We start from the raw sequence: 57,671 nt of genomic DNA, 5'->3' as shown, positions 1-57,671 counted from the left end.
GCTTGCCGCTGAGCGAGCGCGACGGCCACTGGCAGGCGCAGGATGTGGCACGTGCACCGGTGCTGTACCGCGTGGTCAGCGAACCGGCATTGGCCACGACACGCCTGTACCGCCTGGACGTGGTGGCGGACCGTGCCCCGACCGTACGCGTGCTGGAGCCCGCTGCCAGCCTGGTACTGGGCACGCCCGGGCAGCGCCAGTGGGCACTGCGCTTCGAGGCCAGCGACGATCACGGCGTGGCCACGCAGGCCCGCCTGTCGATCACCCTCACCCAGGGCAGCGGCGAGAACATCACCTTCGTCCAGCGCAGCGTGACGCTCACCGGCAGTGGCGAAGCAACAGCGCGACGGTTCGCTCACACGCTGGATCTGGGTGCACTGGGAGCGCAGCCCGGCAACGATGTGATCGCCCAGCTGGAGGTGCGCGACAACCATGCCCCGACACCCCAGACCGGCCGCAGCAGCAGCGTGATCCTGCGCCTGCCCAGCAGCGAGGCGGTGCTGGGCGCCGAGCTGGAAGGCCGCATCAAGAAGACCCTGCCGGCCTACTTCCGCAGCCAACGGCAGATCATCCTCGATGCGGAGGCGCTGATCCGCCAGCGGCGCAGCCTGGCCGCCGATGACTTCGTCAAGCGCAGCGACGCCATCGGCGTCGACCAGCGCATCCTGCGCCTGCGCTACGGCCAGTTCCTTGGTGAAGAGAGCGAAGGCGCACCGAAGCCGCCGCCGACCAGCGACCTGCCGACCAGTGACGCCCCCACCGCAGACGACCACGGCGACGATCACGACCATGATCATGACCACGCGGCGCAGCCGCAGACCGGCGACCACGACGCGCATGGCCACGACCACGGCGGCAACGCAGGCAACGCCGATACGCCACCGGTGTTCGGCAGCGCCACGGACGTGCTGACCGAGTATGGCCACACGCACGACCACGCCGAGGCGGCGACCCTGCTCGATCCGCAGACCCGCGCGACGTTGAAAGCGGCACTCGACCAGATGTGGGCCTCCGAAGGCGAGCTGCGCCAGGGACGCCCGGAGCAGGCGCTGCCGTACGCCTACAAGGCACTGGGATTCATCAAGCAGGTCCAGCAGGCCGAACGCATCTACCTGGCCCGCGTCGGCCCGGAACTGCCGCCGATCGATGAGGGCCGGCGCCTGGGCGGCGACCGCGCCGGGCTGGCCAGCCGACAGCTGCCACTGACGGCACGCACGGCACCGGACCCGGCCATCGTCGAGGCCTGGCAACGACTGGGGGACGGCGACGGCACGCCGGATCTGGACGCGCTGGCGGGCTGGCAGCAGCGCAATGCGACCTACCTGCCCGACGCGCTCGACCTGGCGGCCGCCATCGAACAGCTGCGCATCGAGCCGGGCTGTGCCAACTGCCGGCAGCGCCTGCGGGCACAGCTGTGGAGGGCGCTGCAGCGCCCCGTGCCGCAGGCCACACGTCGCAGCACGGCCGATGCGATGGGGCAGCGATACCTGGATGCACTGGAGGCGCAGCCATGAACCTGTCGGCACCGGCTCTGTGGGTCGCGCTTGTCCTGGTGCTGATCGTGTTCGTCGCCAGCGCGCGCCAGCTGCGCGCACCGGCGCGACCGCGTGGCCCGCTGTTGGCCGTGCTCGGCCTGCAGGTCATCGCCGCTGCACTGCTGTACGCATGCCTGCTGCCGCCCGCACGGCAGCAGCCCGCTGCGGGCCTGGTGGTGCTGGGTGCCGATGCCGGAAGGGCCAGCGCGCAGCCGGCAAGCGAGGGACCGCTCATCCTGTTGCCCGAAGCCGCCCAGGTGCCGGGCGCGACGCGTGTGCCGGACCTGGCGACCGCGCTGCGCCAGCATCCCTCGACGCGGCTGACCCTGGTCGGCGCCGGCCTGGAGGCACGCGACCGCGACGCCACGCTGCCCGCGCAGGTCCATTGGCAGGCACCGCCCGCCCCTCGCGGCTGGACCGCGCTGCAGCTGCCCGCGGATGTCGCCCCTGGCGCGCGCTTCGACGTGCAGGCGCAGGCCCGCGGCGTCCCCCGCGCACAGGCTGAGCTGCTGGACCCGGCTGACACGGTGATCGACCGCGCCCCGCTGACCGAGGACGGACGGGTACGACTGAGTGGCGTGGCCCGTGCCGAAGGCCGCAGCGTGTTCCGCCTGCGCCTGCTGGATGGCGAAGGCCATGTCGTCGATACCGTTCCCGTACCCCAGCAGACCCTGCCGGCCACGCGGGTCCGCCTGCAGATCCGCGCCGGCACGCCGGGACCCGAACTGAAATACCTGCGACGCTGGGCCACCGATGCCGGCATCGACGTGCAGATGCAGGCCGACACGGGCGCCGGCCTCAGCATCAGCGAAGGTCAGGTCGGTCTGGACGCGGCATCATTGGCGCGCACCGACCTGCTGCTGCTGGACGAGCGCAGCCTGGCCACGCTGGGGAGTGGCCAGCTCGCAGCGGTGCGCCAGGCCATGCACGAGGGCCTTGGTGTGCTGGTCCGCAGTGCCGGCGTGCCATCGGCCGGAGCGCGGCAACGCCTGCGTGAGCTCGGCCTGCCCGTGCAGGGCGATGGCGCCAGCCGCAGCGTCACGCTGCCCGGCGATGGTGACAGCGCGATGCTGGCAGCCCGACGCGGTCCGCTGGCGTCCGGCACGCTGCCCACCCGCGATGGCGAAGAGGCTGATCGTGATTCGCATGCCGCCGCGCTGCCCACCTTGGAACAGCTTGCCCTGCAGGTGCCTGCCACCACCGCACTGCTGCACGACCGCAGTGGCGCTGCCATCGGAGGCTGGCGCGATGCCGGCAAGGGCCGCATCGGCCTGCTGCCGCTGACCGACACGTGGCGCTGGGTGCTGGCCGGCCGCGACGATCGCCATGGCGAGCTGTGGAGCGATGTGGTCGGCACCCTGGCGCGCGCGCAGGGTGGCAGCACCGCGCCGTGGTCGCCGCAGCCGATTGCGTGGGCCGGGGAACGACAGGCCCTGTGCGATGTGCAGGCGCCGTTGCAGGTGTTCGATGCACAGGGCGCGTCGGTGGCGCTGATCGTGGACGGCGGCACCGGCAGCGCACGCTGTGCCGGCTGGTGGCCACGCGAGGCCGGTTGGCACCGGCTGCAGCAGGGCGAACGCTCCTACTGGCGCTATGTGTTCGACAGGACGGATGCAGCGGCGCTGCACCGGCAGGGAATGATCGATGCGACGGCACAGGCCCTGGCCACCTCCGCACCGGTCAAGGCACAGGCGACACAGCCCGTGCCGGGATCACGCTGGCCATGGTGGCTGGCCTTCGTGCTGTGTGCGTCGCTGCTGTGGTGGCTGGAACGGCGGCCGCCCGGCGTTGCCCGTACGGCATAGCTTCCCCCCATCCTTCGCTCACTTCAGCGGCGGTGCACCACCGCAACCCTCCTGCTGCGCACAGAACTGCAGCGCGCGACGCTGCTGTTCCGCGCTCAGTTCCGGCGGTGGCCGTGCGATGGCGGACTGGATCTGATCCGGCCCCCCGGTGATCTTGTTCAAGCCCTTGCCCGCCGCCAGCAAGCCCTTGACCACACCCATCATCACGTAGCCGCCGGCCATGCTTACCTGCTCGGGCGTCGGCGGTTCACTCCAGTTGCGGCTGAAGCGGTTGTTCTCGATCTTCACCGGGTTCCTGAAGCGGTACAGATCCAGTGGCTGATCGTCTTCAGGCTTCAGCGCGCGCACTTCGCCGAGGGTGGTGACGTTGCCCTGCGCGGGCGTGCCTTCGGGGGTCACGACAGGCTCCGGCAGTGCGGCGACGGTCTGCCCGGGTTCGGGCACCACCGATACGGGTGATGGCGCCTGCTGCGCCTGCGCGGTACCGGCCAGCACCAGGCCGGCCAGAAGTGCTCCCTGCGTTGCTCGTCGTGCCACCCCTACCGCCCCTGTTGGTTGCGTCCTTCGCCTGAGGATACGGATGGCGGCTTCAGATTTCGTTGGAACGGCGCGCGCTGTTCAGCCCGCGCTGAAGTGGACTGCACGTCCGCGCCCGCGAGGTGCACCTGTCATTTGTTCGAGGCGAGCCAGCCCGTTGTTCCGGCGCGCGCGGCAGGCGTTTCACTGGATTCGACGTCCGGCTGCCGCCCGCGCACTGAACGGTTCACTCCGTCCCGCTGCGGGGTCTCACATTCTGAGACCCATCTGTGGTGCCATGTGCCCCCCTGGAATCCGTGCACCCATGGCCTACGAACTCGCCAAGCGCACCGCCGACGCGGAGCAGCAACTCGCGACCCGCGACGGTCTCCCCGCCCGCGACGGTGCCCTGCTCAGCGCGCGCCTGCAGCGCCGCTACCACGACCGCATCACCGGCAGCTTTGCCATCCCCGGCCGCGAGGGCCGATATGCGCCCATTCCGGAATCGGTACCGCCGGCCCTTGCCGCCGCATTGAAGGCACGTGGCATCGAACAGCTGTACAGCCACCAGGCCGAGGCCTGGGAGGCCAGCCAGCGCGGCGAGCATGTGGCCATCGTTACCCCAACCGCCAGCGGCAAGTCGCTGTGCTACACCCTGCCGGTGGTCAGCGCGGCCATGCAGGACAACGCCAAGGCGCTGTACCTGTTCCCCACCAAGGCGCTGGCGCAGGACCAGGTGGCCGAACTGCTGGAGCTCAACCGCGCCGGCGATCTCGGGGTGAAGGCGTTCACCTTCGATGGCGACACGCCCGGGGACGCGCGGCAGGCGATCCGCCTGCATGGCGACATCGTGGTATCCAATCCCGACATGCTGCACCAGGCGATCCTGCCGCATCACACCAAGTGGGCGCAGTTCTTCGAGAACCTGCGCTACATCGTCATCGACGAAGTGCATACCTACCGCGGCGTGTTCGGCAGCCATGTCACCAACGTACTGCGCCGGCTCAAGCGCATCTGTGCGTTCTATGGCGTGCAACCCCAGTTCATCCTGTGCTCGGCCACCATCGGCAATCCGCAGGCACATGCCGAGGCCCTGATCGAAGCACCGGTCACCGCCATCACCGAGTCCGGTGCGCCCAGCGGACCGAAGCAGGTGCTGTTGTGGAACCCGCCGGTCATCAACCCGGACCTGGGCCTGCGTGCATCGGCGCGTTCGCAGAGCAACCGCATCGCCCGCATCGCGATCAAGTCCGGCCTCAAGACCCTGGTGTTCGCGCAGACGCGGCTGATGGTCGAAGTGCTCACCAAGTACCTGAAGGACATCTTCGACCACGATCCGCGCAAGCCACCGCGCATACGCGCCTATCGCGGCGGTTACCTGCCCACCGAGCGTCGCGAGACCGAACGCGCCATGCGCGCGGGCAGCATCGATGGCATCGTCAGCACCTCGGCGCTGGAGCTGGGCGTGGATATCGGCAGCCTGGACGTGGTGATCCTCAACGGCTATCCGGGCAGCGTGGCCGCCACCTGGCAGCGTTTCGGCCGCGCCGGACGCCGCCAGCAGCCCGCGCTGGGCGTGATGGTGGCCAGTTCGCAGCCGCTGGACCAGTACGTGGTACGCCATCCGGACTTCTTCGCCGAAGCCTCGCCCGAACATGCGCGCATCGCCCCGGACCAGCCACTGATCCTGTTCGACCACATCCGCTGCGCGGCCTTCGAGCTGCCGTTCCGGGTCGGCGATGGCTTCGGCCCGATCGATCCGGAGGTGTTCCTGGAAGCCCTGGCCGAGACCGACGTGGTCCATCGCGAGGGCGAGCGCTGGGAGTGGATCGCCGACAGCTATCCGGCCAACGCGGTGAGCCTACGCGCGGTGGCCGACGGCAACTTCGTGGTGGTCGACCGCAGCGACGGCCGCCAGCAGATCATCGCCGAGGTCGATTACTCCGCCGCCGCGCTGACCCTGTACGAGGGCGCCATCCACATGGTGCAGTCCACGCCGTACCAGGTGGAGACGCTGGACTGGGAGGGGCGCAAGGCCTACGTCACCCGCACCCACGTGGACTACTACACCGACAGCATCGACTTCACCAAGCTCAAGGTGCTGGATCGTTTCGACGGCGGCGTGGCCGGTCGCGGCGATTCGCACCACGGCGAAGTGCACGTGGTGCGCCGCGTGGCCGGCTACAAGAAGATCCGGTACTACACCCACGAGAACATCGGCTACGGCCCGGTCAACCTGCCCGACCAGGAACTGCACACCACCGCAGTGTGGTGGCAGCTGCCGCAGGCGCTGCTGCTGCGTGCGTTCGCCAGCCGGCAGGACGCGCTGGATGGCTTCCTGGGTGCCGCCTACGCGCTGCACATCGTCGCTACGGTGGCGGTGATGGCCGACGCACGCGATCTGCAGAAGTCGGTCGGCAATGGCGACGGTGCATGGTTCGCGGTTGCCGACCAGAGCGGCCGCGGCCAGCTGCGCGGCAGCGATGGCGATCCGGGCGCGGTCGAGCTGCTGCAGGTGTTCGTGCCGACCGTCTACCTGTACGACAACTTCCCGGGTGGCGTCGGCCTGAGCGAACCCCTGTGGCAGCGCCAGGCGGAGCTGGTGCAGCGCGCGCGCGAACTCGTGCAGCGCTGCGACTGCACGGCGGGCTGTCCAGCCTGCGTCGGCCCAGTACTGGCGGCGCAGGAGGAGGACGAGACCTCGCCGCGCGCACTGGCATTGCGCGTGCTGGACCTGTTCGATGCCGACGCCTGCCAGCACGTGCCCGATGCGGTGCCCGCCACCCGTGGCGCCGTGGAGCTGCTGGCACCGTGAGCCTGAGCCTGGACAAGCTGCGTCTGCTGCGGAAGCAGGCGGGCGACCCGAAGGCCGGGCCGCCGGCTGTCACGGCGGCGGCGCCCGCAGCGGTCGTCCCGGCAGCGGCCAATGATGCACGGCAGCCACCGGCCGAACGCTCGGTATTCGCCTGGGTTGAACAGGAGATCCGCCACAAGCCGACCGGCCCGGCCGTCATGACACCCGCCCCCACCACGCCACCGTTGCGGCAGCCCCACGTCGGCAGCCTGCATCGCCTGCTGGGATTGCGCACACGCGGCAGCGCAGCGCCCGTGCACGCGACCGCACAGGACCGGCGGCTGCCCGGCGAGGAGATCGCGCCAGGCCTGTTCCTGATCGAATCCCTGCAGCCGCAGCCGGTTCCGAAGGTTCCCCTGTCGCTGGCGTTCGCCCGGCGCGAGAACGAGCACGTGGCCGCGCACGACCTGCTGTTCTTCGATACCGAGACCACCGGGCTGGCCGGCGGCACCGGTACCCGCGCCTTCATGATCGGTGCTGCCGACTGGTACACCTGCCCGCAGCGCGGCGAAGGCCTGCGCATCCGCCAGCTGCTGATATCGACGATGGCTGCCGAAGAGGCGATGCTGGCCACCTTCGCCGGCTGGCTGCAGCCCTCCACGGTGTTCTGCAGCTACAACGGCCGCAGCTACGATGCGCCCCTGCTGAAGGCGCGCTACCGGCTGGCGCGCCAACGCGACCCGATCAGTGCCCTGGATCATGTCGACCTGCTGTATCCGACCCGCCGCCGCTATCGCGGCACCTGGGAGAACTGCAGGCTGTCCACCATCGAGCGCCAGCTGCTGCGCGTGATCCGCGAAGACGATCTGCCGGGATCGGAGGCACCGGGCGCGTGGCTGCGGTTCCTGCGCGGCGGCGACGCGGTGAACCTGCGCCGGGTGGCCGATCACAATCACCAGGACGTGGTGACCCTGGCCCTGCTGCTGCAGCGGCTGGTCCGCGAGGAAGCACAGGAGCGCGAACTGCTCGCCCTGCAGGCGCCGCCCGGCATGGCCTGAGCCGGGTCCTGCGCGTTCGCGGACGGTGTCACTTTACGACTGAATGCGATGGGGTTGGCAGAATGATGCCCTGCCGCTGGACCCCCAGGCGGCCCCGCCGGAGACTGGCGCGGCTCACGACACGGAGGTTCCATGAGCACCCAGGTCCCGGGCCCCCAGCTGCGCTCCCTTGCTGCCCTGCTGGCCGGCACGGAGGCGTCCAGCACGCTGGCCGGATTCCATGGCGAGGACCAGGCGGCGCTGCTGGCCCGGCTGGATGACGGGCAACTGGCCAGCCTGCTGCCGATGGCCCTGGGGTGCGACGGGCTGCCGCTCACGGATAGCGCGCGCCAGTGGGCGCACCGCATTCTCGACGCCGACGCGCAGCGGCAGCCCCGTCTTACCGTTGCGATCTGCGCCGCTGCACTGCTGCGCTTGTCCCGGCGCAGCACCGGTACACGGTCGGGCGCGCTTCGTCCGGTCGACGGCGTGGCCCTGCTTGCGCGCTGCACCGAGCCTGGCCACGAGCGGCTGCAGGCGCCCGCGCTGGCATTGCTGCAGCACTGCGGCCTTCACGCCGGGGCAAGCGTCGAAGCCGGCAGCGATGCACTGTCGCTGCTGGCATTGGCGCGCTGTGCCGGTGCCGACGGCAGCGGAACGCTGGCCTCGCTGCTGGACGCCTGCAGCGCGCACCCGCTGCTGCGTGATGAGCTGCGCCTGGTGGCGCACTGGCCGTTGCAGGACCTGTTGCGCCATGCCCGCATCGCCGAGCTGTACCCCACCGAGGCCGACATCGATCCGGCACCCGCCGATCTGCAGCCACTGAGCGAACACGACACCTACCTGCAGTTCGCCGAGCAGGCATTGCAGCAGGCAGCGCAGCGCCTGCAGGCGATCCACAGTGGCCAGGCGCCCTACATCGCTGACCGTGCCTTCAGCATCGCCGAAGCCGGTGTGCTCTGGCGTGCCACGCGCGCGGCACTGGAATGCGATGCGCCCTGGCTGCGGCCCTTGCTGGCGCAGGTGCTGCCACCGGTGTGCGTTGCCCCGACCGCCGCCCGGACCCTGCCCTCGCAATCGGTGGCTGTGGCGCTGGCCAAGGCGGTCAATGCGATGCCCACCCCCGAGGCCATCGCCGCGCTGGCGCTGGCGCGGTCGCAGGTGCGCCATGCCGGCATCGCGCGGAAGCTGGACCGCCATCTGGCCGCCGCCGAACGCCGCCTCGCACAGCGCCCGCAACTGCTGCTGCGCCTGCCGGTCATTGCCGCCGGCAGGCGCTCACTGGCCAGCCTGGCCCGTGCCCTGGAGGCCACGTTCGTGCTGGGCGGCGAGTGGGCACTGCAGGACTGGCGCGACGCGTGCCAGCAACCGGCATTGGCCACCCTGCTGCAGGGCCTGGTCTGGCAGCTCGCCGATGCGCGCGGGCACTGGATCGATGCGATGCCGGTGGACGGCGCAGAGGCGTTCGCCGATGCGCATGGCATCGTGGTCGCGTTGCAGGGCCGCAACCGCCTGCGCCTGTGGCATCCCGCCCGCAGCCAACCCCATCTGCGCGCCGCCTGGCGCGCGCGGCTGATCGAGCAGCGCTGCCGGCAACCGCTTCGCCAGGTGTTCCGCGAACACTATCTGGACGCCCGCGGCGAACCCGCCGATACCGCTGCATTCAATGGGCTGACGCTGTCGGTGGCGACCTTGGCCGGGCTGGCCCGTCGGCAAGGCTGGCACGGCGATGACAGCGGCCAGCTGATGTTGGCCAAAGGCCCGTGGCGGATCGGCTGGCAGCTGTCAGCACCGCTGTCGCATGGCCTTGCCGGTGAGATCCGCAGCGGCCGCGTCCAGTTCCAGCGGCAGCATCGCGACGCGTGGCAACCGGTGCAGGCGCGCGAGCTGCCCGCAGTGGTGGCGTCCGAACTGCTGCGCGAACTCGACCTGCTGGCCAGTACCTGCGCATGCGGTGGCGAGGGCATGCCACTGCCGCCGGCCCGCATGGTCCGCTTGCGCGGGCGCACCCTGGAGCATCTGCTGGCCGCTCATCCGCAGCGTGACCTGATGACCTTCCAGCGCCGCCATGTGCAGGTCGGCCACTACAGGCTGCACCTGGCCACCGCCCGCGCCAGCCTTGCCGGGCAGACGCTGGCCCTGCCGGACCTGCCGGCGCGGCCACGCCGCTGGCTGCCTTACGACGACGCCGTGCTGGCGCAGCTGCTGGGCCGCATCGAACAGCTCGCCGAACGGGTATTGACGCCCCCTGAAGCCCCGATCGATGAGACTGTCGGCTCCTGATGCGTGGAGGATCCGCGATGCGTTCCAGTCTCTGGTTGATGCTCGGTTGTACCCTGCCGCTGGCCGCCTGCAGCCATGCGGGCGGCAGTGCAGGCAGTGGCAGCAGCAGCGATCCTGCACCCCGGCCTCCGCATGTCGCAGGAAGCCCGCAGCGATGCAACCCGGAAAAGCTGGAGGGGCTGGCAGGCAGGACCGCCGACGAGGCCACGGTGAAGCAGGTAGTTCAAGCCAGTGGTGCACGCACGGCGCGGGTGGTGAAGCCCGGCATGGCGGTGACCATGGATTTCCGCGAGGACCGGGTCACCATCGAGGTCGACGCGCAGAACCGGATCGTGCGCGCCAACTGCGGTTGAGCCGCTAACGCCGGGCCGCGCCCGGCGGTTTCCATCCGCATGCACGTCGCTGGGCACGCCGGGCATGGCCCGGCGCTACCGCCGCTTCACAGCTGCTGGGCCTTGCCATTGGCCAGCGCACGGGCGATCACCTGCTGCGCCTGTCGCGAGGCCTGCTCGTGCAGGCGTGCCTGGCGTTCGCCGAGCGCGGCCTGCTGGCTGCCCAGCGCCGCCTGGCGGCTGGCCAGCGCGGCCTGCTCTCCGGCCAGCCGACCCATCTCGCTGCTCCGCCCCGACTGGCGTTCGTCATCACGAGCAGCCTGAAGGGCGCGCCGCGCTTCAGCGGCGGCCTGCCGCGCGAGCGCTGCATCGTCGACCGAGTCACGCGCGGCCCTGGCCGCTTCGGCCGCCGCTTCACGATTGATGTCATGGGCAGCCATCGCACTGCGCGCAGTGCGCATCGCATCCTGCGCGATCTGGCGTGCATGTTCGCTCTGCAACCGGCCCAGTTCGCCCTGCCGGCGGCCGAGCTCGCCCTGCTGGCGACCCAGCACGCTCTGCTGGCGTCCCAGTTCGCCCTGCTGACGGCCCAGTTCCGCCGCGCCGGCATAGGCACGTTGCAGTGACTGCACCAGCATCGGATCACGCACCACGTAGCGCTTGTCACCCTGGCGGAACCACAGTGCCGGTCCCTTGCCGAGCTGCCTGCGGGCCTGCGCCACGTCATCGATGCCGCCATTGGCGAAGGTCGAATCCCCATCCACCAGCACATAGGCCTGGCGCGGCGACTCGCCCAGATCCAACGTCCCGTAGGTGGTGATGGAGGTGCCGGTAGAGGTCATGCCGTCATGGTCCTCGTCCACGTCGGTCGCATCGTCGAAGGCCCCCACATCGGCATCATCGGGTCCGGTCACATCGTCCGGCCCGGTCACGTCAGCCGGCGGCGCGGGGGGAACCGGCACGGCCGGCAGGCGCGCCGACGCTGCCGGCGCCGGCGGTGCCTTCGGAGCCGGCGGCGGCGACAGGGGCTTCGGGGCTGCCGGCGGTGCGGGAGGCGCCGGCGGCACCGGCGCTGCGACCAGTCGCATCGGCGCCACACCCACCACCAGCACCACGGCGGTCAGGGCAACTGCGAGCACGCGCGGGCAGGCTTTGCGCGGCTGCAGCGAAAGCAGCCGGCGCTTGAGGCTGGTCGTGTCCGGCGCCGCACTGGCCACCCCCAGGTGCGGCTGCGGTGCAACGCCCAGCTGCAGCAGCAGACGCCCGTACGCGTGGCGACTGGCCCCATGCTGGCCCACCACCGCCTCATCCACCGCTTCTTCCCGGGCCTGGGCGTACTCACGCACCGACAGCCGCAGCAGCGGGTGGAAGAAGAACAGGTGCTGCGCCAGTGACGGCAACAATCCCCACTGCAGGTCACGACGCTGCAGGTGCTGCAGTTCATGGGTCAATGCCAGGTCCAGCGCGTCGCCCTGCAGTGCAGTGTCACCGGCCGGCAGCAGCAGCACCGGGCGCAGCGGCCCGACCAGCTGCGGCGCATCGATCTGTGCGCTCATCCACAGGCGCGGCGGGCGGCGAAGTCCATGCGCGTCGGCGGCCAGGTGCAGCGCCTGCACCAGCGCCGCGTCCTCGCAGGGATACGCGGCGGCCAGCAGCGCGCGGCAACGCCGCCACTCCGCCAGGGTGCGCCAGGCCATCAGCAGCACACCGGAGGCCCACAGCGCGGCCAGTGCAAGCGCCCACCACGCTGTTGCGGGCGTCGCCACGACCTCCACCGGCATCGTGGCCAGCAGCTGCGCGGAGCCTTCCGCAGACAGCGGATAGACCACATCGGCAGCGATATCGGCAGCGGTCATCGCCACCGACGGCGACGCGGGCAACCAGGGCAGCTGCACCGGCTGGCTCCACACCAGGCCGAGCACGGCCTGCAACGAAACCAGCCACCACAACCGACAACGCGTGGCGGCCGACAGCGACGGCATCAGCCGGCACACGGCATACACCAGCGCCACCAGCAGCACGGTCTGCAGGCTGGTCCAGCCCAGCCGTTCCAGCATCGGGATCAGCATCGTGGTGTCCATGGCTCAGCCCTCGTGGCGACGCGATTGGAGCTGGGCGACCAGCGCTTCCAGCTCGGCCAGCTCGTTGTCGCTGACCTGCTGGCGCTGCGAAAGATAGGCCACGAACGGCGACACCGAGCCCTGCAGGGTGTTGTCGACGAACTGGGCCACCGCACCCTGCAGCACGCTGTCAGGGCCACGGGTGGCCTGGTAGCGATACAGGCCTTCGTGCTGCCGTCGCTGCAGGTACCCCTTGGTGCGCAGCCGCTCCATCATCGTCAGCACGGTGGAACGGGCCAGCCCGCGCGCCTCGCCATAGCCGCTGGCGACCTCGCCGACACTGGCCGGCGCATGTTCATCGATGTACTGCAGCAGGGCCAGCTCCTGGTCCCCGATGGTTTTGCCGCGCATGACAGGCTCCCTTGACTACACGTGTCGCCACTGTCGGCGTGACGACACCTGTAGTCAACCCCCCGGAAGTCATGGGCCGACGAACGGTAGGGGGTTCAAGGGCAGCATATGCAGCCGACCCGGCAGCTGCTGGGCTGGGGACCGGCGAGGCCAGCACTGAGTCATTGGTCGATCCCACCCTGCAAATATGACTTGTGCCGAGCATCAAGGCCCAGGCTCAGCATATTTCAGGCCTTGGAATAGCTCGCAAGAAGTAACTCTGCATCTCGAGCGAGCCCCTCCTCGACCTCCACATCCGCTGCAAAATCGGACAACGCACGAAACTCCGCCGCGCTTCTGATTTTTCCACGCTTCAGAATTTCGCGAACCTTGGCCAACTTCCTATCCATAAAGAATTCAAAACTGAATCCATAAGTGGAGATCAGATACTCTCTGGCGATGCGCCTCGCATCCTCAGGAAGATCACTCAAATCCTCGGATATATCGCTTGCCAGCTCGTAGAGTTTTGGGCTGCGAGAAAAGTGCGTAACCAGTTTTCGCCTCAACTCAACAAGGTGCGGAATATCTTCAGGAGAAGACAGCATTGTTATCCCGTCCTGACACCACTTCTCCAGAACTTCCAGATCCATTGTCATTCCCCAAAATGAGCTAAAGCATGCCGCTGCGAGCCAGCGGGACGACAGGCACATGTGACAGCATGACTTATCGTACGCCCGGAAACGCTTCCTCCACTTGCCGATCCGATAGAGTTGACCCTGGCGACGAGCCTTCGCTTCTCCATCTTCAGGAATCGCATGCATGCGCACTCCGGTTGGCCGCTGGCTGCGGCGGCCTTCAACAGCCTCCTTCCTTGCGGCGTGCCTGTCCGCCGCTCTGCCCGCGCATGCTGCAGACGCAGGCAATGCACTTTCCAGTGGCCGCGCACTGCTGGAGCGAATCACAGGCAACGAGGAGGGGCGTAAGTGCAGCGACGCACTGTGCCGCGCTCGCGCGCTGTCCTGGGCCCAGGGTTACATCGCGGCAGTCGCCGACAGCAGCGCCGGGCAATGGTGTGGACGAGCCACGGTCCTGCCCCATGAGCTTGTGGATCGCGTGTACAGCCACCTGAAGGCGCTTCCGCGCGCCCGCCTCGAGGAAGACGCATCGACGCTGGCGCGGGAAGCGCTGATTCACTCTTTCCCGTGTTCCCATGCGGCTCCATCGAGCAACAGCAGACCCGCCCTGGAGTGATGATGTCCCGATCCTTGATCAGTGCGTTCGCATTGCTTGTGCTGCACATTCCCGCCTCACATGCGTGGGAGTGCGAGACGGATCCCGCGAAGTTCAGGTTCACATCGGACTCGCCTTCCACGTTCAACCTGGGTGAGCGGGAGGAAGTGGACAGGGCCTACGCCGCCTTGGCCAAGCACCTGCAACCGCTGCAGGGCTATCGGGCACCGCGGATCTTCTATTCAAAGGGCTTCAGCGCGATCCGGGAACATGACTGCAAGGCCGGAAAGTGCACCGCCATGGAGGTGCTGGAAGGCCTCCAGGAATGCGGCGCAGGCGGAATGAGCAGGCAGGATGCCTGTTACCCGTTGGCAGTCGTGCATGAAGGCAGGCTCTATTGCCTTCTGTACCCTGGCCAGAAGGACTTCGATCCTTCCAGGCCGTTTACACCCTATGTGCCCTTCAACAATAGCTGATGCGCGGGATCAGTCCCGCAGATCCTGCAGCTGATCGCGCGGGAAGAAGTCCGGATCGTCCTGTCCATCCAGCATCGCCTCGACCCGTTCGTCGAACTCGCGGGCGGCGGCAGCGGAGGCGTCGGGCCCCAGGAATGCGGAGTATCCGTTTCCAGCGAGGCCAAGCGCGGCGACCGTTCTCCGTCCGCCGTCCTCGCCCCACAGATAGTCGTGGACAACGACCAGGCCGGCGTCGTCCGTGGTCAGGAACTCGGCTGCACTGCGCCCCATAGCCAGAAAGAACAGGATGTCGTAGAGACTCTCCGAATAGGTCAACGACCCGGCAACGAAGTGTCTTCCCTGATGGTCATAGGCCGCAATCCTGATGTTCTCCGCCTCTGCCGATCCCAGCACGAACTCCAGTGCCGCGCGGTTGTCCCGATGGCGCGCCAACATCGCGTTGCAGTCTGAAATGAGTGTCTGCAGACCCGGAGCATCCGGGTCGGAAAGATCCCCGCCTCCGGGAAGACTCCACTGCCCGCCGATGGAGCGCCAGTCCGACCAGCGGGACACGTCCGGCGGTGCTGCCGCAAGCCACCGCGCAAGATCTGCGCGTGACATGCTCAATCTGAGAAAAGCCGAGTACGGTTCGGACATCGCCGCCCTTCCTCCTGGGCATGGGTCTGCGTTGCGTGCAGCGGACAGACTGTAGCAAGTCCGGCAGCAGGCATCCTCCGTTCGCTGTCAGTATCGGCATCACTGCCATCAGGGTGGACTGCCGGCTCCGCTGGAATGTCCTCCCTCCCGGAAAGTCGCAACGGCGGCATCTAAACCCTCCTGCTGCCTGCTGCATCCCATCCGCACATCCCGCCGGGAATAACCCATGTTCCGCCCATCGCTCCCCCTTCTGCTCCTGCTGCTTGCTGCTCTGCCCTTCTCGCCGGCGTCAGCCAGCCCGGAGCCGGCGAACGAACAGGCTCGCCGCCTGATCCGCCAGACATTGCAGGACGAGCGCATTCCGGGCCTGCAGATCGCAGTGGTCAAGGACGGCCAGATCGTGCTGTCCGAAGCGTTCGGCCTGGCCAACGTGGAAAACGGCGTGCCCGCCACACGCAGCACGCGATTCCCGTTGAACTCCGCCACCAAGGCCTTTACCGGCGTCGCCGCCGCACAGCTGGCACAGCAGGGCCGGCTGGATCTGGAAGCACCGCTGTCGCGCTATCTGGATGCACTTCCGGCCGCCTGGCAGACCGTGCGCGTACGCCAGCTGCTGGCCCACACCTCCGGCCTGCCGGACATCCTTGACGAGCGCGGGCTGCTGGGCGGAGGCACCGAGGCACAGGCCTGGCAGGCCGTGACCGCACAGCCGATGGATGCAGCACCTGGCCAGCGTTTCGCCTACAACCAGACCAACTATCTGCTCCTGGCGCGGATCATCGCGCGGCAGTCGGGCGTGCCCTACGACCGCTTCCTGGCCAGCCGGCAGTTCGGCGCCGCCGGCATGGAACGCACCACCTTCGGCGACAGTTACGACCTGATCCCCGACGCCGCCACGATGTACAGCCTGGCCCCGCGCGCGACCGAAGCCGCCGATACTCGGCCACGGCTGTCGCACTGGTTCTACGACGTGCCGCCCAGCCTGTGGTCCGGCGGCGGCATCCTTACCACCGCCGATGACACCGCGCGCTGGCTGGTCGCACTGCTGGACGGGCGACTGCTGCGCGAGGACGGGCGCACACGGATGTGGACCGCCGAGCCGCTGGCCGATGGCAGGGCGGGCCCGTGGTCTGCCGGCTGGCCGGTACTGCAGGGTGCGCCGGACCGCCAGGTCGCCGGCATCGGTGGCGCGCGCTCGGCCTTCATCGTCTACCCTGACCGCGGCATCGCCGTGGTGGTGCTCACCAACCTGGTCGGCGCCAACCCGCAGCGCTTCATTCCGCGCATCGCCGATCTGTATGCGCCCCCGGTCAGCCCCGCGGGCCGCCCATCACCGGCAGGATCACCCCGCTGATGTAGCTGGCGCAGGCCGGTGACGCCAGGAACACATAGGCCGGAGACAGCTCCTCCGGCTGTGCCGGGCGCCCCATGTCACTGTCCTTGCCGAACTCGGCCACGTCGGGGGCCTGCTTGTCCGCAGGATTGAGCGGCGTCCACACCGGGCCGGGGGCCACGCAGTTGACCCGGATGCCACGCGGCAGCAGCTGGCTGGCCAAGGCTTTGGTGAAAGCGTGGATCGCTCCCTTGGTCGCCGAATAGTCGATCAGCGCCTTGCTGCCGAAGAGGCCGGTTTCCGAACCCGTGTTGATGATGCTGGCGCCCTCGCCCAGGTGTGGCAGCACGGCCCGTGCCATCTGCACGTAGCCGCCGATATTGGTCTGCAGCGTCTCCTGCAGATGCTCGTCCTCCAGGTCCTCCAGGCGTTCGCAGTGCAGCTGGAACGCGGCGTTGTTGACCAGGATGTCGACGCCACCAAAGGCCTTGGCGACCTGCTTCACCGCCTTGTTGCAGAAACGCGGATCGCGCACGTCGCCCGCAATCACCACGCAGCGTCCGCCCTCGCTCTCCACATGCTGGCGGGTGATCTCGGCATCCTCGGCCTCATCAAGGTGCAGCACCGCCACGTCCGCCCCCTCGCGCGCGAACAGGACAGCGACGGCGCGTCCGATCCCGGAATCGCCGCCGGTGACGATCGCGCGCATGCCCTGCAGCTTGCCGCTGCCGACGTAGTCCGGTGCCAGGAAGCGCGGGGCCAGGTCAAGTTCGTGCTCATGTCCCGGCTTGGCCAGGTGCTGGGCGGGCAGGGTCTCCGGCTGGCGTCGCGTGCCCGCCTGGGTTGCCTTCTTCCTGGTCGCCTTCTTCGCCGCACGCGCATCCTTGGCCTTTTCCTGGTCCTGCAGGCGTCGCTGCCGGGCCGCAACCCGGGCGGCACGTGGATCACCGGCGGCGGCCTTGCGGGTTGCCGTCTTCACCACGCGGGGGCGTTCGGCCGCTGCTGCGGCGCTGCCCTCGGCAGCTGCCTTCGTACCCTTGCGTACTTTGGGCGACGCCTTGCGGCGGGCGGGAACCTTCTTGCTCGTAGCCATGCGGTGTCCTTCAGGTGTGGGGAATCGGGTGGGCTCAGGCGCGATCGGCCACGCCCTGCACGCCGGCATGGCCAGCGCAGTGCGCACAGCAGAAGATCTGCCCGTTGCCTTCGACGCCGTGGCCGATCACGGTGCAGTTGCAGTGCGCACAGCGTGGCGCGAAGGCGTTGATCGCGCATTCGAACGAGTCGAACGTGCCGCTGCGCCCGCCCTGCTGCAGGGTGAAACTCTTGTCGTAGTCGTTGCCGCATACATCACAGGTGGCCATGTCATACCTCCGTGGCGTGCCAGTACACGCAGTGTGGCCATCGCCGCTGTCGGCTACGGTGAATGCACCGTGTCCCGCATGTGCACGCCGTTCATGCCGCCACCACGCCGCGCGCGGCACGCTGGCGTCCTCATCACCATGGAGCAGGATCATGATCCGCGCATTCAGCGTAGCCGCACTGACCTTTGCCGTCGCCGCATGCAGCAGCACGCCAGTCGCACAGGTTCAACCGATCGACGGCGTGATTTCCGGCCAGTGCCACAGCGACATGGTGCGCGGCGCCGTCGGTCTGGCAGCATCGGCGGCCACCGTTGAACGTGCACGCGTGGACAGCGACAGCCTGCACGTGCAGGTGCTGCGCCACGACGGTCCGCGTGTTCCGCCCGCCAGCGAAGGCGGTGATCGCCTGACCATCGAGAAGGGACGCACCAACAACATCACCGCGATCTACTGCGGCTGAGCCGGCGTGCCCGCCGCAGTACGCGCAGCGTGGCCTGTTCCCACTGCCGCGGGCCGCGCAGGCCGGCAAGCGCGGTGAGTTCGCCGCGCTCCCAGCCGGCGAACACACAGGGATCGATGTATGCCCTGCGGCACACCGCAGGGGTGTTGCCCAGACGCGCGGCAACCTGGCAGACCACCTCGCGCTGTGCTGCGGCCAGTGCGCGCTGGCTGGCGGGCTCGGGCAGCGCGGTGGCAGCCAGTGCCTGCACCGCCGCCACCGTGCCGCCCCAGGTACGGAAATCCTTGGCGGTGAAGTCCTCACCCATCACATCGCGCAGGTACTCGTTCACTGCGCCGGAATCGACCGGCTGCACCTGGCCATCATCGTCGCGGTACTGGAACAACGACTGCCCCGGCAGCTGCTGCAACCGTCGCACCATCTGGCCCAGGCGGCGGTCACCCACCGTCACCTCCTGCAATTGGCCGGACTTGCCCCGGAACCGCATGCGTACCCGCCCCCCGCGAAGCAGCTCGAGGTGGCGGTTGCGCAGGGTGGTCAGCCCGAACGAGCGGTTCTCGCGGGCATAGGTCTCATTGCCGATCCGTACCAGCGTATCGGCCAGCAGCGCCACCACCACGGCCAGCACCTTGGTCCGCGGAAATCCGGACTGCCGCAGGTCGCGTGCCAGCCGCCGCCGCAGCGTGGGCAGTGCCTCGCCGAACGCAATGATCCGATCGAACTTGCCGGCATCGCGCACCTTCGCCCAGTCGGCGTGATAACGGTACTGCTTGCGGCCACGCGCATCGCGGCCGGTCGCCTGCAGGTGGCCGTTGGCATGCGCACAGATCCATACCGCGGTGTAAGCCGGGGGAATGGCCAATGCGCGGATACGCTGCAGCGTCACCGCATCGCGCACTGCGTGGCCGTCAGCATCACGGTAACGGAAGCCTTTGCCTGCACGCAGCCGGGTGAAGCCCGGTTGGGTGTCATCAACGTAGCGCAGGCCGGCCGCGCGCGCCGCCGCGCGCTCGGGTGTGGGGGACGTGGGCATGCCAGCAGTGTGGCGATCGACATGACGCGGCCGCGTCAATAACGCAAGACAAACACGTGAGGATGGGTTCGCGGCTATGCTCCGGCTTTCACAGTCCCTTCCGGAGTCATGATGTCGTTCCCGATTCGCGCCCGTTCGCTCTCCGCCCTGCTGCTGCCGGCCGTGCTGGCCTTGTCCGCCTGCCAGGCGCCGGCGCTGGATGAACAGGATTCGGCCACGGCCCACGCCCAGCAGGCCGCCGAAGCCGCCAAGGCACCGGCCGATGAAGCCGGCAAGGCCACCGAGGCACCGCCGGTGGGCACCTGCGACGCCAGCCAGGTACAGAGCCTGGTCGGCCAGGCCTACACCGATGCGCTGGGCAAGCAGGCCCAGGAAGATGCCGGTGCTCAGCAGGTGCGCGTGCTGCACCCCAATGACGCGACCACGATGGAGTTCCTGGGCGACCGCCTGAACATCGAAGTGGACGCCAAGGACGTGGTCAGCGGCGTCCGCTGCGGCTGATCCCGGCCCGCGCCGGCGGATCACCGCCGGCGCTTTCCGTTGCACCTGCAACCGTGTATTGCGGCGTTGCAGCAACCTGTGCTTTATTCGAGGCATCCGGTGGCCTCACGATGCGCTCCAGGGATTGGGCGGGCTTGAGTGTCCCCGCTCATTTCATTCCGCATCGAGGTAGAGATGGCCCCCCGCAACCGCCAAGGGCTTTACGACCCGCGCTCCGAGCGCGATGCCTGTGGATTCGGCATGGTCGCGCAGCTCGACGACCAGCCGTCGCGCCTGCTGGTGGATACCGCCATCGCCGCGCTTTCGCGGATGACCCATCGCGGCGGCGTCGCCGCTGACGGGCTCACCGGTGATGGCTGCGGGCTGCTGCTGCGTCGCCCCGATGCATTCCTGAAACTGCTGGCCAGCGAAGCGGGCATCACCGTGGCCACCCGCTTCGCGGCGGGCCTGGTGTTCCTTCCGCACGACGCCGACGCCGCGCAGGCCTGCCGGACGCAGCTGCAGGTGCAGCTTGAAGCGGTAGGCTGCCGCGTGGCGGGCTGGCGCGAGGTTCCCATCGACGACAGTGTCTGCGGCCAGCTCGCGCGCGATACGCTGCCGCGCATCGAGCAGGTGTTCGTCGATGCCGGTGTCGGCCAGGACGGCACCGGCTTCGCCCTGGCGCTGTACCTCGCACGCCGTCGCAGCGAACAGCAGCTGCGCGACCATGGCGATTTCTACGTCACCACGCTTACCCCGGATGCAATCAGCTACAAGGGCATGGTCCTGCCGGACAAGCTCAGCCGCTTCTATCCGGACCTGCAGCGGCGCGAGCTGGCCTCCAGCGCGATCGTGTTCCACCAGCGCTTCTCCACCAACACGCTGCCGCGCTGGCCGCTGGCGCATCCGTTCCGCCTGCTCGCGCACAACGGCGAGATCAACACCATCGAGGGCAACCGTCGCTGGGCGCAGGCGCGCAGCAAGGTGTGGAAGACACCGCGCTTCGACATCGCCGAGTTCGATCCGGTGATCTCCATGCATGGCTCGGACTCGCAGAGCCTGGACAACATGCTGGAACTGATGGTCGCCGGCGGCATGGAATTGATCCAGGCGCTGCGCATCCTGGTGCCACCGGCGACGCAGTCGCTGGAGTTCAAGGATCCGGATCTGGCCGCGTTCTACGAGTTCCATGGCCTCAACAGCGAGCCCTGGGACGGCCCGGCCGGCATCGTCGCCTGCGACAGCCGCTATGCGGTGTGTACGCTGGACCGCAACGGCCTGCGCCCGGCGCGCTGGATGCTGACCGCCGACCGCCACTTCCTGGTCGCCTCCGAAGCGGGCGTGTGGGAAGTGCCGACCGAGCGCGTGGTACGCAAGGGCAAGCTCGGCCCCGGTGAAATGGTGGCCATCGATCTCAAGCGCGGCGACCTGCTCGATTCGGACGCGGTGGACCGCATCAACCGCGGCCGCGCACCGTACAAGCAGTGGCTGCAGCAGGGCGTGACCTACCTGCAGACCGAACTGATCGATCCTTCGCTGGTGGAGGAGCCCTTCGACGAGGGCACCCTGCGCAGTTACCACAAGCTCTACCAGCTCAGCAGCGAGGAAGTGGAGCAGGTGCTGCGGCCGCTGGCCGAGACCGAGCAGGAAGCCACCGGCTCGATGGGCGATGACACGCCGATGGCGGTACTGAGCCAGCGCAGCCGGCCGCTGTACGACTACTTCCGGCAGGCATTCGCGCAGGTCACCAATCCGCCGATCGATCCGCTGCGCGAAGACTGCGCCATGTCCCTGTCCACCCAGCTCGGCAAGGAGACCAACATCTTCCATGCCGGCCCGGAGACGGTGAACCACGTCATCCTCAACTCGCCGGTATTGAGCCAACGCAAGCTGCGCCAGCTGCTGAAGATGGACCAGTACCTGCAGGCCAACCGCCTGCTCGACCTGTCCTACAGCGAGGAAGAAGGGCTGCGCAACGGCATCGAGCGCATCTGTGCGGAGGCCGAACGTGCCGCACGCGAAGGCATGGTGATGCTGCTGCTGTCCGACCGCTATCCGGTGGCCGGGCGACCGATGGTGCACGCCTTGCTGGCCACCAGTGCGGTGCATCATCACCTCTCGCGGCTGGGGCTGCGCTGCGACGTCAACCTGATCGTCGAGACCGGTACCGCGCGCGACCCGCACCATATGGCCTGCCTGCTCGGCTTCGGGGCCACCGCGGTGTACCCGTATCTTGCCTACCAGACCCTGTTCGACCTCGGCCGGCGCGGCATCCTCAAGCTCAGCAAGGGCGGTGAGCAGTCGCAGATCGGCCGCCGCTACCGCAAGGGCGTCTACAAGGGCCTGTCGAAAATCATCTCGAAGATGGGCATCTGTACCGTGGCCAGCTACCGCGGCGCGCAGCTGTTCGAGATCATCGGCCTGGAGCCGGAAGTGGTCGCGCTGTGCTTCCCCGACACCGCCTCGCGCATCGGCGGCGCCGGCTTCGCGCGGCTGGATGCCGATGCGCGCGAACTGTGCGCGCAGGCCTGGGATGCACAGCAGGATGTCGATGTCGGCGGCCTGCTGAAGTACGTGCACGGCGGCGAGTACCACATGTACAACCCGGACGTGGTCACCACCCTGCAGCGCGCGGCGCGCAGTGGTGATGCCCGCGCCTGGCAGCAGTACTGCGATGCCGTGCATGCCCGGCCGCCATCGGCGTTGCGTGACCTGCTGCAGCTGGTGCCGGCGCCGACACCCACGCCGCTGGACGAGGTGGCGCCGGCCAGCGAACTGTTCCCGCGCTTCGACACCGCCGCGATCAGCCTCGGCGCGCTGTCGCCGGAAGCGCATGAGGCGCTGGCCATCGCGATGAACCGCCTCGGCGGCCGCAGCAATTCCGGCGAAGGTGGCGAAGACCCGGCCCGCTACGGCACCCCACGGCGCAGCAAGATCAAGCAGGTGGCGTCGGGTCGCTTCGGTGTCACCGCCGAGTATCTGGTCAATGCCGAGGTGCTGCAGATCAAGGTCGCGCAGGGCGCAAAGCCCGGCGAAGGCGGCCAGCTGCCGGGGCACAAGGTCAACGAGCTGATCGCCCGCCTGCGCTACGCGCGGCCGGGCATCGGCCTGATCTCGCCGCCACCGCACCACGACATCTATTCCATCGAGGACCTGGCGCAGCTCATCTACGATCTCAAGCAGGTCAACCCGACCGCGCTGGTATCGGTGAAACTGGTCAGCCATGCCGGCGTCGGCACCATCGCCGCCGGCGTGGTCAAGGCCGGCGCGGACCTGATCACCATCTCCGGCCACGACGGCGGCACCGGTGCCTCGCCGGTCAGCTCGATCCGCTACGCCGGTGTGCCGTGGGAACTGGGCGTGGCCGAAGCGCACCAGGCGCTGCTGGCCAACGACCTGCGCGGGCGCACCCTGCTGCAGACCGATGGTGGCCTGAAGACCGGCCTGGACGTGGTCAAGGCCGCGCTGCTGGGTGCGGACAGCTTCGGCTTCGGCACCGCGCCGATGATCGTGCTGGGCTGCAAGTACCTGCGCATCTGCCACCTCAACAACTGCGCCACCGGCGTGGCCACCCAGGACGAACGCCTGCGCGAGAACCACTTCACCGGCCAGCCCGAGCGCGTGGAGAATTTCTTCCGCCTGCTGGCCGAGGAAGTGCGTGGCTGGCTGTCGTACCTGGGCGCGCGTTCGCTGGAGGAGATCGTCGGCCGCACCGACCTGCTGCGGCAGATCGAGGCCGCACCGCGCGACGGCGTGCGCGTGGACCTGTCGCGCCTGCTGGCAGATGCGCGCTACGAAGGCAGCCACTGCGCGGCGCAGCGGCTGTACGAATCGCCGGACAGCCTGGCCACGCAGATGGATGGCCTGCTGGCGGACGCGATCGAACAGCGCAGGGGGGGCGAACATCGCTTCCTGATCCACAACACCGACCGCAGCATCGGCACCCGCCTGGCCGGCGCGGTGGCACGCGCGCACGGCAACCAGGGCATGGCCGACGCCCCCCTGGAGCTGCGCTTCCGTGGCAGCGCCGGACAGAGCTTCGGCGCCTTCAATGTCGGCGGCCTGCATCTGGAAGTGGAGGGCGAAGCCAACGACTACGTCGGCAAAGGCATGGCCGGCGGCCGCCTGGTGGTACGTCCGCCGCGCGGCGCGCGGTTCGAGGCGCGCAGCACTGCGATCATCGGCAACACCTGCCTGTATGGCGCCACCGGTGGCGAGCTGTTCGCCGCCGGACGTGCCGGCGAGCGCTTCGCGGTCCGCAATTCCGGTGCGCTCGCGGTCGTGGAAGGCGCCGGCGATCACTGCTGCGAGTACATGACCGACGGCGTGGTGCTGGTGCTGGGCAAGGTCGGCCTGAACTTCGGTGCCGGCTTCACCGGGGGGTTGGCCTACGTGCTGGATGTGGACCGCGACTTCGTGGACCGTTACAACCACGAGCTGATCGACATCCATCGCGTGTCCGCCGAAGGCTTCGAGAACTACCGCCAGCACCTGCACCGCCTGATCGGCCGCCATCGCGAACTGACCGGCAGCATCTGGGCGCAGCAGATCCTGGACGAGTTCCGCGATTACATCGGCAAGTTCTGGCTGGTCAAACCGAAGGCCGCCAGCATCGAATCGCTGACCGAGACCCTTCGACGCGCGGCGTAAGCGCCTCCGGCGCGCCGCCCGCAACCGGCGCGCGCCTGCTCCCCCACCGCAGTAGTGCCGGCCTCTGGCCGGCCATCGAAATCACAGAGCCCGCCATGAGCCGCAAGCACGCCTTCCAGTTCCTCGATCTGCCCCGCACCATGCCGCAGCGCATTCCGGTTGAACTGCGCACCTCCGGCGACTGGGGCGAGCTGTACGGAAAGTTCGGCAAGGAGGATGCGCAGTACCAGGCCGGGCGCTGCCTGGACTGCGGCAACCCTTACTGCAGCTGGAAATGCCCGGTACACAACGCCATTCCACAGTGGCTGCAGCTGGTGCAGGAGAACCGCATCCACGAGGCCGCCACGCTGTGCCACAGCACCAATCCGCTGCCGGAAGTGTGCGGCCGGGTCTGCCCGCAGGATCGCCTGTGCGAAGGCAGCTGCACCCTGGAGGAATTCGGTGCGGTGACCATCGGTGCGGTGGAGAAGTACATCGTCGATACCGCACTCGCCAGTGGCTGGCGTCCGGACCTGGGTGCCGTGCAGCCCACCGGCCACAGCGTGGCGGTGATCGGTGCCGGTCCGGCGGGTCTAGCCTGTGCCGATCGCCTGGCCCGGGCCGGCATCACCGCCGTGGTGTACGACCGCTACGAGCAGATCGGCGGCCTGCTGCAGTTCGGCATCCCCAGCTTCAAGCTGGACAAGGACGTCATCCATCGTCGCCGCGAGGTGCTCGAAGGGATGGGCGTGCAGTTCCGCCTGGGCGTGGAGATCGGCCGCGACATCAGCGTGCAGCAGCTGCTGGACAGCCACGACGCGGTGTTCGTCGGCACCGGGGCCTACCGCTACACCGACGGCGGCCTGCCGGGCCAGGACCTGAAGGGGGTGCTGCCGGCCCTGCCGTTCCTGGTGCAGAACAGCCGCATCGTCGGCGGCGATGACCCGCAGGGTCGACCGATCGCCGGCTGGGAGGACCAGATCGCCCTGCCCGACCTCAACGGCAAGCGCGTGGTCGTGCTCGGCGGCGGCGACACCGGCATGGACTGCGTGCGCAGCGCGGTGCGGCTGGGCGCGGCCAAGGTCACCTGCGCCTACCGTCGCGATGAGGCCAACATGCCCGGCAGCGCGCGTGAAGTGGCCAATGCGCGCGAGGAAGGCGTGCGCTTCCTGTTCAACCGGCAGCCGCTGTCCATCGAAGCCGGCGCCGACGACGAAGCGATCGGCGTGACCGTGGTTGAAACCCGGTTGGGTGAGGCCGACGCCCAAGGACGCCGCAACGCGGTGCCGATCGAGGGCAGCGAGTCGCTGCTGGAGGCGGACGTGGTCATCATCGCCTTCGGTTTCGCGCCGAGCGTTCCGGCCTGGCTGGCCGAACACGGTGTGCAGGGCCAGGCGAACGGTCGCATCGTTGCCGGCGGCAAGGACCGCCTGCCGTTCCAGACCGCGCATCCACGCCTGTTCGCCGGCGGTGATGCGGTACGCGGCGCCGACCTGGTGGTAACCGCTGTGGCTGAAGGCCGCGACGCCGCCGCCAGCATCGTCCGTCTACTGTCCAACTGAACCGGGTTCCATTGCCGGCAGTACGTCGGCCAGCGTCGCACGCAGCGCCTGGGTGTCGACCGGCTTGGCCAGGAACCGGTCGATGCCGGCGGCACGACAGGCCTCGCGCGTGCTCTCCAGCACGCTGGCCGTCAGCGCGACGATCGGCACCTGTGCACGCGAAGGACAGGGGTCTTCGCGGATCGCACGCGCCAGCGCGAACCCGTCCATGCCGGGCATGTGGCAATCGGTAACGACAACATCGAAGCCCTGCGCCCGCCATGCCGCCAGCGCCTGCAGGCCATCGGCGGTGGCGTGCACCTGCAGGCCAAGCTCGCGCAGCCGCTGCACCAGCAGTTGCAGGTTGGTCGGGTGGTCCTCGGCCACCAGCACCCGTGCCGCAGGCAGTCGCGCGACCACCTCGGCCGTGGCCGGCACCGCCTCCAGTGGCGCCAGGCAGCTGGCGAACTCCAGGTCGAACCAGATGCGCGTGCCCTTGCCCGGCGAGCTTTGCAGCTGCAGCTCGCCGCCCATCGAGGCCACCAGGTCCCGGCAGATGGCCAGGCCCAGGCCGCTGCCGCCGAACCGGCGCCCCGTCGACGGCTCGGCCTGGATGTAATCGGCGAACACGGCCTGCTGCCGCTCGGGACTGATGCCTACGCCACTGTCGCTCACCTGCAGGCGCAGGCATTGTCCTGCCGCCTGCGTCCGCAGCACCCGCAGCCGCAGTTCCACACCTCCGTGCAGGGTGAACTTCAGTGCGTTGCCCACCAGGTTGAACAGGACCTGGCGCACGCGCAGGCCATCGGCCAGCAGCCACCGCTGCAGCGCAGGATCAAGCACGCACCGCAGGTGCAACGCACGGCTGGCCGCCATCGGTGCCAGCAGCTGCTGCACGGCCGTGGCCAGCGCACCCATGTCGGTGGCACGCAGCTGCAACGGCAGCGCCTGCAACCGATGACTGTCGAGCACATCATCGAGAATCTGCCGCAGCATCTGCGCGGCCACATCGACGGTGGACAGGACCTGCCGCTGGCACGGGTCCAGGGGGCTGTCCGCCAGGCATTCGAGCATGCCCAGCAGCGTGCTCATCGGTGTGCGGATCTGGTGGCTCATGGTGGCCAGGAAGTGCGTCTTCGCCGCTGCAGTCTCTTCGGCCTGATGGCGTGCCCCGGCCAGGGCACGGGTGCGTGCCTGCGCCTGGCTGACGTCCATCCAGTAGCCACTCCACTCGATGTCGTCGCTCTCGCCCGGCAACGGCCTGCCATGCGAACGGATCCAGCGCCAGCCATGGGGACCCAGCGTGCGGAAGGTGATGTCGATCGGCGCACGGGCCCGCGCTGCGGCTTCCAGATGATCCAGCACCGGCTTGCGATCGTCGACATGCACCGCCGCCATGAGCCGGCGATGGTCCAGCCGCACACTGTCCAGACTCATGCCGAACAGCGACTGCACGTCGCCGGCGACCAGCGGCAGGCTGTAGTCGCCCTCGCCGCTGCGGCGCGCCCGGTAGACCACCGCAGGCAGGTTGGCGGTCACTTCCTGCAGTCGCTGTTCCAGCGCGCGGCGCTGGCTGCTTTCGCGATGCAGCCTCCAGTAGCCGAAGGCATACACCAGGATCAGCGCCAGCGCGACCAGCAGCACCGGCACCAGCCAGCGCAACGGCGACCGTGCGGGCGGCGCGCGTGCTCCGCTGGGCGCCCACGTCGCACGGAGCGCGTCGCGCTGCGCGTCGTCCAGTTCCTGCAGCACGGTGTCGAAGGCGGCGACGGTGGCCGCACAGGTCGGCGCAGCCGCCAGCACCCAGGCATCATCGAAGCCGGCCGGCGCGGCGATCACCAGGGCATCGCTGCCGGGCCTGCGCAATGCGGCTTCCACTTCGGCCAACGTGGCAACTACCGCGTCGACCTGGCCGATGGCCAGCAGCTGCAGCGCATGATCGAGCGCGTCGACCTGCAGCAGCCATGCGCCCGGCGCCTGCTCACGCAGGTGGGCCGCCAGTGGCACCGTGTCGAGGCTGGCGACGCGGCGGCCGCGCAGACCGCCCAGTCCCTGCAGTGGCGTGTCGTTGCGACGGCGCACGATCACCTGTGACAGCTGCAGGTAGGGCCTGCTCACGACCCAGCCGTCGGGCACCTGCTCGCGCGGCCATCCCAGCACGGCCTGGGTACCGGCCGGCAGCGCCCCGACCGCGCCGGCCGCGGCGGGAAGCGGATGTGGACGCAGCGCGATCTGCTCGCCCAGCCGCCGCAGGTAGTCGGCAACCAGGCCGCCGGGCTGGCCCTGCGCGCTGAAGGACAGTGGCGGGCGGTCACTGGGCCAGGCCACGACCAGGGGCATGTCGCACCCGTCGGCCCGCGTGATCATGGGCCACAGCAACAGGGCAGGCAGCACGATGCGGGATCGCAGCCACGGGCAGGAGCGTGCAATGGATGCGGCCGCAGGGCCGGCAGCATTCACGATGGGCATCCTCGAATCGCAGGCGGAGACGACGGCCGCGCAGCGGTACCGCTCTGCCTGCCACGCTAGCGACGCACCGCACAGCAACAATGAGGAAAGTTGCAAAGCGCGCAGAATTGGCCATTCGCGACATAAACTGCCGCTTCTACCAGCCCACGGAGCGTTCGATGCGTATCGGCCTGGCCGCCAACCGGCTCCACCACCAGGATGCGCGCGCCGCCCTGTTCCGCTGGCTGCGTGCCTGCGAACCGGGCCTGCGCGAACTGGGCATAACGCTGCACGCTGTCGGCCGCACCCATGATGCGATCGGGCGCCACGGCTTCCTCGACGGCTATGCCGGCCTCCATCGCTATCCCTACGGCCGCGAGGGCGGGCTGATGAAGCTGGTCGCGGAGGTGGTCGGCATGGGCCCGCAGCGCACGCTCGACGGTGCCATCTATCTGATCGATCCGGTCGATCCGTCCTCGGTGTTTCCCGAAGCGACCGCGCTCAAGCGGCAGTGCGTGATCCACGGCAAACCTTTCATTTCCACGGTAGCCACCGCACGCGACTGGATCGAGGTGGAGCGCGTGCACGCCGGCCTGCAGGCCGACGCCGGTGCCGACGATCTGCACGCCTTCGGTACCCAGACCCTGGCACTGATCGCGCATGATGCGATGAAGGCGGCGATGCTCGCCTTCGCCGACGAGCACTTCGACGTGCTGGCACGCTTCGGCGAGCGGGTGGCGACCGGGACCACCGGTCAGCGCCTCAACGAGCTGGCATGGAGCCGCGGCTGGCCCAGCGACACGCCCTGGGTGACGCGCTACCAGAGCGGACCGATGGGGGGCGATGCGCAGATCGCCGACCGCGTGCTGGAGGGCCGTTGCCAGCGCGCCATCTTCTTCGAGGACCCGCACGTGGCACGCCAGCACGAGGCAGACATCCAGCTGCTGGAACGCGCGGTGACCACGGTGACCGACCAGGCGGTGTGCATCACGGCTCCGGTGGTGGCGGCGCGCTGGGCGACGGCTGCCGCCCGGCGCGCTGGGTCACAGCGCTGACCACCTGTGCCGCTGCGCCGGGCGCGCATCGATCGGCATGACCGCCGCACCCGTGGGAGAGGGTGCCGGGCCGCGGCGGCCATGCACGGGTGTCAGGCGGCCATGTCCAGTACCACGCGCCCGTCGATGGTGCCCGCGCGCATGCGGGCGAACACCTCGTTGATGTTTTCCAGGCGGTCGGTGCTGACCGTGGCCGCCACCTTGCCCTCGGCGGCGAACTGCAGCGACTCCTGCAGATCCAGCCGCGTGCCGACGATCGAACCGCGCACCGTCACGCCATTGAGGACCATGCCGAAGATGTCCAGTGGGAAGTTGCCCGGTGGCAGTCCGTTGAGCGAGACCGTGCCGCCCCGCCGGACCATGCCCAGCGCCTGCTCGAAGGCCTTGGGCGATACCGCGGTGACCAGCGCCCCGTGTGCGCCACCGATCTCCTTCTTCAGGAATGCTGCCGGATCGGTCGTGCGCGCGTTGACCGTGACCTGCGCGCCCAGCCGCCGCGCGAGTGCCAGCTTGCTGTCCTCCACGTCGATGGCAGCCACGTTCAGACCCATCGCACGCGCGTACTGCACCGCCATGTGGCCCAGGCCACCGATGCCGGAGATCGCCACCCAGTCACCGGGCTTCGTGTCCGTCACCTTCAGGCCCTTGTAGACCGTCACGCCGGCGCACAGCACCGGCGCGATCTCGACGAAGCCCACCTCCTTCGGAAGCAGGCCGACATAGTTGGCATCGGCCAGTGCGAACTCGGCGAAGCCGCCGTTGACCGAGTAGCCGGTGTTGCGCTGCGTCTCGCACAGCGTTTCCCAGCCGCCCAGGCAGTGTTCGCAATGGCCACACGCCGAGTACAACCAGGGGATGCCGACCCTGTCGCCTTCCTTGACATGCCCGACCCCGCCGCCCACGGCCACGATGTGCCCCACGCCCTCGTGGCCGGGGATGAACGGCGGGTCCGGTTTCACCGGCCAGTCGCCCTCGGCGGCGTGCAGGTCGGTGTGGCAGACACCGCAGGCTTCGATCCTGACCAGCACCTCGCCCGCCCCCGGGCGTGGTACCGGAACTTCCTCGATGACCAGTGGGCTGCCGAACTCGCGAACGACAGCCGCCTTCATGGTTCTGTTCATGGGTTTTCCTCCGTCGTTCGCTTGCAGACAGAGTGACGCCGGCACGAGGCCGGCGCTTTGATCCCGATCAAATCCTGGAAGATTGCCTGCCGGTTCAGCCCGCCAGCACGGACGCCTCGCGTGCCAGGCGTTCGATCGCGCCCCAGTCGCGGGTCTGCAGCAAGGCCGCCGTGGTCAGCCATGAACCCCCCACGCACAGCACGTTCGGCAGGTGCAGGAACTGCGCCGCGGTCTGGGCACTGATGCCACCGGTCGGGCAGAAGCGCACGTCGGCGAAGGGGCCGTGCCAGGCCGCCAGCAGTGCCGCGCCGCCGGCCTGCACCGCGGGGAAGAACTTGAAGGTATCCAGGCCATGCTCGAGGCCAAGGATCAGCTCGGACCCCGTGGCCACGCCCGGCAGATACGGCAGGTCGGCATCGCGCGCGGCCGCGTACAGCGTCGGCGTTGCTCCCGGCGACACCGCGAAGCGCGCACCTGCGGCCCTGGCCGCCTCCATCTGCGCGGGCGTCAGCACCGTTCCGGCCCCCACCACCGCGTCGGGTACGGCCTCGACCATTGCCCGGATGGCATCCATCGCACGGGGTGTGCGCAGGGTGACCTCGATCACCGGCAGACCGCCCCGGAACAGCGCCTGCGCCACCTGCACGGCATCGTCGACATCATCGGGGGTGAACACCGGAATCACCGGTGCCAGTTTCAGTACCGCGCGAACGCGCGGATCAGCGCCGGACATCGAATCGCTCCTCGCCCATCTGGGCCAGCACGTCAGCTTCGCTGACAGGATTGAAATCGCCGGGGATGGAATGCTTCAGTCCGCCGGCAGCCAGGCCGAAACGCACGGTGGCGTCGGCATCGAAGCCTGACAGGATGCCATGCAGGATGCCTGCCGCGAAGGCATCGCCGCCGCCGATGCGATCGATGATGCCGGTCAGCTGCCGCACGGGCGCCTGCGCACGCACGCCCTCACGGCCCAGCAGCAGGGCGCCCAGCGCATGATGGTCCACGCTCAGCGCCTGCCGTTGCGTGCATGCCAGCCATTGCAGCCGCGGGAACGCGGCGAATGCCGCCGCTGCGGCAGCGTCCACGCGCTCCACGGCGCCGGCCTGGGTAAAGCGCTGGCCCAGGATCACTTCGATATCGCGGTAGTCGGCGAACACGATGTCAGCTTGGTCGAACAGGGCATGCAGGATCGCCTGCGCGTCGCCGCCCCAGCGCTGCCACAGCGTGGGCCGGAAATTGCCGTCGAAGGAAACGCGCACGCCACTGGCACGCGCGGCGCATGCCGCCGCCAGCGTCGCCTCGGCCACCTGCGGCCCCAGCGCAGGGCTGACGCCGGACAGGTGCAGCCAGTCCGCGCCCTGCAGCAGCGCCGGCCAGTCATGATCGGCTGCAGTGCTGCGCGCGAAGGCTGAATCGGCCCGGTCGTACACCACCTCGCTGGCACGTTGCACCGCGCCGGTGGTGAGGAAGTACAGGCCCATGCGACCGTCCGCCACCTCGCGCACCGCCCGCGTATCGACGCCATGGCGGCGCAGTTCACCCAGTGCGTGCGCCCCCAGGGCATTGCCGGGCACCGTGCTGACCATGGCCACGTCATGTCCGAATCGGGACAGCGAGACACCCACGTTTGCTTCCGCCCCGCCCACGTGCACCTGCAGCTGCGGCGACTGCAGCAGCAGCTCGCGACCGGGCGCGCCGAGCCGCAGCAGCAGTTCCCCGAAACATACGATACGCCCCATCTCCACTCCTCCCCGCTTGCCGCCAGCATGTGAAACTGCACGGCGTGAATGTGTACCACGCGTCGGCGCGGCGTTTGGCCATCGGTGTCATTCTAGCCTTCCGATGCGCCCCACGCACCCGTAGGAACTGACGGAAGCATTGTCCTGCAAGCCTCTTGGAGACATTTCAGATCTGTTGCGGTGCAAGATGCCGGATCCGGGACGTGCTGCTAACGTCCGCTCTGACCAGCGGTGTCATCACGCTGAAACAGCCGCAGCACCAGACCTTTGGGAGAGGGGAAAGGCATGCAGTCTCGGAACCACCAAAAAAAGACACCGGTTACCTTGCTCGCTATGGCCGTCGGACTGGCCCTGGCGGCCAATGCGACCGCCCAGCAGCAGAGCAGCGCCGCCGGCGCCACGGACCTGGATACGGTCACCGTCACCGGCTACCGCGCCAGCGTGGAGAAGGCGCTGGACATCAAGCGTGGCGAGGCCGGCGTGGTCGACGCCATCGTCGCCGAGGACATCGGCAAGTTCCCGGATCTGAACCTGGCCGAGTCGTTGCAGCGCATCCCGGGTGTGGTCATCACCCGCGAGGCCGGCGAGGGACGCAACATCTCGGTGCGCGGCCTCGGCCCGGATTTCACCCGCGTGCGCATCAACGGCATGGAGGCGCTGACCACCGTCGGCGCCGGTGATCAGAGCGGTGGTACCAACCGCGGCCGTGGCTTCGACTTCAATGTCTTCGCCTCCGACCTGTTCTCGCAGCTGGTGGTGCGCAAGACCGCTTCGGCCGATGTCGAAGAAGGCTCACTGGGCGCCACCGTCGATCTGCGCACGGCGAGGCCGTTCGACTATGACGGCTTCACCTTCGCCGCCAGCGGCCAGGCCGGCTACAACGCGATGGCGGAGAAGGCCGACCCGCGCATGGCCGCGCTGGTGTCGAACATCTTCGCCGACGGTACGTTCGGCGCCCTGCTGTCGGTGGCCTACTCCGAGCGCCAGGCGCTGGAGGAGGGCTCCAACACGGGCCGCTGGGCCAACGGCCCGAGCAACGGCAACTTCAGTGCGTCGTCCCCGTTCACCGCCGCGCGCAGTGCCGACGTCTACCACCCGCGCTTCCCGCGCTACGTGCAGATGGAACATGAGCAGAAGCGCCTGGGCGTGACCGGTACGCTGCAGTGGAAGCCCAGCGACGCGACCGAGATCTCGCTGGACGCGCTGTACTCGAAAATCGATGCCACCCGCGACGAGCACTACATCGAGGCGATTTCCTTCAGCCGCGGTGCCAACACCAGCCAGCCACGCCTGGCCGGCAAGCCGTCGATGATCGTCAGGAACGGCGTCATCGAGAACAACGCGCTGGTCTACGGCGAGTTCGACAACGTCGACATCCGCAGCGAGAACCGCCACGACGAGTGGAGCACCGAGTTCAAGCAGATCAGCCTCAACGGCCAGCACCGCTTCAGCGACGACTTCACCCTGTCCGGCAAGCTGGGGGTCTCGCGGTCCCGGCATGAGAACCCGGTGCAGACCACCATCATCATGGACAAGTACGACGTCGACGGCTACAGCTACGACTACCGGGGCAACAACCGCTCGCCGATCCTCAACTACGGCATCGATCCCACCGATCCCAACGGCTGGGAACTGGCGGAGATCCGCCTGCGACCGCAGTACGTGGACAATGATTTCGATACCGGCCAGATCGACTTCAACTGGAACATCAGCCCCGGCTTCCGCCTCAAGGGTGGCGTGCTGGCCAAGGATTACACGTTCAAGACCACCGAACTGCGCCGTGGCAGCGAGCTGGCCGTGCCCACCTTCGCCGATGGCAGCAGGATCGTTCCGGTGGACATGACCACGCAGGCCGGCCTGAAGGGCATCAGCGGCAATCCCTCGAACTGGGTGGTGCCGGATCTGGACGCCGTCGCCGATCAGTTCGACATCTACAGCAACAGCGGCATCTACGCCGTCGCACCGCGCGCCAACAACGTGCGCAGCGTGGAAGAGAAGGATCGCGGTGCCTACCTGATGGGTGAGTTCTCCACCGAGATCGGCTCGCTGCCGCTGTCCGGCAACGTCGGCGTACGCTATGTGCGCACCAAGCAGTCCTCCACCGGGCTGTCGACGCTGGCCAGTGGCACCACGTCCACCACCGCCACCCGCACCTACGACGACACCCTGCCCTCGTTCAACCTGGTTGCCGAAGTCACCCCCGATTTCCTGATCCGCCTGGGTGCGGCCAAGGTGATGACCCGACCCGGCCTGGGCAGCCTGACGCCGGGTGCCACTGTGGCCGTGGCCGGTGGCGCACGCACCATCTCCAGCGGCAACCCCAACCTGGATCCGACCCGCGCGACCAATGTCGATCTGAGTTTCGAGTGGTACTTCGCCGAAGGCGCCATGGCCGGCCTTGGCCTGTTCTACAAGGACATCGAAACCTCCGTACAGACGCTGCGCGAGAATCGGCCGTACACCGACAGCGGCCTGCCTGCCGAACTGCTGATCGGCACCGGCGCATCGCCGACCGATGAGTTCACCTTCACCCGTCCGGTCAACACCCCGGGTGGCGAGCTGTTCGGCGCAGAAGCGAACTACACCCAGCCCTTCACCTTCCTGCCGGGCAAGTGGGCCAACCTCGGTCTGCAGCTGAACTACACCTGGGTGGATTCGAAGATCCAGTACATCAACTCGGCCGGTCAGCCGGTGATGAAGAACGATCTGCTGGGCCTGTCCAACACCTCGTGGAACGCGACCCTGTTCTACGAAGGCACCACCTTCTCCGGGCGCATCTCGGCCACCAACCGCGATGACTACCTGACCCAGGTGCCGGGCCAGGAAACCGGCTTCAATCTGGACGGTTACCACGGCATGACCGGTACCACGGTCATCGATGCGTCGATCCGTTACCGGATCAGTGACCAGCTGGAACTGAGCCTGGAAGGCGTGAACCTGACCAACGAAGCGTCCGATGAGTGGGTGTATTCGCCCGCGACCGGCCGCCTGCCGTTGCAGTACACCGAGACCGGCCGTCAGTTCCTGCTCGGCGTGCGCTACAAGTTCTGAGCAGCGCCGGCGATGCGCCGACCGGTGCATCGCCGTTCGCCACGACCGCTGCTGCGCCGCAAGGTGCCGTGGCGGCGTGGCCTTGCTACGGTCCGGCGGCCCTACGCCGGCTGTCGCCCGTTGAAAGGAAACATCTGATGCCGCATCGCTCGACCCTGTCCCGCTGCCTGCTGCTGGCAGTGGCCCTGGCTGCTGGCCCTGCGACAGCTGCCGATGGCCCAACCCTGCTGTTCCACGTCGACGCCAACCAGGGCCTGCAGGCCACCGTGGCGCACGGCGAGGCGATACCGAACTTCCGCGACAGGGTGGCGGTGGTCGATGACGGTGTACGCGGCAAGGCCATCCAATGGCAGGACGATGGCGTCCTGGCGTGGGATGCGCCGGGCAACATCCTGGCCCAGCACGGCACCCTGGCCTTCGATTGGCGTGCGCGGTACGCGGTGGGCGAAGCCCCGTTCGTGATCTTCCGCGTCGGCTATGCCGATCACAGCAGCTGGGACATGGCGTGGCTGCGCATCGACTGGAACGGCCACGGTTTCGATGCGTTCGTCACCGATGCCAATCTTGCCCGCACCCGCGTCTCGTTCCGCATGGACACGCCGCCACGCGCGGACCAGTGGCTGCATCTGGCCTTCGCCTGGGACGAGGACCAGGGTGTACGCCTGTTCATCGATGGACGCGAAGTGGCCCGCGCGCAGACCACCGGCGACTACGATGCCGCGCTGGACCAGCTTGGCCTGGCCGGTCGGGTGATGGCACCGTACCAGGTACAGAGCCGTTACAACTTCCTGCGCGGCAGCGATTTCCAGCACATCCGCATCTACGACCGCATGCTCGATGCGCCGGCCGTGGCGGCGCTGGCCCGTGGCGTTACGCCCACCACCGCCGAGGTTCCCGAGGCAGGCCTGCGTGCCTGGCGCCATCGCTTCGGCTGGGACGGCACCGCACCACCGGCGCTGACCGCGCCGACCACCCGCATCCGCAAGGTCGAATTCGCCGACACCCGCGACCTGAAGGCGTGGATGTGGAAGGCCACCGACGGCATCGCCGAGACCACATGGCCCGGCGTCTACAACCGCTCGCGGCTGCCCGGACGCAACGACTACTTCCAGCTGCCGGACTGGAACACCTACGTGGAGGGTGGAAAGCACCTGGACCTGACGCTGCCGGACGGCGAGACGGTCAACCGCATCGAGATCCGCGGCGCGGCCTTCGGCACGCTGGCACATGGCAGCGACGCCGCGCACGCCACCCGCACCCTGTTCACCCGCCCGCGCGGCGTGGTGCGCAGCGTCGATCCGATCCCGTCCCTCAGCGGCGGCGTGCTGCGCTTCAGCAACGTCGAGCAGGAAACGCCGATCCAGGAAATCTGGGCCTACGCCGTGAGCGAGGGCAGCGAGCCGGACGGCACGGTCAAGCAGACCTACACGATCGACAGCCAGGCGCTGCCGGACTACACCAATCTGGATGCCCTGCGCCGCTACATCGACGGTCGCTATCCCGAGGCCGAACGCAGCACGGTGATGGCGCTGCCCAAGGGGGCCGGCTCACGCCGCCGCGATGCCGGTACCCTGCCCGCGCAGCCGCGCCCGATCGTGCACGTGCTCATTCCTTCCGGGGTAGGCGATGCGCCGCCCGACCAGCCGCTGATCCGCAGCTGGGCCTACAGCTGGGAGAACATGCACGACGGCCTGGACGGCGTTGCCATCGATCTTCCCGCGCTGGATCTGGCGGCCACGCATGAAGGCCTGATTCCGCTCAACATCCGCATCAAGGACCCGATCTGGCCGGCGCGCGACATGATCGACGTGTCGGTCTCGGTGCAGCCGGGACAGAAGCGCACCCTGTGGCTGGATCTGCGCGACCGCATCCTCACCCCTGACAGCCTGTGGTTGAGCATCGCCTCGGCCGCGCCCGGCTTCGATGCCCGGGCGCTCGATGGCGCGCAGATCCGGCTGGTGTTCAAGCCGCGCGCCGAAGCGCTGAAGGAGCACGTGGCCGACCGCTTCAACCAGGTGCGCGACAACTGGGGATTCCTGGTGGAGGAGCACACCACCTCCAAGCGACAGCGCCTGTATGCGCGCGTCTACGCCGACCTGAGCGACCTGCTGCGGGTCGATCCGGACCACGCACTGGGGCGGCAGTACTGGAACTACATCAGCTACAACAGCCAGGGCCGGCCGCCCTACTCCGCACCGGCGGTGCCCGCCGGTGTGCCGGCCTGGGCCTTCCATCAGGTGCAGGACCTCGCACAGGTGCGTCGCTTCGTCGACTGGTGGATCGACCATCGCCAGGTGCCCTACGGCGACTTCGGCGGCGGCATCTCCGATGATTCCGATCTCACCCAGCAGTGGCCGGGCCTGGCGCTGATGGGCGTGCAGCCGGACCGCCTCAATGCCTCGCTCACCGCCCTGTCCGATGCGGTGTATCGCAATGGCATGTTCAGCAACGGCCTGAGCACCATCGAAACCGATGAGCTGCATGCCTACGAAGAGGGCATCAACACCAACAGCGCGATGCTGTACCTCAACTGGGGCGATCCGCTGACGCTGGAACGGCTGATGGAGACGGTCAAGGCATTCGACGAGCGGATCATCCTGCCCAATCCGCAGGGACACCTGCTGTTCTCCAGCAACTGGTTCGGCGGCAACAGGATCTACCGCGAACCGAACTGGCAATGGCAGAAGCCGTATTCGTTCCCGGTGCTGCACCCCGCGTTCCTGCTGGGCCAGTACAACGCCGATCCGACCGGGCGCCGGCTGGTGACCGGCCTGGCCGACAGCTATCTCGCCCATGCCGGCACGGACGCGAAAGGACGCTTCACCCTGCCCAACGAGATCCACTGGGCCACCGGCGCCACCCGCGGCGGTGAACTCAACGACGGTTCCGGCGGCGGCGACACGCTGCATACCTTCTGGGCCGCCTGGCGCTGGACCGGCGATGCGAAGTACCTGCAGGCGCTGGACTATCGCGTGGCACGCGGGGGACCGGGCGCGCTGGCCAATCTCGGCGAGAACATCGTCGAGGTGCTGGGACGCCAGCAGGACTGGTATCCGCAGCTGACTGCCGAAGCCGACGCCGGAAAGACCGGTTTCGCCAGCCTGATGGCCTGGCAGGCCAGTGGTGACCTGAAGTACATCGATGCACTGCATGCCGAAGGACTGCAGGCCAAGGTGCTGCGGGCCTACATGAACACCGAGGGCCACTGGTGGTCCGATCGCGTGGAAGCACCCAGCGAGTTCCTGCAGCGCGCCCGGCTGGGGGGCATCGCGCTCAAGCGCAACCAGAGCTGGCCCGGGCATACGGTCAGCTGGCGCTTCGATCGCGACGGTGCCGCCGAACAGGTTGCACTGCTGGTGCATGCGCCGTCGCGCGAGCGCTTCACCATCACCAGCCACAATCTGGGTAACCGCACCATCAGTGCCGACATGACCGGCTGGAACGTTGCCAGCGGCACGTGGCGCATCCGTGCCGGCGTGGATGCCGATGGAGATGGACGCATCGATGGCACGCCGACGGAGCGCACGGTGCGGCTGGAAACCAGCCGCGCGGTGCCGATGCAGTTCCGTCCCGGGCGCACGGAACTGTTCGAGTTCGAGCGCGTTGTCGCCGGCAGCCCGGTGGAAACACGCGCCGACCTGGGCGTCGGCCGCGGTGATGTGCAGGTGGACGGCCAGCGTGTGCGGGTGACCGTGCACAGCCTGGGCCACGTGGCCACCGGCGCGGGCGTGGCGATCCTGGAAGACACCACGGGCCGTGAGATCGCGCGTGCCGATGTGCCCGCGATGGCGGCACCCGATGACCTGGAACCGAAGACCACCCACGTGACACTGATGATCCCCGCCGGTCATCAGGGTGGCCTGCGCGTGCGCGTCGCCCTCGCTGACGGTGGCGAGGAAGTGACCCTGCTCAACAACGTCGTGGACGTGCCGCGCTGAACGCGGCGGCCGGCGCGGGCTATGCCGCGTCGGTCTCCATACGCTTCACCCGTCGCTGGTACCAGTCATCGCCCAGCGGCTCGAACACCGCGCTGCGCTCCATCACGCCCTGGTAGACGTGCAGCGACACGGCCACATCGGCATCGCTGGCATTGCGCAGCGTGTGGTATTCGTGCGGGGGAATCAGGCTGCCGGCGCTGCCGCGCTGGCCGTACAGTGTCGGCTGCGCGGCAAAGCGGTGGCGAGTGCCCTTCCGCTCCAGCAGCGCATACGGCGTGACCAGCAGTTCTCCCTGCCAGACGCCTTCCACGCACCACATCGCATCGTGATCGTGCAGCGGCGTACCCTGCCCCGGGCCCCAGCACATGGCGATGACGCTGTACCCCAGGGTCCGGCTGCGGTGCAGTTCACGACGTGCGTAGTGACCACGCACCGGTCGCCGTACACACGGCGGCAGCTGTATCGAAGGATCGGTGATGGCATCACGCAGCACGCGCTGCAGGCCCTCGGTGATCGCGTGCGGATCCGCCAGCGCTACCGCACCATCAATGGCGGCAAGCAGGCGCTCCCGGCCGGCGAACGGCAGTGGCGTGAACGTGTCTCCCATGACCCGACTCTAGCCGAGCGGAGTTAACAGAATGTTTGTGCTGCGGTGTCATCACTGCGTGCCGCGCTGCACGAAAGGCACTTTTCCGTAGAGCGCGCGCTCGCCTGCGCGCGGATCGTCAACCGCGCGACTGGTGCGATCGAACAGCATTGTCCGCCGTTGCGGCAGCGTATAAGGGGCCCATTGCGACAATCCGGCGTGATTGGGGTCGCCGCTGCGGGCGAAGGCGATCAAGGCCTCGCTCATGGTCGCCGCCAGCGCACGCGCATCATCGCCACCCCCGGTGCGCGCGCCCGGCAACCCTGCGTTGTCAAAGACCAGCGGGATGTCCAGCGTATGGAAAGCACGCAGGCGCCCCTCCTCCACCGGCGACCCCCAATCCAGCTGGTACGCCCAGGTCGGTGCTGCGCCCGCGGGCTGGCGCGCCCGCGCTTCCAGTTCCTCCACCGCTCCGCGCCAGCTGCGGCCAGCCGTGGTTGCAGCAAAAAACACTTCAGAGGGCGTGTAGTGCGGATACAGGCGGCGATACTCGGCGATCACGGTCTGCGGCCGCAGATCGACGAACTGCTGTCGTTCGAGCTGTGCCGGCAGTGTTTCCCAGGTCAGGGCGAAGTTGGCGGGATCGTTGCCGAGGAACGCGCGGGTCTCGTCGCGGGTGTTGCCGATCACCATCGGAATCGCCGCCGACTGCTGCGGCGCCTGTGGCCAGAACGGATGCACCGGCAGCACCACATCGTCCAGCACCGGGCCGAAGTACAGCGACGTGCTTTCCACGCGCGAGGGATCACGCGCACGGGTGGCTTCCAGCAAGACGTCGACCGGCAGGTCCAGCAGGGCCTGCACATCACGTGCAGCAACGGCCTGCATCGCGATCGCAGCGCGCTGCGCGGCCGCGCGCGGTCCGGCAGCGGTGACCTGCTGGCCACTCATCGTCCACGCGCGGTGGAACAGCCCTCGGGCCGCAGGCATCGCCATCAGCGTGGCGATCTTGGCGCCCCCGCCGGACTGCCCGAACACCGTGACGTTCGCCGCGTCGCCACCGAAGACCGCCGCGTGCTGCCGCACCCACTGCAGCGCCTGTACCAGGTCGAGCTGGCCGACGTTGCCCGAGGCGGCGTAGCGCGGATCGCCCAACGCCCCCAGGTAGAGATAGCCGAACGTGTTGAGGCGATGATTGAGGGTGACCACCACCACATCGCCGCGGCGGCACAGCGCAGCGCCGTCGTACAGCGGATCACTGCCGGACCCGTTGTTGAATCCACCGCCGTGCACGTACACCAGCACCGGCCTGCGTCCACCGTCGCCGAGCGCGGGTGTCCACACATTGAGGAACAGGCAGTCCTCGCTGCCGGGCCCTTCGCTGCCGCCCTGCGGTGCGGCCGGACCGTACTCCAGTGCATCGGCGATGCCGCGCCAGGCAGCTTCATGCCGCGGCGGCTGGAAGCGGTGTTGAGCGGTGTCGGCACCATAGCGAAGCCCACGGAACACCAGTACCCCGTGCTCGCGCTGGCCACGCACACGCCCGCCACGGACCCGGGCCAATGGCAGGCGGTCGTCGCGGACACCCGGCACGCTGGCCAGCGTTGGCAATGCGGTGAAGGCAGCCGTAGCGGACGCGGTGGCCAGCGCCCAGCGGGCGCTGTCGCGCAGGAACCGCCGACGCTGCAGGTCGGCCGGCGCATCGTTCATCGCGCGTCCTCCGCAGGGCCCAGCCAGCGTTGTGCGAGCAGCGGCCAGAGTGCCAGCGTCGACCGCGCGGGGATGTCCATGCCAAAGCCGTGGCCGCCATGGGCGAAGACGTGCAGTTCGTGCTCGACACCCGCACCCGCCAGTGCCTGCGCCATGAGTTCACTGTTGCGCACCGACACCACGGCGTCGTCGGCGGCGTGGACCAGCAGCGTCGGCGGCATGTCGCCACGTACGCGCTGCTGCATCGAATAGTCTGCCTGCAGCGAGGTACCCGGATGCTCGCCCAGCAGGCGGGCACGCGAGCCGCTGTGCGCATGCGCGCCCATGTCGATCACCGGGTAGACCAGCACGGCACGGCTCGGGCGGGCGCTCAGCCGGTCGAGGTCATCCCGTGCGGGATGGACGGCGATGTCGAAGCCGGTGGCCAGCCGCGCCGCGACGTGGCCGCCCGCCGAGAAGCCCATCACCGCCACGTCGTCCGCGTCCAGCCCGCGCCGTCGCGCCTGGTCGCGCACCACCCGCAGCGCGCGCTGCGCGTCGGCGAGCGCGGCCTGGCGGTCGCGCCCCGGCTGCGGCAGGCGGTAGCGCAGGACGAACAGGGTGTAGCCGGCGCCGTCCACCCAGAACGGAACCAGCGCGCTGCCCTCCTTGTCGATCACCACCCGCTGGTAGCCGCCGCCGGGGATCACCAGCAGGGCCCGGCCGTTCGGCCGGGCGGGTGTGTACACCTGCAGAGAGGGCGCGTCGATCTGGTCGGCGTAGCGGTCCGGGCGTGCAGGGTCCGCACTGCGCTCGACCACCCGCGTCGGACGTGCAGTGCCGGTTTCGCCCGGCACTGCGCCTGCCGGCCACAACGGCAGCTGCTCGCCGGGCAACGCCTGGACCACATGCTCGCCTTCGCGCAGCGGCGTGTCGACCGCGCAGGCGGGCGCCGCCGGCAGCAGCAGGGACAGGCACAGCAACACGATGGGCAGACGCATGACTGACGGGGCTCCAACAGGACAGGGCAGGGCGCTGGCGGCGTCGGCAAAGACGGCGTGATGCGCTGCCGCTTGCGTGATGACACCGGTTTACCATATACACGTCCTGCAGACGCTGTCGATAGGCAGCGCAACAACGCCAGAGGGAGACGTTCTTGAGCAACGAACACGGCACACATGGGCACACGCCGCCGGCCGATGCGGCCGCGATTGCCCAGGCCTTCACCACCGCACGCCTTGCGGGCCAGGCACTGGAGGCGTTCCCGGGCGACATCCCGGCGGACCTGGTCGCGGCCTACCAGGTCCAGGACCTGGCCATCGCCCGCTGGAACCAGCCGGTGGTCGGCTGGAAGGTCGGCTACATCGCTGCCGAACGCCGCGATGCGTCCGGGGACGAACGGCTGCTGGGGCCGATCTTCAAGCCTCAGCTCAAAAATGCTACCGGTGGAACAACGGATGTTCCGGTGTTCGTCGGCGGTTTCGCCGCGATCGAGGCCGAGTACGTGCTGGAACTGCTGGAGGATGCCCCCGCCGACCAGCTGCACTGGTCGCCGGAACAGGCTGAAGCGTTGCCGGCCCGCCTGTACCTCGGTGTCGAGGTTGCCAGCAGCCCGCTGGCAACGATCAACGAGCTGGGCCCGCGCGTGGTGGTATCCGACTTCGGCAACAACAACGGCCTCGTGCTGGGGCCGGAGATCGGCAACTGGACGTCCCTCGATGAGTCGGCGTTGCGCGCCGAGACCCTGATCGAGGGTGAAGTGGTCGGGGTCGGCGGCGCGAGCCGCCTGCCTGGTGGCCTGCGCGCAGCGTACGCGTTCGCGTTGTCCCGTTCCGCGCTTCGCGGCCGGCCCCTGCGGCGTGGCGACCTGATCGCCACCGGCAATGCGACCGGCATCCACGACATCCAGGCAGGACAAACGGCGCTGGTGCGCTTCGCCGGCTTCGGCGAGATTGCCTGCAGGGCCGTGCCGGCCGGGTAAGCCGCGGCACGATCCAGTGAACACGCGCGGGAGGGCGCAGATGATCACACGACGACATTTCCTGGCCGGTGGCGCCACTGCACTTGCCACTCCCCTGCTCGCCGCCTGTGGCCGCGGGCCGGGCCCTGACGCAGCCGGCGGCCAACTGCTGACGGCGACCGATGTGCACGTGGCCGATTACCCCACCGTGACAGCGGTGAAGTGGATCGGGGAGACCCTGCAGCGTGAGACCCAGGGACGCCTGCGTCTGCGCCAGTACCACTCGGGCCAGCTCGGCCGCGAGTCCGAAGCGATCGACATGGCCCGCTTCGGCGCCATCGACATCACCCGTGTCTATGCGGGCGCGCTGAACAACGCGTTTCCGCTGACCCAGGCGCTGTGCCTGCCCTACGTGTTCGAATCGGTGGCGCATCAGCGGGCAGCGCTTGATGGCGGCGTGGCCGATGCCGTGCTGCGCGGCTTCGAACGCCGCGACCTGGTCGGCCTGGCCATCTACGATTCCGGTGCGCGCTGCTTCTACAACACCCGGCATCCGATCACGCAGCCCGGTGACCTGCACGGGCTGAAGCTGCGCGTCGCATCATCGGACATCTTCATCCAGCTGATGCGGCTGCTCGGCGCCAACCCGACGCCGATGTCGCTGGGCGATACGTTCTCCGGCATGGAGACGCACATGATCGACGGTGCCGAGAACAACATGCGCAGCTTCCACTCCAGCCGTCACTTCGAGGCTGCGCACTACTGGTCGCAGAGCGATCACTCCTATGCACCGGACGTGCTGCTGATGTCACGCGCCAGTTTCGAGCGGCTGCAGCCGGATGACCGCCAGCTGCTGCTGGAGACCGCACGTGCGTCGGTGAAGGTGATGCGCGACCAGTGGGATGCCTCCGAGGATGCGGCACGACGCGCGGTGCTGGCGTACGGCGTGAAGGCCAACGAGGTCGACATGCCGGCGTTCCGCGCCGCCGCGCAGCCCCTGCTGCAGCAGTACCTGCAGCACGCGGAAATCGCCGCGCTGGTCGATCGCATCCGCGGTGCAGCCTGAGGACTTAGCCATGACCGAAACGACGACATTTTCCCCACCCGGCCCCGGGCAGCGCCTGCTGGACCGCATCGCCGACATTGCCATCTACACCGCCGTGGCGGCCCTGCTGGGGCTGGTGGTGGTGCAGGGCTGGCAGGTCTTCGCGCGCTATGTGATCAACGATTCCCCGAGCTGGACCGAGCCGGTGACCCTGCTGCTGCTCAGCACCGCGATGAGCCTGGGCGCGGCCTGTGGCGTGCACACCAACCGCCACTTCGGCTTCTTCCTGCTGCATGCCTACATGGCGCCGGCGCTGCGCCGCGCTGTGGACGTGCTGGTGCAACTGGTGGTGGCCGTGCTGGGCGCGTTCATCGCAGTGTGGTCGGCCGAGCTTCTTCTCGACGGCCTGGACATCAAGACCGCCGGTGCCGAGCTTCCGCAGAGCATCAACTACCTGCCGCTGGCGCTGGGCGGCGTGCTGATGGTGGTGTTCGCGCTGAACCGTGCGTGGAAGGCCACGCAGTCCACGCCGGCAGACGCTGCCGTCGATGACGCTGAAGGAGATCGTTGATCCATGGGTATCGCCATTCTGTTCTCGGTGTTCGCAGTGTTCCTGCTGCTGGGCGTGCCGGTGGCCTACGCGCTGGCTGCGGCCGCCCTTGCCACCCTGCTCTACCTGGACATCCCGTCCATCGTTCTGGTCCAGCAGATTTCGGCAGGTACCGGGTCTGCATCGCTGATCGCCATTCCACTGTTCATCTTCGCTGGCGAGATCATGATGCGCGGCGGCATCTCCGAGCGCCTGATCGCGCTGGCGTCCTCACTGGTGGGGCGCTTGCGTGGTGGCCTGGGCCAGGTTTCGATCCTGTCTTCGCTGTTCTTCGGCGGCGTCTCCGGCTCGGCCATCGCGGATGTCTCGGCGGTGGGTGGCACGATGATTCCGCAGATGGTCAAGCGCGGCTATGACCGCGATTTCGCCGTCAATGTCAGCATCACCGCCGCCCTGGTCGCGCTGCTGGTTCCGCCCTCGCACAACCTGATCCTGTTCTCGGCCGCAGCCGGTGGCGGCCTCTCGATCGCCGATCTGTTCGCGGCCGGCATCGTTCCGGCATTGCTGATGACGCTGGCATTGATGATCACCGGCTACGTCGTCGCGCGCCGCCGCGGCTATGGCGTGGAGGTGTTCCCGGGCTGGCGCGCGGTGATGCTGCGGATGATCTCCGCCCTGCCCGGCCTCGGTCTGGTCGCGCTGATCTTCGTCGGCATCCGCGCTGGCATCTTCACTGCGGTGGAAAGCGCGGCGATCGCCGTGGTGTACGCACTGCTGGTGACCACGGTGCTGTACCGGCAACTGCGCTGGCGCGAGTTCTTCGCCACGGTCGTCCACGCCGCACGCAGCACCGGCGTGATCCTGTTCGTGATCGCCACCGCTGCGGTATTCGGCTGGCTGCTGGCCTACCTGCAGGTGCCGGCGGCGGCGGTGGATTTCCTGCAGTCCTTCGCGCACAGCCAGTTCATGGTGCTGCTGATGATCGTGGTGATGCTGTTGCTGCTGGGAACCTTCATGGACCTGGCACCGATGATCCTGATCTGCACGCCGATCTTCCTGCCGGTGGCGCGCGCGTACGGCATCGATCCGATCCACTTCGGGCTGGTGCTGGTGCTGACCGGCGGCCTGGGCCTGGTGACACCGCCGGTGGGCTCGGTGCTGTTCATCGGTACCGCCATCGGCAAGATCAGCGTGGGCCAGAGCATGCGTACCATCTGGCCGTTCTGGTTCGCTGCGCTGGGCGTGCTGCTGGTGGTCACCTTCTTCCCTGCCCTGTCGCTGTGGCTGCCGGCCACGCTGCGCAGCTGAGCCGGAGACCGCTGCCATGCACCGTCCGCTTCGCCGCATCCCTGCCGTGGCCCTGGCCAGCCTGCTTCTGGCCGCGCTTCCGGCGCTGGCCTCCGGCCCGGCCTCACCGACCTGGGCACGTGGGCTGGAGAACCAGCGACAGGCCGATCTCGGCGACGGCACCTACCTGAACCCGGTGCTGGCCGGCGACCGCCCCGATCCGTCGGTACTGAAGGACGGACAGGACTACTACCTGACCCTGTCCTCCTTCGACGCCTATCCCGGCCTGCCGATCTGGCATTCGCGGGACCTGGTCAACTGGCAGCCGCTGGGTCATGCCATCACCCGCAACGTGGGTGCGATCTGGGCACCGGACATCGTCAAGCACCAGGGTCGCTACTTCATCTACTTCCCGGCCCGGACCGGCGAACACCGCAGCAACTTCGTGGTGTGGGCCGATGACATCCGCGGGCCGTGGAGCGATCCGATCGACATCGGCCTGGGCGGCTACATCGACCCCGGCCATGCGGTGGGCGAGGACGGCAAGCGCTACCTGTTCCTCAGCGGAGGCGACTATGTGCAGCTGGCCGATGACGGGCTGAGCGTGGTCGGCACACCGAAGCATGTCTACGACGGCTGGCGCTATCCGCAGAGCTGGGATGTGGAGGCCTATGCGCAGGAAGGACCGAAGATCCACTTCCGCGAGGGCTGGTACTACATGACCACCGCCGTGGGAGGCACCGCCGGCCCACCCACCGGGCACATGGTGATCACTGCGCGCTCGCGTTCCATCCATGGGCCCTGGCAGAACGCACCGAACAATCCGATCACGCGCACGCAGTCGGCGTCCGAGCCGTGGTGGTCGCGAGGCCACGCGACGGTGGTCGAAGGCACCGACGGTCGCTGGTGGATGATGTACCACGGGTATGAGAACGGCTTCTGGACCCTGGGCCGGCAGACCCTGCTGGACCCGATCGAGTGGACGGACGATGGCTGGTTCGTTGCCAGGGGCGGTGACCTCGGCCAACCGCTGCGCAAGCCTTCCGGAAGCGCCCTGGCACCGCACGGCATGGCGCTTTCGGATGATTTCCGCGGCGGCAGGCTCGGGCCACAGTGGGCGTTCTTCAACCCGGGCAGTGACGAGTACCGGCGCCTGCGCTTCAGCGGCGATGGGCTGGTGATGCAGGGCAAGGGCAGTGCGCCGCGCGATGCGTCTCCGCTGACCACCATCGCCGGCGATCCGGCCTACCAGTTCGAGGTGGAGCTGGAGGTAGCGCCGGGCGCAGTCGGGGGGGCGCTGCTGTTCTACAGCGACCGTCTTTATGTGGGCGTGGGCAGCAACGGCGAGCAGTTCATCATGCACCGCTACGGCGAGGAACGCCCTGCCCGGCTTGCGCCCAGCGAGCGCGGCGGGCGGCTCTGGCTGCGCGTCACCAACAACCGCCATATCGTCACCTTCCATACCAGCAGCGACGGCCGGACCTGGCAGAAGTACCCGGTTCAGATGGAAACCTCGGGTTACCATCACAATGTGGCTGGTAAGTTTCTCGCCCTGAAGCCGGCGCTGTACGCTGCCGGTGACGGTGCGGTGACCTTCCGCAGCTTCCGCTACCGCGCGCTGGACTGAGTGCGCGGCCGGAAATCCCCCGACTTACCTGGTCCATTACATGTCAGTGCGCAACAAGAATGATGCCGCCACGCCGGCATTGGCCAAAGGCAAGGCAGCCACGATCAACGACATCGCGCGACTGTCCGGAGTGTCCAAGAAAACGGTTTCAAGGATCATCAACAACTCACCGCTGGTGCGCAAGGACACGCGCGACAAGGTAGAGGCCCTGATGCGCGAGGTGGGCTATACGCCCGATCCGCTGGCGCGCGGCCTGGCCTTCCGTCGATCCTTCCTGATCGGCATGGTCTACGACAACCCGACCGCCCAGTACATCGTGGACATGCAGTACGGTGCACTCGACGCGCTGCGCGGTTCCAGCTTCGAGCTGGTCGTGCACCCCTGCGACAGCCGCAGCCCGGGCTACATCGACGGCGTGCGCCGCTTCGTGCAGCAGCAGAAGCTGCATGGGGTGATCCTGGTGCCGCGTGCCTCCGAGGACCAGGCGCTGGCGGACATGCTGGATGAGATCGGCTGCCGCTTCACCCGCGTGGCCGCGCTGCCGCTGGACGAGAGCTCGCAGATGGTGGTCACCCACGATCGTGACGGCGCCGCCGAAGCGGCCGACTACCTGCTCTCGCTGGGCCACCGCGACATCGCCCTGGTGACCGGGCCCAGTGCCTATCGTTCGGCGCACGAGCGTACCGCCGGCTTCATTGATGCGCTGTCGCAGCGTGGCATCGAGCTGCCCAAGGACCGCATCATCGAGGCGGGCTACACCTTTGAATCGGGCGTGGCCGCCGCCGAGAAGCTGCTGCTGGGCAAGCGCCGGCCGACCGCGATCTTCACCGGGAACGATGAAATGGCGGCGGGCATCTACAAGGTGGCGCTACGTGCAGGCATCAATATCCCGCGCCAGCTGTCCATCATCGGCTACGACGACAGCCCGCTGGCCTCGCGCCTTTGGCCGTCGCTGACCTCGGTACGGCGCCATACCCGCGATACCGGCCGCACCGCTGCGGCGATGCTGATCCAGCCCGACGGCCAGCCGGCGCTGCAGATCGCCAGCGTGCGCCCGCACCTGATCGTGCGCGACTCCTGCCAGCCGCCGGAGGACTGATCCGGCGGGGATCAGTCCGGTAGCCCGCAGGCCTGCCTGCGACTCCGTTGAAGCCGCCTCACCTTGCCGCGACCGTTGAGCGCTATCGTGCGGCGCAAAATGACACCGGTTACCAACGTCGCTAGAATCCCCCTGAACCGTGCCGGGGCCGAATGATCGGCCCGCCCCCTGCTCTGGAGATGCCATGTACTGCAAGACCCACTACGCCACCCATCCCGACGCCATCAAGGGCGCCAGCAACGACCAGCTGCGCGAGCTGTACCTGCTCGACGGCCTGTTCAACCCCGGCCAGGTGACGCTGAAGTACACCCACTACGAGCGCTTCGTACTCGGTGGCGCGGCGCCCCTGGATGCGCCGCTGGCGCTGCCGGTGCAGACCGAACCGGCGTCGGCCGCCGGCCATCCGTTCCTGGAGCGTCGCGAGCTGGGCGTGATCAACGTCGGCAGCGGTACCGGTACGGTCACCGTCGACGGCACCGTCTACACGCTGGGCCCGAAGGATGGCCTGTACGTGGCGATGGGCAGCAAGGATGTCGCGTTCGCCTCGCAGGACGCCGCCAACCCGGCTCAGTTCTACCTGGCCTCGACCCCGGCCCACGCGCGCTTTGAAACCAGGCAGCTGTCGATCAAGGACGCGGTGGCGCTGGACCGCGGTGCGCTGGAGACCAGCAACGAACGCACCATCTACCAGTACATCGTGCCGGCCACCTGCCAGTCCTCGCAGCTGCTGCTGGGCCTGACCGTGCTCAAGCCCGGCAGCGTGTGGAACACCATGCCGCCGCACCTGCATGACCGCCGCAGCGAGGTCTATTTCTACTTCGACCTGGGCGACAACGACCGCGTGTACCACTTCATGGGCGAACCGGACGCGCAGCGCCACATCGTCATCCAGAACAACGAAGCCGTGGTATCGCCGCCGTGGTCGATCCACATGGGTGCCGGTACCAGCAATTACGCCTTCATCTGGGCGATGGGCGGCGAGAACCTGGATTACACCGACATGCACGTGCTGGACATCTGCCAGCTCAAGTAAGTCCTGCCTGGCCGCCGCGCACGCGTGCCGGTGGCCGTTCGCCTGCATCACGCACACCTCTACCAAGGAACGCACACGCAATGGCCAATCCCTTCAGCCTGGAAGGCAAAGTCGCTCTGGTAACCGGTGGTAATACCGGTCTGGGCCAAGGTATCGCGGTTGCGCTGGCCACCGCCGGCGCCGATGTCGCCGTGGCCGGCATCGCGCCGCCCACCGAAACCATCGAGAAGATCACCGCGCTCGGCCGACGCTGCCTGGCGGTGGAAGCCAACCTGATCAGCATCGAGCCGGTCGAGCGCGTGGTGCGCGAAACCATCGAGGGACTGGGTGGCCTGGATATCCTGGTCAACAATGCCGGCCTGATCCGCCGCGCCGACGCGGTGGAGTTCAGCGAACAGGACTGGGATGACGTGATGAACGTCAACATCAAGTCGGCGTTCTTCATCTCGCAGGCGGCGGGCCGTCATTTCATCGCCCAGGGCAGCGGCAAGATCATCAACATCGCCTCGATGCTGTCATTCCAGGGCGGCATCCGGGTGCCGTCGTACACCGCCAGCAAGAGTGGCATCGCCGGCATCACCCGCCTGCTGGCCAACGAATGGGCCGGCAAGGGCGTCAACATCAACGCGATCGCGCCGGGCTACATGGCCACGGACAACACGGCGGCCCTACGTGCCGACGCCGACCGCAACAAGGCGATCCTGGATCGCATTCCGGCCGGCCGTTGGGGCACACCGGAGGATCTGGCCGGCGCGGCGGTGTTCCTGGCATCCAGCGCATCGGATTACATCAACGGCGCCGTGCTGCCGGTCGATGGTGGCTGGTTGGCGCGCTGAGGCACACCGGTCTGTAGAGCCAAGCCCATGCTCGGCTGTCGCGCTCTGATCGAAAAACAGCCGAGCATGGCTCGGCTCTACAGGAGTGCCGCGATGCGAAGGCTGTTGCTGTTGTTGCTGCTGTCGTGCACCACCGCGCAGGCGGCGCCGGTGCGGGTGTTCATCGCCGGTGACTCCACCGCGGCCGAGTACGGTCCCCAGCGCGCGCCGCAGGCGGGCTGGGGCCAGGCCCTGCAGAGCTACCTCGATCCGGCGCGGTTCGAAGTGCGCAACCACGCCCGGGGAGGCCGCAGCACGCGCAGCTTCATCGATGAAGGCCGCCTGGATGCGATCGCCAGCGAGCTGCGCCGCGGCGATGTGCTGCTGATCCAGTTCGGCCATAACGACGCCAAGTTCGAAGATCCCACGCGCTATACCGATCCGGACAGCGACTATCCGCGCCTGCTGATGCGTTACGTGCAGGTGGCGCGCGACAAGGGCGCCACGCCGGTGCTGGTCACGCCGGTGGCGCGGCTGCTGTATGACTTCGGTTCGCTGCTGGACACACATGCGCGTTACACGCGGGCGATGCAGCAGCTGGCCGCGCGCGAGCGCGTTGCCCTGATCGAACTCAACGACCGCAGCACGCGCTGGATACGCGCGCTGGGCGAGCAGGGTGCACGACCCTACTTCCTGTTCGTGCCCGAGCAGGGCAAGGCCGACGGCACCCACTTCAGTGTGGCCGGCGCCAACGCCGTCGCCTGCCTGGTGCTGCGCGAGTGGAGGGTGCTGCAGCCGGGGCTGGAAGATGCACTCGTGCGCGACATCGACTGTGACGTGAGCGCGGCGGCGGGGCAGGGCGGGCAACCGGCGCAGCCCTCGCGCGTGGTCCATGAGCATGACATCGCCATCCGCCAGCCCGGCCCGCATGGTGGCGCCGGGCCGACCACGGCCTATCCGTTCTTCGCCGGAGAGAAGGACCTGCCGTTCGTGCTGCGCAAGCGCGTACTGCACAAGGGTGCAGGCATCGGCCTGCATCCGCAGCACAAGGACGAGATCTACTACATCGTCAGCGGGAAGGGCAGCTACGTGCTGGACGGAAGGCAGTACGACGTCAGCGCAGGCGATGCCCTGCTGACGCGCAAAGGCAGTTCGCATGCACTGCAGCAGGTGGGTGACGAGGATCTGGTGCTGCTGCTGGCATACCCGCGCTGACCCGTGGAGTCGGGCGTGGAGCCGGCCCTACGGATGCCCCTGCCGCATCACACGTCGCCGCCGTCGGCCCAGCCTTCGCCGGTTCCCTTCTGGAACACGCGGTCGTCGGACTGCACATCACCGGCCGGCAGGTGCTGCTGCTCGGCCAGCGAGGCATAGATCGGGGTGAAGTCCGGCGACGTCGCCTGCATCAGCTGCTCGAAGCTGTCGATGACGAAGTAGGTCTTCTGGAAGGTATCGATGCGGTAGCGCGTGCGCATGATGCGCTGCAGGTCGAAGCCGATACGGTTGGGCGCGGCCGATTCCAGCGAGTACAGCGATTCGCCCTTTGACGAGACGATACCGGCGCCGTAGATGCGCAGGCCATCCGGGGTATCGATCAGGCCGAACTCCACCGTGTACCAGTACAGGCGCGTGAGGTTCTGCAGCGCCTCCGGGCCGATGGCGTGGGCTTTGACACCGCCACGGCCGTAGGCCTCCATGTAATCGGCAAACACCGGATTCATCAGCAGCGGCACATGGCCGAACAGATCGTGGAACAGGTCCGGCTCGGCGATGTAGTCGATCTGGTCGGGGCGACGGATCCACCACGTGACCGGGAAGCGGCGGTTGGCCAGGTGGTCGAAGAAATCCAGCTCCGGCAGCAGCCCCTCCACGCCCACCAGCGTCCAGCCGGTGGCTGCGCCGAGTACTTCATTCAGCTGGTCGAAGCGCGGAATCATGTGCGCGCTCATGCCCATCTCGTCCTGCGCGTCCAGGAACTCCCGGCACGCACGGCCAACCAGCAGCTCGCGCTGGCGCTGGTACAGCGTGCTCCACGTCGCGTGGTCATCGGCGCTGTAGGTATCCCACGGCTGCTCGACGAGCGCGGTGGTGTACACCGGCACGTAGCCCTTGTCGGTCTGCTGGTGTTCGACGCGGCGGGGCTGGGCGGGATCCATGGGACGCTCCTTGAAGGGATGTCCACGATGCTAGGGCAGGGCGGGCGCAACAGGGTTGCAAAAGTTGCGCGGAATGACCTTGCTGGCGCAATATCCTTGCGTACACACCATGTTGCGGGGCAACAATGGCCGGAGAAGTCCAGTTCGATCGCACGGATATACGCCTGCTGGCCGAAATCCAGCGGGATGGTCGCGCCACCAATGCCGAGCTCGCGGCCCGGGTGAACCTCTCCCCCTCCGCCTGCCTGCGCCGCCTGCAGCGGCTGGAGAGCGAGGGTGTGATCGTCGGCTATGGCGCGCGCCTGGAACCCCGGCAGCTGCGGCTGGGCCTGCAGGCGTTCGTGCGGGTGCAACTGGAAAAGCACGACCAGGCGGCCATCGCGCATTTCGTGGACAGCGTGCAGGGCTGGGATGAAGTGGTGGCCTGCCATGCGCTCACCGGCGACATGGATTACCTGTTGCACGTCTACGTGCGCGACCTCGAGCACTTCTCGCGCTTCCTGCTGGACCGCCTGCTCAATGCCGGTGGCGTGGCCGATGCCAATTCCAGCTTCGTGCTGCGCACGGTGAAGGGCTTCCAGGCGTTGCCACTGTCGCAGCTGGAACCCTGAGCACCGGTCAGCGCGGGCGAGGGCTCAGCACTTGTCCTTGCGCCCCATCAGCCTGCCCAGCCGCGAGGTCTCCTCGCACTTCGGCGCGGCTACCGGTGGCGGTACCAGCGCGGCGGCGCGCGCCTTCTGCAGCTGCTGGATCTTCGCGCGGATCTGCGGCATCGCGGCCATCGCCGCCTTTTCTCCCTCCAGGATCGCGGTCCCGCGCTGGCTGAAATCAGCCGCACCGATATCCAGCACGCGCGGGCGGATCACGATGTCGGCGCGGGCCAGTTCCTGCTCGCCCAGGCGCTGGCCCATGATCGCGATCGACTGGTTGACGATGCCGAGCATGTCAGTCGGTGCCTTGCCACTGGCCTTGCTGGAGATGTCCACGGCGATCACGAAGTCGGCACCGAGCTGGCGCGCGGCATCGACGGGCACCGGGCTCACCACGCCGCCATCGACGTAGTTGCGTCCGCCGATCTTCACCGGCTCGAACACGCCGGGGATGCTGCTGGACGCACGGACGGCCTGGCCCACGTTGCCGCGCACGAAGATCGCGCGTTCGCCGGTTTCGAGCTGGGTGGCGACGGCGGCGAACGGCTTCTTCAGGCGCTCTGCCGGACGGTTGGCGACCTGCTCGTTGACGTAGTCCTGCAGCTTCTGGCCCTGCACCAGCCCGCCGGAGAACAGGCGCACGTCGCGGATGCTGGCTTCATCCAGCGCGACGGCCCGGCTCTGCATCTGGAACGCATCCATGCCGCTGGCGTACAACGCGCCGACCACACTGCCGGCGCTGGTGCCGGACACCACCACCGGCTCGAAGCCGTTGGCCTCGAGCATCTTGATCACGCCGATGTGGGCAAAGCCCTTGGCCGCGCCGCCGCCCAGCGCGATGCCGATCTTCACCGGCTTGGCCTGCGGCACCACGGTCGGCGCCGGCGGCGGCGCCGGACGCACCGGATCGCCACCGCAACCGGCCAGCAGGCCAAGCAGGGCAACGGACAGCAGCACGCGGGGACGGAACAGGCTCATCGGCAATGCGCTCGCGGCGCCGGATTCAGGGAAGGGCGCCAGCATACCGAAGCCACGGCGGGCCGGGCAGGGCAGGACGACGCCCTATTCATGGACCGCCATGGGTAGCGCCGGGCATGGCCTGGCGGGCAGTTCAGGGCCGCTGCGCTCGCCGGGCATGGCCCGGCGCTACCCGTGGGCGATCAGAACCGGTTGTCGCCGTCGAGGATGCGGCCGATGCCGCCCAGCACCGAGCCTTCGCCGCGGTTCTGCCCACCTCCCTGCGGCGCGGCCATCCACATCCGGCCGGCCAGGCGCGAGAACGGCAGCGATTGCAGCCAGACCTTGCCCGGTCCGGTCAGGGTTGCCAGGAACACGCCCTCGCCACCGAACACCATGCTCTTGATGCCACTGACCCGGCGCACGTCCATGTCCACCGTCGGGTGGTAGGCGACCACGCAGCCGGTATCGACGTCCAGGCGCTCGCCGGCGGCCAGTTCGCGCTCGACCACACAGCCTCCGGCGTGGATGAACACCCAGCCATCGCCTTCCAGCTTCTGCATGATGAAGCCTTCGCCGCCGAACAGGCCGGTCATGATCTTGCGCTGGAACTGCACGCCGATCTGCACGCCGCGCGCCCCGGCCAGGAAGCTGTCCTTCTGGCAGACCAGGCGGCCGCCGTGCTGGTCCAGCTTCATGGCCAGCACGGTGCCGGGGTAGGGCGCGGCGAAAGCGACCTTGGCCTTGCCCTGCCCGGTATGCGTATAGAGCGTGGCGAACAGGCTCTCGCCGGTCAGCACGCGTTTGCCGGCCGACATCAGCTTGTCCATGATGCCGCCGCCCTGGCCGCTGTGCGTGCCGTCGCCGAACACCGTATCCATCTGCACCGAGGCGTCCTTGAACATCAGCGCGCCGGCTTCGGCGATGGCGCTCTCGCCGGGATCCAGCTCGATCTCCACGAACTGCATCTCATGGCCGACGATGCGGAAGTCGATGTCGTCGGCCCGGCCCCGCGCAGGCCCGCCCGGCACGGGTGGCGGCGTGTTGGGCATGCCCGGGGCGGGCGCCTGCAGCTCGGGCACCTCGGCGATCGCGGTCCAGCCGCTCATACCTTGGCACCAGGCCAGCGCGCGGGGGTTGGCCTGCGCGTAGCGGCGCGCGGCTTCGTCATCGAGCGGCCCGATGCGATCGGCCTGGGCGGAGGAATGGAAGTACCACTGGGTCATGGCGGTGCGCCGGGTCGGGGTGGGAAAGCCCGAGTCTAGCGACCCTCCCCGGTGGCCCGCGACCGCGCCATGAACAGCGGCCATTTGCGGCGCAGGTGCTGTATTGCAACAATTATCTGGTAGCGCCGTTTTACCACCCCTCCAAACACAGCCTACCGCCATGTCCCCGACCCACACTTCCCGCGGCCGTATTCCGGTCGCGCGCCCCCTCGTTGCCGCTCTCTCCGCCCTGCTGCCGCTGGTTGCAGCCGCCCAGGAAACCCCCGCCGCCAAGGATCCGGTCGCGCTCGATACCCTGCAGGTGACGGCCCAGCGCCGCGTCGAGAATGCCAAGGACGTGCCGGTCGCGATCACCGCGATCCAGGGCGAGAAGCTTGATGTGCTCGGCTCGGCCGGCGACGACATCCGCTTCCTGGCCGCGCGCGTACCCAGCCTCAACATCGAATCGTCCTATGGCCGTGCCTTCCCGCGCTTCTACATGCGCGGCCTCGGCAACACCGACTTCGACCTCAATGCCTCGCAGCCGGTCTCGCTGGTGTACGACGACGTGGTGCAGGAAAGCCCGCTGCTGAAGGGCTTCCCGTTGTTCGACCTGGCCAACGTGGAAGTGCTGCGTGGGCCGCAGGGCACCCTGTTCGGCCGCAACACGCCGGCCGGCGTGGTCAAGTTCGATTCGGCGCGTCCGTCGCAGGATGCCGATGGCTACGTCCGCGTCGGCTACGGCAGCTACAACAGCTGGAACGTGCAGGGCGCCTACGGCGGCCCGCTGACCGACCGCTGGTCGGCACGCGTTTCGGCGATCTACCAGCGCCGCGACGACTGGGTCGACAACACCCGCGTCGGCGCGCCCAACAGTGGTTTTGAAGGCTATGACGAGGCTGCCGGCCGCGTGCAGTTCCTGTACGAGGGCGACGATTTCGAGGCCCTGTTCAACCTGCACAAGCGCAAGCTCAACGGCACCGCCCGCCTGTTCCGCGCCAACATCATCCAGAAGGGCAGCAACGCGCTGGTCGAGAACTTCGACCGCGACAAGGTGGCCAACGACGGCGTGAACTTCTCCGACCTGGAAACCTGGGGCGGCAGCGCGCGCCTGCAGTGGAACCTCGGCTCGGTGACCCTGCACTCCATCACCGGCTACGAGACTGCCGAATCGCTCAACCGCGGCGATATCGACGGTGGCTACGGTGCTTCGTTCCTCGGCGCCGGCAATTATGGCCCGGGCTTCATTCCGTTCCCGTCCGAATCGGCCGATGGCCTGCCGCACCACCGCCAGTGGACCCAGGAATTCCGCGTGGAATCCAATGAGTGGGGCCGCTTCGACTGGCAGGCCGGTGTCTTCTACTTCGATGAAGACGTCACCATCGACAGCTTCAACTACGACTCGCTGACGCCGGGCAATCCGCAGACCGGCCATGCCGTGCAGAGCCAGCGCAACAAGGCGTGGGCGGTGTTCGCATCGGGCGACTTCGATGTCACCGACCGCTTCAAGCTGCGCGCCGGCGTGCGCTACACGCAGGACAAGAAGGACTTCACCGCGCGCGTGCTGCAGGCCGTGCAGGGTGGCACCCCGGTGAGCGGGCCGTACCTGGCCAACACCGACGTCGATGACGTCAGCTGGGATGTCAGCGGTGTGTACAAGCTGACCGACAACGTCAATGCGTATGCGCGCGTGGCCAAGGGCTTCCGCGCGCCGTCGATCCAGGGCCGT

45 protein-coding genes (2 of these 45 only partly in view) are annotated in these 57,671 nt (G+C 68.4%); 27 read left to right on the top strand and 18 right to left on the bottom strand.

Annotation, left to right across the window (positions count from 1 at the left end; translation table 11 throughout):
* Together ACZK08_RS00475 and ACZK08_RS00470 are read left to right on the top strand one after the other, a co-directional pair.
* A protein-coding gene (locus tag ACZK08_RS00475; protein ID WP_065182086.1) for a hypothetical protein crosses the window boundary here: on the top strand, positions 1 to 1,514 show its 3' portion. Its footprint begins 667 nt before the window's first position; 1,514 of the gene's 2,181 nt are visible here — the last part of the coding sequence; its start codon lies beyond the left edge, outside the window; it ends in the stop codon at positions 1,512 to 1,514.
* Positions 1,511 to 3,340 carry a hypothetical protein gene (locus ACZK08_RS00470; protein WP_065182087.1) on the top strand — a complete coding sequence of 610 codons (1,830 nt, stop codon included), beginning with the start codon at positions 1,511 to 1,513 and terminating at the stop codon, positions 3,338 to 3,340. Before ACZK08_RS00475 ends, ACZK08_RS00470 begins: the two co-directional genes overlap by 4 nt.
* A gap of 18 nt (positions 3,341 to 3,358) precedes the next feature.
* Here ACZK08_RS00470 and ACZK08_RS00465 read toward each other — a convergent pair whose 3' ends face one another.
* Positions 3,359 to 3,877 (bottom strand): hypothetical protein, encoded by a 519-nt coding sequence (locus ACZK08_RS00465; RefSeq protein WP_065182088.1) that lies wholly within the window; start codon positions 3,875 to 3,877, stop codon positions 3,359 to 3,361.
* Positions 3,878 to 4,181: 304 nt separating this feature from the next.
* On the opposite strand from ACZK08_RS00465, the gene ACZK08_RS00460 reads away from it, so the two are divergent.
* The 4 genes from ACZK08_RS00460 (at position 4,182) to ACZK08_RS00445 (ending at position 10,323) form a co-directional block, all read left to right on the top strand.
* Positions 4,182 to 6,671: a DEAD/DEAH box helicase gene (locus ACZK08_RS00460; RefSeq protein ID WP_065182089.1), complete on the top strand. Its 2,490-nt coding sequence runs from the start codon at positions 4,182 to 4,184 to the stop codon at positions 6,669 to 6,671.
* Entirely contained in the window at positions 6,668 to 7,708 is a 1,041-nt protein-coding gene (locus tag ACZK08_RS00455) for a ribonuclease H-like domain-containing protein (protein WP_065182090.1), read from the top strand. The genes ACZK08_RS00460 and ACZK08_RS00455 overlap by 4 nt, the downstream gene beginning before the upstream one ends.
* Before the next feature lie 132 nt (positions 7,709 to 7,840).
* Positions 7,841 to 9,970, top strand: a complete 2,130-nt coding sequence (locus tag ACZK08_RS00450; RefSeq protein ID WP_065182091.1) for a DUF4132 domain-containing protein — start codon at positions 7,841 to 7,843, stop codon at positions 9,968 to 9,970.
* Positions 9,971 to 9,987: 17 nt separating this feature from the next.
* Complete coding sequence (locus ACZK08_RS00445) at positions 9,988 to 10,323, top strand: I78 family peptidase inhibitor (protein WP_065182092.1); 336 nt, start codon at positions 9,988 to 9,990, stop codon at positions 10,321 to 10,323.
* Positions 10,324 to 10,409: 86 nt separating this feature from the next.
* Here the strand turns inward: ACZK08_RS00445 and ACZK08_RS00440 are convergent, their stop codons facing one another.
* The 3 genes from ACZK08_RS00440 to ACZK08_RS00430 form a co-directional block, all read right to left on the bottom strand.
* Entirely contained in the window at positions 10,410 to 12,383 is a 1,974-nt protein-coding gene (locus ACZK08_RS00440) for a M56 family metallopeptidase (protein ID WP_065182093.1), read from the bottom strand.
* A 3-nt stretch (positions 12,384 to 12,386) separates the two neighbouring features.
* Positions 12,387 to 12,773: a BlaI/MecI/CopY family transcriptional regulator gene (locus ACZK08_RS00435; RefSeq protein ID WP_053515971.1), complete on the bottom strand. Its 387-nt coding sequence runs from the start codon at positions 12,771 to 12,773 to the stop codon at positions 12,387 to 12,389.
* A gap of 227 nt (positions 12,774 to 13,000) precedes the next feature.
* Entirely contained in the window at positions 13,001 to 13,573 is a 573-nt protein-coding gene (locus ACZK08_RS00430; RefSeq protein WP_155761031.1) for a hypothetical protein, read from the bottom strand.
* Here ACZK08_RS00430 and ACZK08_RS00425 point away from each other — a divergent pair.
* Both ACZK08_RS00425 and ACZK08_RS00420 read left to right on the top strand, forming a co-directional pair.
* Positions 13,572 to 14,003, top strand: coding sequence for a Rap1a/Tai family immunity protein (locus tag ACZK08_RS00425; RefSeq protein ID WP_155761032.1), 432 nt, complete (start codon positions 13,572 to 13,574; stop codon positions 14,001 to 14,003). The genes ACZK08_RS00430 and ACZK08_RS00425 overlap by 2 nt on opposite strands.
* Before the next feature lie 2 nt (positions 14,004 to 14,005).
* Positions 14,006 to 14,458 (top strand): hypothetical protein, encoded by a 453-nt coding sequence (locus ACZK08_RS00420; protein ID WP_155761033.1) that lies wholly within the window; start codon positions 14,006 to 14,008, stop codon positions 14,456 to 14,458.
* Positions 14,459 to 14,467: 9 nt separating this feature from the next.
* On the opposite strand, the gene ACZK08_RS00415 is transcribed toward ACZK08_RS00420, so the two are convergent.
* Complete coding sequence (locus ACZK08_RS00415; protein ID WP_065182096.1) at positions 14,468 to 15,094, bottom strand: hypothetical protein; 627 nt, start codon at positions 15,092 to 15,094, stop codon at positions 14,468 to 14,470.
* Positions 15,095 to 15,350: 256 nt separating this feature from the next.
* Here ACZK08_RS00415 and ACZK08_RS00410 point away from each other — a divergent pair, with 256 nt between their 5' ends.
* Complete coding sequence (locus ACZK08_RS00410; RefSeq protein WP_478452727.1) at positions 15,351 to 16,448, top strand: serine hydrolase domain-containing protein; 1,098 nt, start codon at positions 15,351 to 15,353, stop codon at positions 16,446 to 16,448.
* On the opposite strand, the gene ACZK08_RS00405 is transcribed toward ACZK08_RS00410, so the two are convergent.
* Together ACZK08_RS00405 and ACZK08_RS00400 are read right to left on the bottom strand one after the other, a co-directional pair.
* Positions 16,405 to 17,520, bottom strand: coding sequence for an SDR family oxidoreductase (locus ACZK08_RS00405; RefSeq protein ID WP_065182097.1), 1,116 nt, complete (start codon positions 17,518 to 17,520; stop codon positions 16,405 to 16,407). The two genes, ACZK08_RS00410 and ACZK08_RS00405, sit on opposite strands and share 44 nt — an antisense overlap.
* A 34-nt stretch (positions 17,521 to 17,554) precedes the next feature.
* A complete protein-coding gene (locus tag ACZK08_RS00400; protein WP_065182166.1) occupies positions 17,555 to 17,788 on the bottom strand; it encodes a hypothetical protein in 234 nt (77 codons plus the stop codon).
* Between the two features lie 151 nt (positions 17,789 to 17,939).
* Here ACZK08_RS00400 and ACZK08_RS00395 point away from each other — a divergent pair, with 151 nt between their 5' ends.
* Entirely contained in the window at positions 17,940 to 18,248 is a 309-nt protein-coding gene (locus ACZK08_RS00395; protein WP_053515980.1) for a hypothetical protein, read from the top strand.
* On the opposite strand, the gene ACZK08_RS00390 is transcribed toward ACZK08_RS00395, so the two are convergent.
* A complete protein-coding gene (locus tag ACZK08_RS00390) occupies positions 18,226 to 19,281 on the bottom strand; it encodes a DNA topoisomerase IB (RefSeq protein WP_065182098.1) in 1,056 nt (351 codons plus the stop codon). The two genes, ACZK08_RS00395 and ACZK08_RS00390, sit on opposite strands and share 23 nt — an antisense overlap.
* Before the next feature lie 111 nt (positions 19,282 to 19,392).
* On the opposite strand from ACZK08_RS00390, the gene ACZK08_RS00385 reads away from it, so the two are divergent.
* From ACZK08_RS00385 to ACZK08_RS00375, 3 genes are all read left to right on the top strand, one after another.
* Positions 19,393 to 19,782, top strand: a complete 390-nt coding sequence (locus tag ACZK08_RS00385; protein ID WP_053515984.1) for an I78 family peptidase inhibitor — start codon at positions 19,393 to 19,395, stop codon at positions 19,780 to 19,782.
* A gap of 174 nt (positions 19,783 to 19,956) precedes the next feature.
* Positions 19,957 to 24,411 (top strand): glutamate synthase large subunit, encoded by a 4,455-nt coding sequence (gene gltB / locus ACZK08_RS00380; protein ID WP_053515986.1) that lies wholly within the window; start codon positions 19,957 to 19,959, stop codon positions 24,409 to 24,411.
* Between the two features lie 95 nt (positions 24,412 to 24,506).
* Positions 24,507 to 25,952, top strand: a complete 1,446-nt coding sequence (locus ACZK08_RS00375) for an FAD-dependent oxidoreductase (RefSeq protein WP_065182099.1) — start codon at positions 24,507 to 24,509, stop codon at positions 25,950 to 25,952.
* On the opposite strand, the gene ACZK08_RS00370 is transcribed toward ACZK08_RS00375, so the two are convergent.
* Complete coding sequence (locus tag ACZK08_RS00370; RefSeq protein ID WP_231107767.1) at positions 25,938 to 28,271, bottom strand: ATP-binding protein; 2,334 nt, start codon at positions 28,269 to 28,271, stop codon at positions 25,938 to 25,940. The two genes, ACZK08_RS00375 and ACZK08_RS00370, sit on opposite strands and share 15 nt — an antisense overlap.
* Positions 28,272 to 28,558: 287 nt before the next feature.
* On the opposite strand from ACZK08_RS00370, the gene ACZK08_RS00365 reads away from it, so the two are divergent.
* A complete protein-coding gene (locus ACZK08_RS00365) occupies positions 28,559 to 29,434 on the top strand; it encodes a methylglyoxal synthase (protein WP_065182100.1) in 876 nt (291 codons plus the stop codon).
* 92 nt (positions 29,435 to 29,526) lie between these two features.
* On the opposite strand, the gene adhP is transcribed toward ACZK08_RS00365, so the two are convergent.
* From adhP to ACZK08_RS00350, 3 genes are all read right to left on the bottom strand, one after another.
* Positions 29,527 to 30,555, bottom strand: a complete 1,029-nt coding sequence (gene adhP / locus ACZK08_RS00360) for an alcohol dehydrogenase AdhP (protein WP_053515992.1) — start codon at positions 30,553 to 30,555, stop codon at positions 29,527 to 29,529.
* A gap of 94 nt (positions 30,556 to 30,649) precedes the next feature.
* Entirely contained in the window at positions 30,650 to 31,288 is a 639-nt protein-coding gene (gene eda, locus ACZK08_RS00355) for a bifunctional 4-hydroxy-2-oxoglutarate aldolase/2-dehydro-3-deoxy-phosphogluconate aldolase (protein WP_065174105.1), read from the bottom strand.
* On the bottom strand, positions 31,275 to 32,294 hold the full coding sequence (locus tag ACZK08_RS00350; protein ID WP_053515997.1) for a sugar kinase: 1,020 nt from the start codon (positions 32,292 to 32,294) through the stop codon (positions 31,275 to 31,277). Before ACZK08_RS00350 ends, eda begins: the two co-directional genes overlap by 14 nt.
* Before the next feature lie 285 nt (positions 32,295 to 32,579).
* Here ACZK08_RS00350 and ACZK08_RS00345 point away from each other — a divergent pair, with 285 nt between their 5' ends.
* Together ACZK08_RS00345 and ACZK08_RS00340 are read left to right on the top strand one after the other, a co-directional pair.
* Positions 32,580 to 35,345, top strand: a complete 2,766-nt coding sequence (locus ACZK08_RS00345) for a TonB-dependent receptor (protein WP_065182101.1) — start codon at positions 32,580 to 32,582, stop codon at positions 35,343 to 35,345.
* Positions 35,346 to 35,482: 137 nt separating this feature from the next.
* The gene (locus tag ACZK08_RS00340; protein ID WP_065182102.1) at positions 35,483 to 39,283 is read left to right on the top strand and encodes a LamG-like jellyroll fold domain-containing protein; all 3,801 of its coding nucleotides are present in this window, start codon (positions 35,483 to 35,485) and stop codon (positions 39,281 to 39,283) included.
* Between the two features lie 19 nt (positions 39,284 to 39,302).
* Here ACZK08_RS00340 and ACZK08_RS00335 read toward each other — a convergent pair whose 3' ends face one another.
* From ACZK08_RS00335 to ACZK08_RS00325, 3 genes are read right to left on the bottom strand one after another with little or no spacing between them, the layout of a single operon-like run.
* Positions 39,303 to 39,890, bottom strand: a complete 588-nt coding sequence (locus tag ACZK08_RS00335) for a cysteine dioxygenase family protein (RefSeq protein WP_053516003.1) — start codon at positions 39,888 to 39,890, stop codon at positions 39,303 to 39,305.
* A 51-nt stretch (positions 39,891 to 39,941) separates the two neighbouring features.
* On the bottom strand, positions 39,942 to 41,579 hold the full coding sequence (locus tag ACZK08_RS00330; RefSeq protein ID WP_065182104.1) for a carboxylesterase/lipase family protein: 1,638 nt from the start codon (positions 41,577 to 41,579) through the stop codon (positions 39,942 to 39,944).
* The gene (locus ACZK08_RS00325) at positions 41,576 to 42,559 is read right to left on the bottom strand and encodes an alpha/beta hydrolase (protein WP_196768745.1); all 984 of its coding nucleotides are present in this window, start codon (positions 42,557 to 42,559) and stop codon (positions 41,576 to 41,578) included. Before ACZK08_RS00325 ends, ACZK08_RS00330 begins: the two co-directional genes overlap by 4 nt.
* Positions 42,560 to 42,714: 155 nt before the next feature.
* On the opposite strand from ACZK08_RS00325, the gene ACZK08_RS00320 reads away from it, so the two are divergent.
* The 9 genes from ACZK08_RS00320 to ACZK08_RS00280 all read left to right on the top strand — a co-directional run bounded on the left by ACZK08_RS00320 (position 42,715) and on the right by ACZK08_RS00280 (position 52,189).
* Positions 42,715 to 43,539: a 2-keto-4-pentenoate hydratase gene (locus tag ACZK08_RS00320; RefSeq protein ID WP_053516007.1), complete on the top strand. Its 825-nt coding sequence runs from the start codon at positions 42,715 to 42,717 to the stop codon at positions 43,537 to 43,539.
* 40 nt (positions 43,540 to 43,579) lie between these two features.
* Positions 43,580 to 44,584, top strand: coding sequence for a TRAP transporter substrate-binding protein (locus ACZK08_RS00315; protein WP_065182105.1), 1,005 nt, complete (start codon positions 43,580 to 43,582; stop codon positions 44,582 to 44,584).
* A 10-nt stretch (positions 44,585 to 44,594) separates the two neighbouring features.
* Positions 44,595 to 45,134 carry a TRAP transporter small permease gene (locus tag ACZK08_RS00310; protein ID WP_065182107.1) on the top strand — a complete coding sequence of 180 codons (540 nt, stop codon included), beginning with the start codon at positions 44,595 to 44,597 and terminating at the stop codon, positions 45,132 to 45,134.
* A gap of 3 nt (positions 45,135 to 45,137) precedes the next feature.
* A complete protein-coding gene (locus tag ACZK08_RS00305) occupies positions 45,138 to 46,421 on the top strand; it encodes a TRAP transporter large permease (protein WP_053516013.1) in 1,284 nt (427 codons plus the stop codon).
* Between the two features lie 16 nt (positions 46,422 to 46,437).
* The gene (locus ACZK08_RS00300) at positions 46,438 to 48,027 is read left to right on the top strand and encodes a family 43 glycosylhydrolase (RefSeq protein ID WP_065182108.1); all 1,590 of its coding nucleotides are present in this window, start codon (positions 46,438 to 46,440) and stop codon (positions 48,025 to 48,027) included.
* A 40-nt stretch (positions 48,028 to 48,067) separates the two neighbouring features.
* Positions 48,068 to 49,126, top strand: coding sequence for a LacI family DNA-binding transcriptional regulator (locus ACZK08_RS00295; RefSeq protein ID WP_053516017.1), 1,059 nt, complete (start codon positions 48,068 to 48,070; stop codon positions 49,124 to 49,126).
* A gap of 184 nt (positions 49,127 to 49,310) precedes the next feature.
* Entirely contained in the window at positions 49,311 to 50,159 is an 849-nt protein-coding gene (gene kduI / locus ACZK08_RS00290) for a 5-dehydro-4-deoxy-D-glucuronate isomerase (protein ID WP_065182109.1), read from the top strand.
* Positions 50,160 to 50,239: 80 nt separating this feature from the next.
* Positions 50,240 to 50,995, top strand: a complete 756-nt coding sequence (gene kduD / locus ACZK08_RS00285) for a 2-dehydro-3-deoxy-D-gluconate 5-dehydrogenase KduD (protein ID WP_053516021.1) — start codon at positions 50,240 to 50,242, stop codon at positions 50,993 to 50,995.
* Positions 50,996 to 51,088: 93 nt separating this feature from the next.
* The gene (locus ACZK08_RS00280; RefSeq protein WP_065182110.1) at positions 51,089 to 52,189 is read left to right on the top strand and encodes a GDSL-type esterase/lipase family protein; all 1,101 of its coding nucleotides are present in this window, start codon (positions 51,089 to 51,091) and stop codon (positions 52,187 to 52,189) included.
* 47 nt (positions 52,190 to 52,236) lie between these two features.
* On the opposite strand, the gene phhA is transcribed toward ACZK08_RS00280, so the two are convergent.
* On the bottom strand, positions 52,237 to 53,130 hold the full coding sequence (phhA, locus tag ACZK08_RS00275; RefSeq protein ID WP_065182111.1) for a phenylalanine 4-monooxygenase: 894 nt from the start codon (positions 53,128 to 53,130) through the stop codon (positions 52,237 to 52,239).
* A gap of 125 nt (positions 53,131 to 53,255) precedes the next feature.
* Here phhA and ACZK08_RS00270 point away from each other — a divergent pair, with 125 nt between their 5' ends.
* Positions 53,256 to 53,741, top strand: a complete 486-nt coding sequence (locus tag ACZK08_RS00270) for an Lrp/AsnC family transcriptional regulator (RefSeq protein WP_053516027.1) — start codon at positions 53,256 to 53,258, stop codon at positions 53,739 to 53,741.
* Between the two features lie 24 nt (positions 53,742 to 53,765).
* Here ACZK08_RS00270 and ACZK08_RS00265 read toward each other — a convergent pair whose 3' ends face one another.
* Both ACZK08_RS00265 and ACZK08_RS00260 read right to left on the bottom strand, forming a co-directional pair.
* The gene (locus ACZK08_RS00265) at positions 53,766 to 54,758 is read right to left on the bottom strand and encodes a patatin-like phospholipase family protein (protein WP_065182113.1); all 993 of its coding nucleotides are present in this window, start codon (positions 54,756 to 54,758) and stop codon (positions 53,766 to 53,768) included.
* Positions 54,759 to 54,940: 182 nt separating this feature from the next.
* Entirely contained in the window at positions 54,941 to 55,963 is a 1,023-nt protein-coding gene (locus tag ACZK08_RS00260; protein WP_053516031.1) for a TIGR00266 family protein, read from the bottom strand.
* A 160-nt stretch (positions 55,964 to 56,123) separates the two neighbouring features.
* On the opposite strand from ACZK08_RS00260, the gene ACZK08_RS00255 reads away from it, so the two are divergent.
* A protein-coding gene (locus tag ACZK08_RS00255) for a TonB-dependent receptor (RefSeq protein WP_065182114.1) crosses the window boundary here: on the top strand, positions 56,124 to 57,671 show its 5' portion. It continues 720 nt past the right edge of the window; the window shows 1,548 of its 2,268 coding nt (coding positions 1–1,548); its start codon is at positions 56,124 to 56,126; its stop codon lies beyond the right edge, outside the window.

It is taken from the genome of Stenotrophomonas sp. 112478_Sma (assembly GCF_056479905.1).
This window is presented reverse-complemented; position numbering and strand designations above follow the sequence as displayed.

What these genes read in the sequence shown, in the direction of transcription:
- ACZK08_RS00350 (WP_053515997.1), bottom strand. Translation starts at nt 32,294, where the DNA reads ATGGGGCGTATCGTATGTTTCGGGGAACTGCTGCTGCGGCTCGGCGCG.
- ACZK08_RS00335 (WP_053516003.1), bottom strand. Translation starts at nt 39,890, where the DNA reads ATGGGAGACACGTTCACGCCACTGCCGTTCGCCGGCCGGGAGCGCCTG.
- ACZK08_RS00265 (WP_065182113.1), bottom strand. Translation starts at nt 54,758, where the DNA reads ATGAGCCTGTTCCGTCCCCGCGTGCTGCTGTCCGTTGCCCTGCTTGGC.
- ACZK08_RS00375 (WP_065182099.1), top strand. Translation starts at nt 24,507, where the DNA reads ATGAGCCGCAAGCACGCCTTCCAGTTCCTCGATCTGCCCCGCACCATG.
- ACZK08_RS00405 (WP_065182097.1), bottom strand. Translation starts at nt 17,520, where the DNA reads ATGGCTACGAGCAAGAAGGTTCCCGCCCGCCGCAAGGCGTCGCCCAAA.
- ACZK08_RS00420 (WP_155761033.1), top strand. Translation starts at nt 14,006, where the DNA reads ATGTCCCGATCCTTGATCAGTGCGTTCGCATTGCTTGTGCTGCACATT.
- ACZK08_RS00310 (WP_065182107.1), top strand. Translation starts at nt 44,595, where the DNA reads ATGACCGAAACGACGACATTTTCCCCACCCGGCCCCGGGCAGCGCCTG.
- ACZK08_RS00400 (WP_065182166.1), bottom strand. Translation starts at nt 17,788, where the DNA reads ATGGCCACCTGTGATGTATGCGGCAACGACTACGACAAGAGTTTCACC.
- ACZK08_RS00300 (WP_065182108.1), top strand. Translation starts at nt 46,438, where the DNA reads ATGCACCGTCCGCTTCGCCGCATCCCTGCCGTGGCCCTGGCCAGCCTG.
- ACZK08_RS00280 (WP_065182110.1), top strand. Translation starts at nt 51,089, where the DNA reads ATGCGAAGGCTGTTGCTGTTGTTGCTGCTGTCGTGCACCACCGCGCAG.
- ACZK08_RS00395 (WP_053515980.1), top strand. Translation starts at nt 17,940, where the DNA reads ATGATCCGCGCATTCAGCGTAGCCGCACTGACCTTTGCCGTCGCCGCA.
- phhA (WP_065182111.1), bottom strand. Translation starts at nt 53,130, where the DNA reads ATGGATCCCGCCCAGCCCCGCCGCGTCGAACACCAGCAGACCGACAAG.
- ACZK08_RS00440 (WP_065182093.1), bottom strand. Translation starts at nt 12,383, where the DNA reads ATGGACACCACGATGCTGATCCCGATGCTGGAACGGCTGGGCTGGACC.
- adhP (WP_053515992.1), bottom strand. Translation starts at nt 30,555, where the DNA reads ATGAACAGAACCATGAAGGCGGCTGTCGTTCGCGAGTTCGGCAGCCCA.
- ACZK08_RS00435 (WP_053515971.1), bottom strand. Translation starts at nt 12,773, where the DNA reads ATGCGCGGCAAAACCATCGGGGACCAGGAGCTGGCCCTGCTGCAGTAC.
- ACZK08_RS00460 (WP_065182089.1), top strand. Translation starts at nt 4,182, where the DNA reads ATGGCCTACGAACTCGCCAAGCGCACCGCCGACGCGGAGCAGCAACTC.
- ACZK08_RS00430 (WP_155761031.1), bottom strand. Translation starts at nt 13,573, where the DNA reads ATGCATGCGATTCCTGAAGATGGAGAAGCGAAGGCTCGTCGCCAGGGT.
- ACZK08_RS00470 (WP_065182087.1), top strand. Translation starts at nt 1,511, where the DNA reads ATGAACCTGTCGGCACCGGCTCTGTGGGTCGCGCTTGTCCTGGTGCTG.
- kduD (WP_053516021.1), top strand. Translation starts at nt 50,240, where the DNA reads ATGGCCAATCCCTTCAGCCTGGAAGGCAAAGTCGCTCTGGTAACCGGT.
- eda (WP_065174105.1), bottom strand. Translation starts at nt 31,288, where the DNA reads ATGTCCGGCGCTGATCCGCGCGTTCGCGCGGTACTGAAACTGGCACCG.
- ACZK08_RS00340 (WP_065182102.1), top strand. Translation starts at nt 35,483, where the DNA reads ATGCCGCATCGCTCGACCCTGTCCCGCTGCCTGCTGCTGGCAGTGGCC.
- ACZK08_RS00325 (WP_196768745.1), bottom strand. Translation starts at nt 42,559, where the DNA reads ATGCGTCTGCCCATCGTGTTGCTGTGCCTGTCCCTGCTGCTGCCGGCG.
- kduI (WP_065182109.1), top strand. Translation starts at nt 49,311, where the DNA reads ATGTACTGCAAGACCCACTACGCCACCCATCCCGACGCCATCAAGGGC.
- gltB (WP_053515986.1), top strand. Translation starts at nt 19,957, where the DNA reads ATGGCCCCCCGCAACCGCCAAGGGCTTTACGACCCGCGCTCCGAGCGC.
- ACZK08_RS00365 (WP_065182100.1), top strand. Translation starts at nt 28,559, where the DNA reads ATGCGTATCGGCCTGGCCGCCAACCGGCTCCACCACCAGGATGCGCGC.
- ACZK08_RS00415 (WP_065182096.1), bottom strand. Translation starts at nt 15,094, where the DNA reads ATGTCCGAACCGTACTCGGCTTTTCTCAGATTGAGCATGTCACGCGCA.
- ACZK08_RS00450 (WP_065182091.1), top strand. Translation starts at nt 7,841, where the DNA reads ATGAGCACCCAGGTCCCGGGCCCCCAGCTGCGCTCCCTTGCTGCCCTG.
- ACZK08_RS00445 (WP_065182092.1), top strand. Translation starts at nt 9,988, where the DNA reads ATGCGTTCCAGTCTCTGGTTGATGCTCGGTTGTACCCTGCCGCTGGCC.
- ACZK08_RS00260 (WP_053516031.1), bottom strand. Translation starts at nt 55,963, where the DNA reads ATGACCCAGTGGTACTTCCATTCCTCCGCCCAGGCCGATCGCATCGGG.
- ACZK08_RS00295 (WP_053516017.1), top strand. Translation starts at nt 48,068, where the DNA reads ATGTCAGTGCGCAACAAGAATGATGCCGCCACGCCGGCATTGGCCAAA.
- ACZK08_RS00385 (WP_053515984.1), top strand. Translation starts at nt 19,393, where the DNA reads ATGTCGTTCCCGATTCGCGCCCGTTCGCTCTCCGCCCTGCTGCTGCCG.
- ACZK08_RS00390 (WP_065182098.1), bottom strand. Translation starts at nt 19,281, where the DNA reads ATGCCCACGTCCCCCACACCCGAGCGCGCGGCGGCGCGCGCGGCCGGC.
- ACZK08_RS00370 (WP_231107767.1), bottom strand. Translation starts at nt 28,271, where the DNA reads ATGCCCCTGGTCGTGGCCTGGCCCAGTGACCGCCCGCCACTGTCCTTC.
- ACZK08_RS00270 (WP_053516027.1), top strand. Translation starts at nt 53,256, where the DNA reads ATGGCCGGAGAAGTCCAGTTCGATCGCACGGATATACGCCTGCTGGCC.
- ACZK08_RS00305 (WP_053516013.1), top strand. Translation starts at nt 45,138, where the DNA reads ATGGGTATCGCCATTCTGTTCTCGGTGTTCGCAGTGTTCCTGCTGCTG.
- ACZK08_RS00330 (WP_065182104.1), bottom strand. Translation starts at nt 41,579, where the DNA reads ATGAACGATGCGCCGGCCGACCTGCAGCGTCGGCGGTTCCTGCGCGAC.
- ACZK08_RS00425 (WP_155761032.1), top strand. Translation starts at nt 13,572, where the DNA reads ATGCGCACTCCGGTTGGCCGCTGGCTGCGGCGGCCTTCAACAGCCTCC.
- ACZK08_RS00315 (WP_065182105.1), top strand. Translation starts at nt 43,580, where the DNA reads ATGATCACACGACGACATTTCCTGGCCGGTGGCGCCACTGCACTTGCC.
- ACZK08_RS00345 (WP_065182101.1), top strand. Translation starts at nt 32,580, where the DNA reads ATGCAGTCTCGGAACCACCAAAAAAAGACACCGGTTACCTTGCTCGCT.